This window comes from Pseudohaliea sp. (assembly GCF_040217025.1).
Classification (GTDB): domain Bacteria; phylum Pseudomonadota; class Gammaproteobacteria; order Pseudomonadales; family Halieaceae; genus Pseudohaliea.
Genome location: NZ_JAVJOA010000011.1, coordinates 163,206 through 219,870, shown reverse-complemented (window position 1 = coordinate 219,870; position 56,665 = coordinate 163,206). Strand labels below are relative to the sequence as shown.

45 protein-coding genes (2 of these 45 only partly in view) are annotated in these 56,665 nt (G+C 70.7%); 22 read left to right on the top strand and 23 right to left on the bottom strand.

Features of this window, described 5'->3' with window-relative positions; all coding sequences use genetic code 11:
• Positions 1-864, top strand: partial view of a fructosamine kinase family protein gene (locus tag RKE50_RS16585; protein WP_350038316.1) — the 3' portion only. Its footprint begins 15 nt before the window's first position; 864 of the gene's 879 nt are visible here — the last part of the coding sequence; the start codon falls outside the window, past its left edge; it ends in the stop codon at positions 862-864.
• Here the strand turns inward: RKE50_RS16585 and RKE50_RS16580 are convergent.
• The 4 genes from RKE50_RS16580 to RKE50_RS16565 form a co-directional block, all read right to left on the bottom strand.
• A complete protein-coding gene (locus RKE50_RS16580; protein WP_350038315.1) occupies positions 844-2,505 on the bottom strand; it encodes an amidohydrolase in 1,662 nt (553 codons plus the stop codon). The genes RKE50_RS16585 and RKE50_RS16580 overlap by 21 nt on opposite strands.
• Positions 2,506-2,522: 17 nt before the next feature.
• The gene (locus RKE50_RS16575; RefSeq protein WP_350038313.1) at positions 2,523-4,220 is read right to left on the bottom strand and encodes a hypothetical protein; all 1,698 of its coding nucleotides are present in this window, start codon (positions 4,218-4,220) and stop codon (positions 2,523-2,525) included.
• The gene (locus tag RKE50_RS16570) at positions 4,213-5,151 is read right to left on the bottom strand and encodes a glycosyltransferase family 2 protein (protein ID WP_350038311.1); all 939 of its coding nucleotides are present in this window, start codon (positions 5,149-5,151) and stop codon (positions 4,213-4,215) included. The genes RKE50_RS16575 and RKE50_RS16570 overlap by 8 nt, the downstream gene beginning before the upstream one ends.
• A gap of 79 nt (positions 5,152-5,230) precedes the next feature.
• Entirely contained in the window at positions 5,231-6,991 is a 1,761-nt protein-coding gene (locus tag RKE50_RS16565; RefSeq protein ID WP_350038309.1) for a hypothetical protein, read from the bottom strand.
• Between the two features lie 140 nt (positions 6,992-7,131).
• On the opposite strand from RKE50_RS16565, the gene RKE50_RS16560 reads away from it, so the two are divergent.
• From RKE50_RS16560 to RKE50_RS16545, 4 genes are all read left to right on the top strand, one after another.
• The gene (locus RKE50_RS16560; protein ID WP_350038306.1) at positions 7,132-8,919 is read left to right on the top strand and encodes an HAD-IB family hydrolase; all 1,788 of its coding nucleotides are present in this window, start codon (positions 7,132-7,134) and stop codon (positions 8,917-8,919) included.
• A 51-nt stretch (positions 8,920-8,970) separates the two neighbouring features.
• Positions 8,971-9,975, top strand: coding sequence for an NAD(P)H-dependent glycerol-3-phosphate dehydrogenase (locus tag RKE50_RS16555; protein ID WP_350038304.1), 1,005 nt, complete (start codon positions 8,971-8,973; stop codon positions 9,973-9,975).
• Positions 9,976-10,000: 25 nt separating this feature from the next.
• On the top strand, positions 10,001-11,632 hold the full coding sequence (locus RKE50_RS16550; RefSeq protein WP_350038302.1) for an alkaline phosphatase: 1,632 nt from the start codon (positions 10,001-10,003) through the stop codon (positions 11,630-11,632).
• A gap of 76 nt (positions 11,633-11,708) precedes the next feature.
• Positions 11,709-12,521, top strand: coding sequence for a M48 family metallopeptidase (locus tag RKE50_RS16545; RefSeq protein ID WP_350038300.1), 813 nt, complete (start codon positions 11,709-11,711; stop codon positions 12,519-12,521).
• A gap of 10 nt (positions 12,522-12,531) precedes the next feature.
• On the opposite strand, the gene RKE50_RS16540 is transcribed toward RKE50_RS16545, so the two are convergent.
• Together RKE50_RS16540 and RKE50_RS16535 are read right to left on the bottom strand one after the other, a co-directional pair.
• On the bottom strand, positions 12,532-13,671 hold the full coding sequence (locus RKE50_RS16540) for an alpha/beta hydrolase family protein (protein WP_350038298.1): 1,140 nt from the start codon (positions 13,669-13,671) through the stop codon (positions 12,532-12,534).
• Positions 13,672-13,692: 21 nt separating this feature from the next.
• Positions 13,693-14,871 (bottom strand): acyl-CoA dehydrogenase, encoded by a 1,179-nt coding sequence (locus RKE50_RS16535; RefSeq protein WP_350038296.1) that lies wholly within the window; start codon positions 14,869-14,871, stop codon positions 13,693-13,695.
• A gap of 140 nt (positions 14,872-15,011) precedes the next feature.
• Between RKE50_RS16535 and RKE50_RS16530 the strand changes: the two genes are divergently transcribed.
• The gene (locus RKE50_RS16530; RefSeq protein ID WP_350038294.1) at positions 15,012-15,845 is read left to right on the top strand and encodes a LuxR C-terminal-related transcriptional regulator; all 834 of its coding nucleotides are present in this window, start codon (positions 15,012-15,014) and stop codon (positions 15,843-15,845) included.
• A 305-nt stretch (positions 15,846-16,150) separates the two neighbouring features.
• Entirely contained in the window at positions 16,151-17,524 is a 1,374-nt protein-coding gene (locus RKE50_RS16525) for an aspartate aminotransferase family protein (protein WP_350038292.1), read from the top strand.
• A 15-nt stretch (positions 17,525-17,539) separates the two neighbouring features.
• Here the strand turns inward: RKE50_RS16525 and RKE50_RS16520 are convergent, their stop codons facing one another.
• Positions 17,540-17,908: a nuclear transport factor 2 family protein gene (locus RKE50_RS16520; RefSeq protein ID WP_350038290.1), complete on the bottom strand. Its 369-nt coding sequence runs from the start codon at positions 17,906-17,908 to the stop codon at positions 17,540-17,542.
• On the bottom strand, positions 17,901-19,025 hold the full coding sequence (locus RKE50_RS16515) for an HDOD domain-containing protein (protein WP_350038471.1): 1,125 nt from the start codon (positions 19,023-19,025) through the stop codon (positions 17,901-17,903). The genes RKE50_RS16520 and RKE50_RS16515 overlap by 8 nt, the downstream gene beginning before the upstream one ends.
• 104 nt (positions 19,026-19,129) lie before the next feature.
• On the opposite strand from RKE50_RS16515, the gene RKE50_RS16510 reads away from it, so the two are divergent.
• Positions 19,130-19,648, top strand: coding sequence for a chalcone isomerase family protein (locus tag RKE50_RS16510; RefSeq protein ID WP_350038288.1), 519 nt, complete (start codon positions 19,130-19,132; stop codon positions 19,646-19,648).
• Position 19,649: 1 nt separating this feature from the next.
• On the opposite strand, the gene RKE50_RS16505 is transcribed toward RKE50_RS16510, so the two are convergent.
• Positions 19,650-21,287 carry a glycerol-3-phosphate dehydrogenase/oxidase gene (locus RKE50_RS16505; RefSeq protein ID WP_350038286.1) on the bottom strand — a complete coding sequence of 546 codons (1,638 nt, stop codon included), beginning with the start codon at positions 21,285-21,287 and terminating at the stop codon, positions 19,650-19,652.
• A 91-nt stretch (positions 21,288-21,378) separates the two neighbouring features.
• Between RKE50_RS16505 and RKE50_RS16500 the strand changes: the two genes are divergently transcribed.
• Together RKE50_RS16500 and RKE50_RS16495 are read left to right on the top strand one after the other, a co-directional pair.
• Positions 21,379-22,488, top strand: coding sequence for an MBL fold metallo-hydrolase (locus RKE50_RS16500; protein WP_350038284.1), 1,110 nt, complete (start codon positions 21,379-21,381; stop codon positions 22,486-22,488).
• Positions 22,489-22,491: 3 nt separating this feature from the next.
• The gene (locus tag RKE50_RS16495) at positions 22,492-23,382 is read left to right on the top strand and encodes an alpha/beta hydrolase (protein WP_350038282.1); all 891 of its coding nucleotides are present in this window, start codon (positions 22,492-22,494) and stop codon (positions 23,380-23,382) included.
• Between the two features lie 6 nt (positions 23,383-23,388).
• Here RKE50_RS16495 and RKE50_RS16490 read toward each other — a convergent pair whose 3' ends face one another.
• Positions 23,389-24,588 carry an iron-containing alcohol dehydrogenase gene (locus RKE50_RS16490; RefSeq protein ID WP_350038281.1) on the bottom strand — a complete coding sequence of 400 codons (1,200 nt, stop codon included), beginning with the start codon at positions 24,586-24,588 and terminating at the stop codon, positions 23,389-23,391.
• A 145-nt stretch (positions 24,589-24,733) separates the two neighbouring features.
• Between RKE50_RS16490 and RKE50_RS16485 the strand changes: the two genes are divergently transcribed.
• From RKE50_RS16485 to RKE50_RS16475, 3 genes are read left to right on the top strand one after another with little or no spacing between them, the layout of a single operon-like run.
• The gene (locus RKE50_RS16485) at positions 24,734-25,735 is read left to right on the top strand and encodes an NAD(P)H-quinone oxidoreductase (RefSeq protein ID WP_350038279.1); all 1,002 of its coding nucleotides are present in this window, start codon (positions 24,734-24,736) and stop codon (positions 25,733-25,735) included.
• Positions 25,736-25,780: 45 nt separating this feature from the next.
• Positions 25,781-28,675 (top strand): S8 family peptidase, encoded by a 2,895-nt coding sequence (locus RKE50_RS16480; RefSeq protein WP_350038277.1) that lies wholly within the window; start codon positions 25,781-25,783, stop codon positions 28,673-28,675.
• Between the two features lie 38 nt (positions 28,676-28,713).
• Positions 28,714-30,273, top strand: coding sequence for an MltF family protein (locus RKE50_RS16475; protein WP_350038275.1), 1,560 nt, complete (start codon positions 28,714-28,716; stop codon positions 30,271-30,273).
• Here the strand turns inward: RKE50_RS16475 and RKE50_RS16470 are convergent.
• A complete protein-coding gene (locus RKE50_RS16470) occupies positions 30,233-30,691 on the bottom strand; it encodes a hypothetical protein (protein ID WP_350038273.1) in 459 nt (152 codons plus the stop codon). The genes RKE50_RS16475 and RKE50_RS16470 overlap by 41 nt on opposite strands.
• Before the next feature lie 61 nt (positions 30,692-30,752).
• On the opposite strand from RKE50_RS16470, the gene RKE50_RS16465 reads away from it, so the two are divergent.
• The gene (locus RKE50_RS16465) at positions 30,753-31,853 is read left to right on the top strand and encodes a PQQ-dependent sugar dehydrogenase (RefSeq protein ID WP_350038271.1); all 1,101 of its coding nucleotides are present in this window, start codon (positions 30,753-30,755) and stop codon (positions 31,851-31,853) included.
• A gap of 28 nt (positions 31,854-31,881) precedes the next feature.
• Here RKE50_RS16465 and RKE50_RS16460 read toward each other — a convergent pair whose 3' ends face one another.
• Positions 31,882-32,559 (bottom strand): hypothetical protein, encoded by a 678-nt coding sequence (locus RKE50_RS16460; RefSeq protein ID WP_350038269.1) that lies wholly within the window; start codon positions 32,557-32,559, stop codon positions 31,882-31,884.
• A gap of 178 nt (positions 32,560-32,737) precedes the next feature.
• On the opposite strand from RKE50_RS16460, the gene RKE50_RS16455 reads away from it, so the two are divergent.
• Together RKE50_RS16455 and RKE50_RS16450 are read left to right on the top strand one after the other, a co-directional pair.
• On the top strand, positions 32,738-32,980 hold the full coding sequence (locus RKE50_RS16455; protein ID WP_350038267.1) for a hypothetical protein: 243 nt from the start codon (positions 32,738-32,740) through the stop codon (positions 32,978-32,980).
• A 2-nt stretch (positions 32,981-32,982) separates the two neighbouring features.
• Positions 32,983-33,429 (top strand): hypothetical protein, encoded by a 447-nt coding sequence (locus tag RKE50_RS16450; protein ID WP_350038265.1) that lies wholly within the window; start codon positions 32,983-32,985, stop codon positions 33,427-33,429.
• Here the strand turns inward: RKE50_RS16450 and RKE50_RS16445 are convergent.
• The 3 genes from RKE50_RS16445 to nei all read right to left on the bottom strand — a co-directional run bounded on the left by RKE50_RS16445 (position 33,413) and on the right by nei (position 37,810).
• Complete coding sequence (locus RKE50_RS16445; RefSeq protein WP_350038263.1) at positions 33,413-35,551, bottom strand: TonB-dependent receptor; 2,139 nt, start codon at positions 35,549-35,551, stop codon at positions 33,413-33,415. The two genes, RKE50_RS16450 and RKE50_RS16445, sit on opposite strands and share 17 nt — an antisense overlap.
• Positions 35,552-35,621: 70 nt before the next feature.
• Positions 35,622-36,986 carry a ribonuclease J gene (locus RKE50_RS16440; protein ID WP_350038261.1) on the bottom strand — a complete coding sequence of 455 codons (1,365 nt, stop codon included), beginning with the start codon at positions 36,984-36,986 and terminating at the stop codon, positions 35,622-35,624.
• Complete coding sequence (gene nei / locus RKE50_RS16435; RefSeq protein ID WP_350038259.1) at positions 36,983-37,810, bottom strand: endonuclease VIII; 828 nt, start codon at positions 37,808-37,810, stop codon at positions 36,983-36,985. Before nei ends, RKE50_RS16440 begins: the two co-directional genes overlap by 4 nt.
• A 115-nt stretch (positions 37,811-37,925) precedes the next feature.
• On the opposite strand from nei, the gene RKE50_RS16430 reads away from it, so the two are divergent.
• Positions 37,926-39,353 carry an MFS transporter gene (locus RKE50_RS16430; protein ID WP_350038257.1) on the top strand — a complete coding sequence of 476 codons (1,428 nt, stop codon included), beginning with the start codon at positions 37,926-37,928 and terminating at the stop codon, positions 39,351-39,353.
• Between the two features lie 70 nt (positions 39,354-39,423).
• Complete coding sequence (locus RKE50_RS16425; RefSeq protein WP_350038255.1) at positions 39,424-40,485, top strand: 3-deoxy-7-phosphoheptulonate synthase; 1,062 nt, start codon at positions 39,424-39,426, stop codon at positions 40,483-40,485.
• 32 nt (positions 40,486-40,517) lie between these two features.
• On the opposite strand, the gene RKE50_RS16420 is transcribed toward RKE50_RS16425, so the two are convergent.
• From RKE50_RS16420 to RKE50_RS16400, 5 genes are all read right to left on the bottom strand, one after another.
• Positions 40,518-41,579 carry a DUF481 domain-containing protein gene (locus RKE50_RS16420; RefSeq protein WP_350038253.1) on the bottom strand — a complete coding sequence of 354 codons (1,062 nt, stop codon included), beginning with the start codon at positions 41,577-41,579 and terminating at the stop codon, positions 40,518-40,520.
• Positions 41,580-41,715: 136 nt separating this feature from the next.
• Positions 41,716-44,082 carry a TonB-dependent receptor gene (locus RKE50_RS16415; RefSeq protein ID WP_350038251.1) on the bottom strand — a complete coding sequence of 789 codons (2,367 nt, stop codon included), beginning with the start codon at positions 44,080-44,082 and terminating at the stop codon, positions 41,716-41,718.
• A 228-nt stretch (positions 44,083-44,310) separates the two neighbouring features.
• Entirely contained in the window at positions 44,311-45,339 is a 1,029-nt protein-coding gene (locus RKE50_RS16410; RefSeq protein WP_350038249.1) for a DUF481 domain-containing protein, read from the bottom strand.
• A 97-nt stretch (positions 45,340-45,436) separates the two neighbouring features.
• Complete coding sequence (locus RKE50_RS16405; protein ID WP_350038247.1) at positions 45,437-46,234, bottom strand: MOSC domain-containing protein; 798 nt, start codon at positions 46,232-46,234, stop codon at positions 45,437-45,439.
• Positions 46,234-47,580: a serine hydrolase domain-containing protein gene (locus RKE50_RS16400; RefSeq protein ID WP_350038245.1), complete on the bottom strand. Its 1,347-nt coding sequence runs from the start codon at positions 47,578-47,580 to the stop codon at positions 46,234-46,236. Before RKE50_RS16400 ends, RKE50_RS16405 begins: the two co-directional genes overlap by 1 nt.
• Before the next feature lie 119 nt (positions 47,581-47,699).
• Here RKE50_RS16400 and gor point away from each other — a divergent pair, with 119 nt between their 5' ends.
• From gor to RKE50_RS16380, 4 genes are all read left to right on the top strand, one after another.
• Positions 47,700-49,058, top strand: a complete 1,359-nt coding sequence (gene gor, locus RKE50_RS16395) for a glutathione-disulfide reductase (protein ID WP_350038243.1) — start codon at positions 47,700-47,702, stop codon at positions 49,056-49,058.
• A gap of 198 nt (positions 49,059-49,256) precedes the next feature.
• On the top strand, positions 49,257-50,198 hold the full coding sequence (locus tag RKE50_RS16390) for an ABC transporter ATP-binding protein (protein ID WP_350038242.1): 942 nt from the start codon (positions 49,257-49,259) through the stop codon (positions 50,196-50,198).
• Positions 50,191-53,040, top strand: a complete 2,850-nt coding sequence (locus RKE50_RS16385; RefSeq protein ID WP_350038240.1) for a Gldg family protein — start codon at positions 50,191-50,193, stop codon at positions 53,038-53,040. Before RKE50_RS16390 ends, RKE50_RS16385 begins: the two co-directional genes overlap by 8 nt.
• On the top strand, positions 53,037-53,984 hold the full coding sequence (locus RKE50_RS16380) for a DUF4340 domain-containing protein (protein ID WP_350038238.1): 948 nt from the start codon (positions 53,037-53,039) through the stop codon (positions 53,982-53,984). The genes RKE50_RS16385 and RKE50_RS16380 overlap by 4 nt, the downstream gene beginning before the upstream one ends.
• 24 nt (positions 53,985-54,008) lie before the next feature.
• Here RKE50_RS16380 and mmsB read toward each other — a convergent pair whose 3' ends face one another.
• The 3 genes in view from mmsB to RKE50_RS16365 are tightly spaced (at most 30 nt apart) and all read right to left on the bottom strand, a layout consistent with a single transcriptional unit that may run on beyond the window.
• Positions 54,009-54,893, bottom strand: coding sequence for a 3-hydroxyisobutyrate dehydrogenase (gene mmsB, locus RKE50_RS16375; RefSeq protein WP_350038236.1), 885 nt, complete (start codon positions 54,891-54,893; stop codon positions 54,009-54,011).
• Positions 54,894-54,923: 30 nt separating this feature from the next.
• A complete protein-coding gene (locus RKE50_RS16370; protein WP_350038234.1) occupies positions 54,924-56,039 on the bottom strand; it encodes an enoyl-CoA hydratase/isomerase family protein in 1,116 nt (371 codons plus the stop codon).
• 10 nt (positions 56,040-56,049) lie between these two features.
• Positions 56,050-56,665, bottom strand: partial view of an enoyl-CoA hydratase gene (locus RKE50_RS16365; protein ID WP_350038232.1) — the 3' portion only. It continues 173 nt past the right edge of the window; only the last 616 of its 789 coding nucleotides appear in the window; its start codon lies off the right edge, out of view; the stop codon is at positions 56,050-56,052.

Below are 56,665 nucleotides of genomic sequence, written 5' to 3'. Positions count from 1 at the left end.
CTGGAGGCAGCGATCGCCCGGGCGCTGGGTCGGGGCTTCTCGGTGCGGGACCGGTCGGCGGTCGGTGGCGGCTGCATCAGCGAGGCGTGGCACCTCGACAGCAGCGAGGGGCCCTGCTTCCTGAAGACCGGGCCGGCCGGCGCCGCCGACGGCTTCGACGCCGAGGCCGATGGGCTGGCGGCGCTGGGCCGGGGCGGTGTGCGGGTGCCGGCGGTCCTCGCCAGGGGCGAGACCGGCGGCCGGGCCTGGCTCCTGCTCGAGTACCTCGACCTGCGCGGCCTCGACCGAAACGCCGGGGCCCGCCTCGGCGAAACGCTCGCCGCCTTGCACGGCGAGGCGGCAGGCAGCTTCGGCTGGCACCGGGATAATTACATCGGCAGCACGCCGCAGGCGAACGGGGAGCTCGGGGACTGGGTGGCATTCCTGCGCGAGCGGCGCCTGCGGCCACAGCTGGCCCTGGCCAACCGGCACGGCGCGCCGGCGGGGCTCGCGGCGGCCGGGGAGCAGCTGCTCGAGGCGCTGCCGGCGTTCTTCGCGGGCTACGACCCGCACCCGGCCCTGCTCCACGGCGACCTGTGGGGTGGCAACGCCGCGGCGCTCGGCGAAGGCACGCCGGTACTGTTCGACCCGGCGGTGTACCGCGGCGACCGCGAGGCGGACCTCGCCATGACCGAGCTCTTCGGTGGTTTCCCGCCCGCCTTCTACGATGCCTACGACGCCGCGCTGCCTCGGGACCCGGGCTACGCGACCCGGCGCGAGCTCTACAACCTCTACCACCTGCTCAACCACCACAACCTCTTCGGCGGCGGCTACGGCCGCCAGGCGCTGGCGAGTTGTGAGCGCTTACTCTCCACTGTTCGCTGAGTAAACCTGGCGGCCATCCACCCAGGTGGCCAGCACGGCGTTGCGCCAGAGGTCCCCGGGGGGGACGGCGAACGGGTCGTCGCGGACGAGGATGAAGTCCGCCGCATAACCCGGCAGCAGCCGCCCGAGGCGCGCCTCCTCGTGCATGGCCCAGGCGGCCCCCTCCGTGAACAGCGACAGCGCCGTGGCCCGGTCGAGCCGCTCCGCCGGCCGCCAGCCGCCCGGGGGCTCGCCCTCGCGGTCCTGGCGGGTGACCGCGGCGTGCAGGCCGAAGAAGGGGTTCGGGTCCTCCACGGGGAAGTCGGAGCCGAAGGCAACGCGGGCGCCGCTTTCGAGCAGCGACTGCCAGGCATAGGCGCCGGCGAGCCGCGCCTCGCCCAGCCGGTCAGCGGCCATGTTCTTGTCGCTGGTGGCGTGCGTCGGCTGCACCGAGGCGATCACGTCGAGCGCTGCAAAGCGCTCGAGATCCGGGAGGGTCAGGATCTGCGCATGCTCCACCCGGTGGCGCAGCAGGGCCCGGTCCGGGAGCCGGCCGAACGCATCCAGCACCAGCCGGTTGGCGCGGTCGCCGATGGCGTGAACGTTGACCTGGAAGCCCGCCGCGGCGGCCCGGCGCATCTGTGCCTCCAGCTCGGCCGGCTCCCGAAGGAGCAGCCCCCGGTTCTCCGGCTCGTCGCTGTAGGGATCGAGCAGCGCCGCTCCCCGCGAGCCGAGGGCACCGTCGGCGTAGAGCTTGACGCTGCGCACCGTGAGCATGCCCCGGCTGTCCTGCTCGGGTCCGGCGGCCAGCTGCGCCGACACGGCCGGGTCGCGCAGGGAAAGCATGGCGTAGACCCGCACCGGCAGCTCGCCGCGGGCCAGCAGCCGGCGATAGCCCGCCAGCTCCTGCGCCGTCACCCCGGCATCGTGGACCGCGGTCAACCCGTTCGCAGCGAGGTCGGCGAGCCCGCGGGCGAGGTGGGCCATGGTCGCGGCGAGGTCCTCCGCCGGGCGCGCGGCGGCTACCAGCGCCATCGCGTTGTCGATGAGTATGCCGGTGGGTTCGCCGGCGTCATCGCGGAGGATCTGCCCGCCCGCCGGGTCCTCGGTGTCCGCATCGATGCCGGCAAGCTCAAGGGCCCGGCTGTTCACCCACAGCGCATGGCCGTCCACCCGCGCGAGGGCCACCGGCCGGTCCGGCACCACCGAATCCAGCGCGGCGCGCCGGGGGAAGGCGCGGCCCGGCCAGGTGACCTGGTTCCAGCCGTTGCCCTCGATCCAGCCCGCCCCCGGGTTGTCCGCGGCGAAGGCGGCGACCCGGGCAGCGGCCTCGGCTTCGCTGCCGGCACCGCCGAGGCGGACCGTGGCCAGGGCCTTGCCGTGCCCGGCCACGTGGCCGTGGGCGTCGATGAGCCCCGGGAGCAGCGTGGCGCCGGCGCCATCGATGCGCCGGTCGCCGTGTGCCGCAGCGGCCTCCGCCGCCGTGCCGTGCAGGGCGAGCACGACGCCGTCTGCGAAGGACAGGCCGGCAAAGCGGCGCAGTTCACCGTCATCGAGCGTGTAGCCGCTGACGTTCTCCACGACGGTCACGGGCCCCGGTGCGGCCCCGGCGAAGGGCGCGAGCAGAAGAGAAAGCATCAGGGCGGGCAGGCGACAGGCCATGGCGGGTCTCCGTGGGTTCAGCGCAGGTAGCGCGTGGGGAAATAGCGGCGGCAGTCGGCGACCACCGCCGCGGCGTCGGCGCTGCGGCCCTGGCCGCGCAGCGCGCTGGCGAGCGTCGAGCAGGCCACCTGGTGCCAGGGAACCGCGTCGCGGGCCCGGCGGGCAGCCGCCTCGGCGGCCGCCCAGTCCCGGCGGCGCAGCGCATCCCTGGCCCGGGACAGGTCCAGGGCGTAGCCGGGGGTGAGCGTCACGGTCTCCGGCAGGGGCGCCCCCCGGCGCGCCATGAGGGCGCCGCTGAAGCCGGCGTACACCAGCTGCCAGCGGCCCGTGGCCGCGAGCTCGGCCAGGCGCCGCGGGCCCCCGGCGGTTTCCAGGGGCCAGAGAAAGAAATCGGCGCCCGAGTCCTCCACCACCGCAATCCATCCCGGCCGGGCGCGCGCCACGCGCAGGTAGGCGAGGTAGGTCTCGTCGTCGTAGACGGTGTTGGCCCGCCCGTCGATGAACACGCGCAACGCCCCGTCCGTGCGCCAGTGCAGGTAGCCGCCCCAGTTGTAGTAGGCAAAGGTATCACCGGCGATGTCGTTGCCGGTGATCACGTCGACGAGGTCCTCCGGGTAGGCGTACTCGGCGGTGAGGTAGTGATAGGCGGGCCCCGCCGCGAGCGGCAGCGGTGCCAGGCGCAGCAGGGCCACGGCCAGCGTGGCGCCGGCGAGCAGCGCCGACAGCCGGCGCAGGGGCTGCGCCCGCAGCACGTCGGCGAGGAGCGGCGCGACCAGGAGCGAAAGCGCCAGGCCGAACAGGGGGATGAAGCGCCGGCTGGTCAGCGCCATGGCCACCGTGAGCGCACAGAGCGCGAGGGCGGCCCAGGGCAGGCGCCGCTGGCCGAGCCAGGCATGCGCGCCGTGCGCGACCACCGCCGCTCCGGCCACCCAGAGGGCGGGGACGAAGAGTGGCGCCCGGATGCCCCCGGGCTGGAAGGGCGACAGCCACTCGCCGAGGGAGCGGTAGGGGGAGTCGGTGAAGGCATACTCGATGGGCTGTACGAAGACCACGACTCCGTCGGGGTTGAGGAGGCTGGTGAGAGCGCAGGCAAGCACGGTCAGCGCCCACGCGCGCAGCGCCGGCAGGGTAAGCCCGCGCCAGGGAAAGGCGAGGATCGTCAGCGCCATGAGCCCGAACACGAAGCCGCCGTGCAGGTTGGCCCAGACCAGGAACAGCAGCCACAGGGGCAGGCGCCGCGGCTCGCGCTCCAGCGCGAGGTGGAACAGCAGCACCACGCCGGCGAGCGTATACAGGTGCGGGCGCAGGTCGATGAACGGCGCGGCCAGCGCCAGCGCCGCGGCTGCGGCGAGGACGGCGGCGCCGCGGTCACCGCTCGAGCGTTCGAGGACCCGGGCCAGGCCGAGGTAGGTCGCCACCACCACCAGCCACTTCCAGTACACGAGCGCGGGCACGCCGAAGGCGCCTGCCCAGAGGTAGAAAACGATATCCGCGAGCCACTCGTGGTTGCGCCAGGGCTCGCCGGCCGCGCTGTAGGAAAACGGGTCCGCGAGCCAGACGCTGCCCGCCTCGAGCATCTCGCGCCCCGCGGCGAGGTGCCACCAGAGGTCCGACCCCATCATCTCCGTGTAGCCGAAGGACAGGTAGAGCAGGGCACCGGCTGCCAGCCAGAGCCCCCCCGCCACGAGCGCCGGGATCGACCGCGCTTCAGCCATCCGCGCCGGGCCGGTAGCCCTTCACCAGGTACAGCGGCCGCCGCTTGCTCTCCTCGTAGGTCCGGCCGAGGTATTCACCGATGATACCCAGGCAGATGAGCTGCACGCCGCCCAGGAAGAGAATGACGATGATCAGCGAGGGATAGCCGGGCACCGGGTTGCCGAAGAGCAGCGTGCGCAGGAGCAGGTAGAGCCCGTAGAGGAAGGCCAGCGTCGAGGTGGCGAGCCCGAGCCAGGTCGCCAGCTTCAGCGGCGCCGTGGAGAAGGAGGTGATGCCGTCGAGGGCGTGGTTCCACAGGCGCCAGTAGCTCCACTTGCTCCGCCCGGCCGCCCGGGCCTCGCGGTGATAGCTGACGCTCGCCTGGGGAAAGCCCACCCAGGCGTAGAGCCCCTTCAGGTAGCGGTGCGACTCGGGCATGGCCTTGAGCGCGTCCACGGCGCGGCGCGACAGGAGCCGGTAGTCGCCGGCATCGGCCGGCACCGGGACGGCGCTCAGGCGGCCCATGACCCGGTAGAACCAGCGGGCGCTGCCGACCTTGAGCCAGGACTCGCCGCGGCGCGAGGCACGCACCGTGTAGACGACATCGAAGCCCTCGCGCCAACGCCGGAGCAGTTCCGGGATGAGCTCCGGCGGGTCCTGCAGGTCCGCATCGATGACGATGACCGCCGCGCCGCGGGCATGGTCCAGGCCGGCGGAGACCGCCGCCTCCTTGCCGAAGTTGCGCGACAGGGAGAGCAGCGACACGCGCGGGTCCTCGTCGGACAGGGCCTCGAGCCAGGCGCCGCTGCCGTCCTCGCTGCCGTCGTCCACGAAGAGCAGCTCCGCGCGCTCACCGGTGTCCGCCAGCACCGCGTCGAGGCGACGGTGCAGCTCCGGCAGCACCGGCCGCTCGTTGTAAACGGGAATGACGATGGTGACCGGCGCTGTCATCTCGTGTTCTGCCCGGGGGAAGCGCCGAGTATGCGGCGGCCCGGCGCGGGCTGTCCAACGGGCCCCCGGGGCGGTGCATTCATTGCCCCGGCTCGCGGATGCGGAACACGGCGATGTCGCCGACGAAGAGCTGGAAGGTGCCGTAGAAGGCCTTGTGCAGCACCAGTTCCGGCATGAAGTTGCGCACCGGGAACAGGGCCACGGGCTGCAGCCGCGGGTCCTCGCCGGCCAGGGCGCGGCGGTAGAACCGCGCCCGCGCCGGCGTGGTCTTCACCAGGCGCTCGGGGCGCCCGGTGAGCGGCCCGTTGAGTTCGTTGGCAAACGCGGTGTCGTACCAGTTCTCCGACAGCACGAGGTACTCCGCCCAGCCGAGCCCCGGCGGCGCCCCGGCCGCGTAGGCGGGGCGGAACAGCGCGTGGCGGGCGGTTCCCCCCGGCGGGTTCACGTAAAAGGAGGCGAACACCCGTTGCGGACGGGCCTCGGCGTACCAGCCGCGCAGGGCGATGCGCGGGTCCCGGTGGTAGTCGGCGACCGTATCCAGGCCGAGCAGCGCGGTCCAGCCCAGGCAGCCGGCGATGACCCAGCCGCGCCAGCGCGCGGCGACGCGCCAGAGACCGCAGGCGGCAAGCAGCGCCGCCGCGGGCAGCAGCGGCAGGAAATGCCGGTAGTAGGTCACCGGCGCCAGGAACGCCAGGTACAGCGCGAAGGCCGCCACCGGGTAGAGGACGACCCGCCAGGCCCGGGCCCGCGTCGTGCCGTCACGCAGGCTGGCGACCCCCGCCGGCAGGCACAGGCAGGCCGGCAGGCCGAGGCCCACGGCGAGAACGAGCAGCAGGTCGAGCGGGTTGCGCAGGAGCTTGTGCCAGCCGATGGCGCCGTAGCCGGTGCCGAAGCGCCCCTCCAGCGCCCCGGTGCTCCAGGCGGCGAACAGGTCCCACTGGGTGAGCGCCACCGCCAGCGGCGGCAGCAGTGTCCAGGGCAGGCGCAGCCAGGGATGCAGGCGGCGCCAGGGCGGCAGCAGGTACCAGGGCAGGAGCCACAGGTAGCCCGCCGGCCGCGGCAGCTCGCTGTTAGTGGCGAGCGCAAACACCAGGCCGGCGCCGAGCAGCGTGAGCGCCAGCCGCAGCGCTGTGAAGCCGCGCAGGCAGGCGGCGAGGAGGCGCCCGCCCACCAGGCCCGCGTAGGCCAGCGCGGCGAACAGCCAGTACTTGGTGGCCACGGCGGCGGCGAGGAACAGGGGGCTCGCGAGCAGTGCGGGGCGCCGCCCCCCGGCCCCGGCAGCCAGCACCGCGAGAAACAGGTAGATGAAGAACACCGACGCGGCGTCCACCGTGCCGGAAAAAGACTCCGCGGCATGGAAACCCGAGAGCGCCAGCAGCGCCCCGGCCCCCAGCCCGACCCCCGGGGTCTCCGGGCGCAGCTGCCAGCCGATGAACACGAGTACCGGCACCGTGAGCGCCCCGAGCAGCGCCGACCACGCGCGCGCCACGACCAGGTGCCCGGGGTCGTGGCAGAAGGCCTTTGCCCGCGCCGCATCACCCGCGGTGCCGGGCGCCGGCGCGATCCCGGCCAGGGCGGCGAGGCCGAGGGTCTGCCAGCCGACAAAGGCGGGGTAGTCGAAGCCGCCGAGCGCCGCGCGGCAGGCGCCGCCCTCGTCGAAGTTCACCAGGTTGAAGCTGCCGGGCCCGTCCCAGCCCCACCCCACGGTGATCGCGCCGTGCAGCCGCGGCAGCAGCGCGAGCAGGAACACGCCCGCGAGGAGCAGGCTACTGCGCAGGGCGGGGCGCGCTGGGGCGCTCGCTGGCGGTCGCGGGGTCTGGCCCGCGGCGGCTTCGGACATGGGCAGGCGCTTTCGCGGCGACGGCCGCGCCAGTCTAGCAGAGGCGGCCTCCGCGGCCCCGGCTGCGTGCTAGACTGCGGGGCCGGCCGGCGCCAGCAGCGGCGCGGCGGACTACAACGTCCAGGCACAGGAAAGGAACCATGGCGACGATCGACGAACTGCTCGAGACCATCGAAGCCGCCCCGCGCGGTCCGGAAGTCTGCGCCCTGTTCGATTTCGACGGCACGATCATCTCCGGCTACTCGGCTACCGTGTTCCTCCGCGAACAGATCAGGAGCGGCCAGCTGTCCGCGCGCGAGGTGCTGGAGGTCTTCACCGCCATGGCCCAGTTCGGCCTGGGCAACCTCGGCTTCTCCGCCCTCATGGCCGCCACCGGGCAGCTCCTGCGCGGCATCGACGAAGCGTCCTACCGCGCCGTGGGCGAGGAGCTCTACCGCAAGCAGATCGCGCGCCTCGTCTACCCGGAGGCGCGGCGCCTCATCGCCGCGCACCGCGCCCGGGGTCACACGGTCGCCATCATCTCCTCGGCCACGCCGTACCAGGTGGAGCCGGCAGCGGCGGACCTCGATATCGGGGAGATCGCCTGCACGCGCCTGGTGGTGGAGGACGGCCTGTTCACCGGTGCCGTGGAACGGCCCACCTGCTTCGGCCAGGGCAAGGTCGACGCCGCCGAGGCCCTCGCGGCGCGGGTGGGCGCCGACCTGGACCAGAGCTTTTTCTATTCCGACAGCACCGACGACATCCAGCTTCTCGAGCGCGTCGGCAACCCGGTGGCGCTGAACCCGAGCAGCAAGCTCCGCGCCGTCGCCCACGACCGCGACTGGCCGAGCGCCAACTTCGGCAGCCGCGGCCGGCCCACCATGGCGCAGTTCGTCCGCTCCATTGCGGCGACGGTGAGCCTCGTACCGAGCTTTGCCGCCGGCCTGCCGATCTACGCACTCACCGGCTCCCGGCGCGATGCCCTCAACTTCTCCCTGTCGCTCTTCGCCGATGCGGCCAGCGCCCTCATCAACCTCGACCTCGACGTGAAGGGCGAGGAGCACCTCTGGTCCAGGCGGCCGGCGGTGTTCATCTTCAACCACCAGAGCAAGGCGGACGTGGTCATCGTCGCCCGGCTCCTGCGCCAGGACATCGCCGGGGTCGGCAAGCAGGAAATCAAGCGCATGCCGGTGATCGGCAAGGTGCTCGAACTGGGTGGCGTGGTCATGATCGACCGCAAGAACGCGGCGAGCGCCATCGAGGCGATGGCCCCGCTGGTGGACGCGATGCGCCAGGAGGGCAAGTCGGTGGTGCTCGCGCCCGAGGGCACGCGCACCATCTCGCCCAAGCTCGGCCCTTTCAAGAAGGGCGCCTTCCACCTCGCCATGCAGGCCGGCGTGCCCATCGTCCCCATCGTGATTCACAACGCGGGCGACGTCGCGCCCAAGGGTGATTTCGTGTTCCGCCCGGCGACGGTCGACGTGGAGGTGCTGCCCCCGGTGGACACCGCCGACTGGCAGGCGGAAACGATCGACGAGCACGTCCGCGAGGTACGCAACCTGTTCCTGCGCACCCTCGGCCAGCCGGAAGAACCGGCACCGTCCCGGCCGCGGCGCAAGAAGGCGCCGCGGAAGAGCCCCTTCAGCCAGCCGGCGGCGAAGAGAAAGGCGACCGCCGCGGCGAAGAAGCAGTCACCGGCGAAGCGGGCTGCCGTGAAGAAAGCCGCCGCGAAGAAAGCCACTGCAAAGAAAGCCACTGTAAAGAAGGCCGCTGCGAAGAAAGCCCCGGCGAAGCGAGCGACCGTAAAGAAAGCCACGGCGGGGAAGGCCGCGCCGAAAAAAGCGGCTGAGAAAGTGGCAGCGGCAAAGAAGCCCGCGCCGGGGCGGCGCAAGGCCGGGGCCCCGCGACCCGCCGCCCGGCCCAAGCTGCGCAGCAACGACACACCCTGACAATAACAGCCCCGGCCGCGCGGCCGCGGGCAGCAACCGGGAACAGCAAGCATGAACGAACTGAACATCGGCGTGATCGGCGGCGGCTCCTGGGGCACCACCGTGGCCTCCCTCGTCGCCAGGAACGCCCCCGTGACGCTCTGGGCGCGCAACCCGAACACGGTGAACGAGATCAACGAGCGGCACACCAACGAGACCTACCTGCCCGGCGCGACGCTGCCGCCGAGCCTGCACGCCACCAACGACATCGCGGATGCCGTCTGTCACGCGGATGTCATCGTCATGGGGGTACCCTCGCAGAACTTCCGCAGCGTGCTGGAGACGGTCCGGGAACACATCCGCGCCTGGGTCCCCGTGATCAGCCTGACCAAGGGCCTGGAAAAGGACACCAACCTGCGCATGACGCAGATCATCAACGAGGTCCTGCCGGGGCACCCCGCGGGCGTGCTCACCGGGCCCAACCTGGCCCGGGAGATCATGGCCGGCCAGGCGGCGGCCAGCGTCATCGCCATGGACGACCCGGTCATCGTTCGCGCGCTGCAGAACGTGTTCAAGAGCGGCCTGTTCCGCGTCTACACCAACGAGGACGTGATCGGCTGCGAGCTGGGCGGGGTGCTCAAGAACATCATCGCCATCGCCGTGGGCATGGGTGACGGCCTCGGCGCCGGCGACAACACGCGCGCCGCGCTGATCACGCGCGGCCTCGCGGAGGTGACCCGCCTGGGCGTCGCCATGGGCGGCCGGGCGCCGACCTTCGCCGGCCTCGCCGGCATGGGCGACATGATCGCCACCTGCACCAGCACCCAGAGCCGCAATCGCCACGTCGGCATGGAGCTGGCAAAGGGCCGCACCATGGACGAGATCGTGAACGAGATGTTCATGGTCGCCGAGGGCGCGAAGAGCGCACCGGCGGTCATGGCCCTCGCCGAGAGCCACGGCGTGGAAATGCCCATCGCCACCGATGTCTACCGGGTGCTTACCGGCGAAACCAACGCCCGCGGCGTGTACCGCGGGCTGCTGCGCGTTTCCGCCGGGGCCGAGAGCGAACCCGGCTGACCCCTCGACGGAGCAAGGAGACCCCATGACCGCCCGCGCTATCTTCACCTGTACTGCCGCCGCGATCCTGGCGGCCTGCGCCAGCACCGGCCCGGACGGCACCCCGCCGGCCATTGTCGCCATCCCGTCGCACCAGCAGGAGAATCCCTGGTTCCGGGGCGGCGTCGAAACGGTCGCCACCCGCGGCGCCGCGCAGGGCTGGGCGAAGAACGTGGTGCTGTTCGTCGGCGACGGCATGGGCGTGTCCACGGTCACCGCCGCCCGTATCCTGGCCGGGCAGCAGGCGGGCGCGAGCGGCGAGGAGCACCTGCTCAGCTTCGAGCGTTTCCCCTTCACCGGCCTCGCCAAGACCTACAACGTGGATGCGCAGACGCCCGATTCCGCGGGCACCATGAGCGCCATGATGACCGGCGTGAAGACCGACATGGGGGTCTTCGGCATCGACGAGGACGTGGTCCGGGGCGACTGTGCCAGCACCCGGGGCCACGTCGTGGTCACGGCCCTCGAGCTCGCGGAGCTCGCCGGCAAGGCGACGGGCGTGGTCTCCACGGCGCGGCTGACCCACGCCACGCCCGGGGCCACCTACGCACACACCGCGGACCGTGACTGGGAGGACGACAGCGAGCTGCCCGAAGGAGCCGCGGGCTGCCGGGACATCGCCAGCCAGTTCGTCGCCTTCCGGGAGCTGCTGGCTGCGCGCTACCCGGGGGCATCCGTGGATGGCATCGAGGTCGCGCTCGGCGGCGGCCGCCGGCACTTCTTGCCTGAAGGCTCATCGAACGGCAGCGGCCGGCGCGGCGATGGCGATCTCGTCGCCCGCTGGCTCCGGGAGAATCCCGGCGGCCACTACGTGGCTGACCGGGACAGCCTGCTGGCAGCCCCCCGGGGCGGCCCCCTCCTCGGCCTGTTCACGGACTCGCACATGAGCTACGAGGCGGACCGCCCGGCCTCGGAACCTTCCCTGACCGACATGACCGTGGCGGCCCTCGACCGCCTCGCCGGCGACCCGGAGGGTTTCTTCCTCATGGTCGAGGCCGGCCGCATCGACCACGCGCACCACGCCGGTAATGCCGCGAACGCGCTCACCGATACCATCGAGCTGTCGCGCGCGGTGGCGGCCACCCTGGCGCGGGTCGACCCGGCCGAGACGCTGGTGATCGTCACCGCCGACCACAGCCACACGATGACCATGGGCGGCTACCCGCGGCGCGGCAATCCCATCCTCGGCAAGGTCGTGTTCCCCGGCCAGGACGCGCCGGCGCTGGCGAAGGACGGCCTGCCCTACACGACCCTCGGCTACCGCAATGGCCGCGGCTTCCGCGACTTCGGCGATGAGACCGATGCGGACACGACCTACGCAGAACCCCCGAACCCCGGCCGCGCGGACCTTACCGCGGTCGACACCGAGGCGCCCGGGTTCCACCAGGAGGCGCTGGTACCCACGGACTCGGAGACCCACGGCGGCGAGGATGTGGCCGTCTATGCCATCGGGCCCGGCGCGGCCGCCGTCTCCGGCGTGCAGGAGCAGAGCAACGTCTTCCACGTGATGAACGCCGCGGCGGCGCTCGCGGCCGCTGCAGACGCGGCCCTTCCCGGGGGCGACCAGGCCGGAAAGGCAGCCTCCGGCCACTCGACCTATCGCGGGCGTGCGCGCTGAAGGAAAGCGGGCGCAGGGAACGCCGGCCAGGCTCTGCTAGTCTAAGGTCCGTATCGGGATTTTCCGGAGCTAACTCATGAAAGCACTACTCGGCGCCCTTCTCCTGGGCGCCCTCCTCGCCGGCTGTGCCACCAGCCCCACGGGACGCAGCCAGCTCATGCTGATCTCCCCGGAGGCGGCCATCGTCGAGTCGCGCAAGGCCTACCTGACCACGGTCCAGCAGCTCGACCAGGAAGACAAGCTGGTCGACGACCCGCGCCTGGCGGACCGCGTCGCCACGATCACCGGCAGGCTGGTCACGGAGGCCGTCGCCCGCTATCCGCGCAGCGCGGACTGGGAGTGGAGCGTCGCCATCATCGACGACCCGGAAACGGTGAACGCGTGGTGCATGGCCGGCGGCCGCATGGCGGTGTACACGGGCCTGTTCGAACAGCTCAAGCTGACCGACGACGAGTTCGCGCAGATCATGGGCCACGAGATCTCCCACGCCCTCGCCAACCACACGGCGGAGCGCATGTCCCGGGCCATGGCCATCAACCTCGGCGTCATCGCCGCCGGCGTCTCCTCCGACAGCCCGGCCCTGACCATGACCGGTGCGGCGCTGGCGGCCAAGTTCGCCCTGGAGCTCCCCAACAGCCGCACCGCGGAGGCCGAGGCGGACCGGCTGGGCATCGAGCTCGCGACCCGCGCCGGCTACGCGCCGGACGCGGCCGTGAGCCTGTGGCAGAAGATGGGCAGCCTCAGCGACTCGCGGCCGCCGGAGTTCATGAGTACCCACCCCGCGCCGGAGAATCGCCAGCGTGCGCTGGCAGAGCTCGGCGCCGAGATGCAGGCCCTGAACCCCGGGGGGCGCATGGCGGCCGTGCACCCGGTGGAGATCGTCCGCTAGGCGCTAGACCCTACGGCGCCCGGGGCGTGGTCGCGTAGCTCAGCTCCGCCAGCTCTGCCGGCAGTGTTTCACCGAGGAAGCGGTCGGCTTCGGCCCGGGTCGCCGGCAGCACCGCCAGGCTGCGCTCGAAGAAGGCGCGCGCCACCAGCTTGGTCAGCGCCTGCTGGCGGAGCACGTTCATGGCCGCCGGCAGCGGATCCACGGTGCACAGGTCGACACTGGCGGAGAGGTCGATGCCCTGTGCTTCCGTGCCGAGCAGCGTCCCCCAGGCCGCCTCCTCGCCGTCTTCGATGTTGCGCTTGACCGCCCAGCAACCGAGCGCATCGGGGTTTTTCATCCAGCGCAGCCAGGCCATCCCCCCGGCAAAGCCCGTGTGCGAGCCCTGCGCCAGGGTGACCAGCTCACCCCCCGGCACCTTGCCGGGAATAGGCTGCGCGTTCGCCTCCCAGGGCACCAGGACGTCATCCCGGCCCGCCAGCATGAGAAACGCGGTCGGGTCACCGGCGAAGAAGCGCGCTGTGAAGAAACTGCTGGGGCCGGCGATCGACAGCACCGCGTCGATGCGCGGGTCACCGAGCGTGGGATGAAAGCCCGCCAGGGTCGCGGTGAGCCCGCCGAGGGATACGCCCAGGACCCCGATGCGCTCCTCGTCGATGGTCGCCGCGAGCACGTCCCCGGCGTCGGCACTGCGCGCGACGAGCCGGTCGATGAGGAAACTCACGTCCCCGGGCTGGTTGACCACGTCCGCGACCCGCGGGCCGCCGGGGGCGCCCCAGTGCGTGAGCGGGTGGTTCACCGCGGCGACCACGAAACCGTGGCTGGCGAGGTGCTCGGCGAGGTAGGCGCCGTTGCGATGATCGGACGTAAAGCCGTGGCTGTACACCAGCAGCGGGTAAGGCCCGCCCTCCGTCGGGTACCACAGGTGCCCTTCCAGCTGCCGGGCCGGCGCGCCGGGGAAGTCGCCGTTGGCGTCCGTGGGCCGCGACCGGTCCGCGAGCTCCAGCGGCAGCCGGGCGACCGGGAGGGGCCCGTCGGCGAGGCGCCGGGCGCTCTCGCTCGCCGCCGGCAGCGGTTCGGGATTGTTGAGGGCGAGCAGCCCGGCGACGGCCAGGGCCGGCAGCAACAGGATGGCAAGCAGCAGTTTTTTCACCGGGCTGTCCTCCTCCGGGCCCTAGAAAGCGGGGATCCCGGTCTGTGCCCGTCCGAGGATGAGCGCGTGGATGTCGTGCGTGCCCTCGTAGGTGTTCACGACCTCGAGGTTCAGCAGGTGACGCATCACCGGATATTCGTCGGAGATGCCGTTGGCGCCCAGCATGTCGCGGGCATCGCGGGCGACGGCCAGGGCCTTGCCGCAGGAGTTGCGCTTGAGCAGCGAGATGAGTTCCGGGGCGATACCCTCGCCGTCCAGCAGCTCGCCGGCGCGCAGGCAGCCCTGCAGGCCCAGGGCGATCTCCGCCTGCATGTCCGCGAGCTTGCGCTGAATCAGCTGCGTGCCCGCCAGCGGCCGGCCGAACTGCTCCCGCGCCAGCGTGTAGTCGCGGGCCGCGTGCCAGCAGGCCTCCGCGGCGCCGAGGGCGCCCCAGGCGATTCCGTAGCGGGCGTTGTTGAGGCAGCCGAAGGGCCCCTTGATGCCCTGCACCCCCGGCAACAGCTGCGCTTCGGGTACGAAGACGTCATCCATCACGATCTCGCCGGTCACGGACGCCCGCAGGGCGAGCTTGCCCTCGATCTTCGGCGCGCTGAGCCCGGACATGTCGCGGTCGAGGATAAAGCCGCGGATGACACCGTCGTCGGTCTTCGCCCAGACGACGAACACGTCGGCGAGAGGACTGTTGCTGATCCACAGCTTGGTGCCGGAGAGGCGGTAGCCGCCGTCGACGCTGTGCGCCCGGCTGCGCATGCCCCCCGGGTCGGAGCCGTGGTCCGGTTCCGTCAGGCCGAAGCAGCCGATGAGTTCGCCGGCCGCCAGCCCGGGCAGGTAGCGCTCGCGCTGCGCCTCGGTGCCGTAGGCGTGGATCGGGTACATGACCAGGGAGGACTGCACGCTGAGCATGGAGCGGTAGCCCGAGTCCACGCGCTCGACCTCGCGGGCAATCAGGCCGTAGGAAACGTAGTCGACGCCGGGACAGCCGTAGCCCGAGAGCGTCGCGCCGAGGAGCCCGCGCTCGCCCAGCTCGCGGAAGATCGCCGGGTCCGTCTCTTCGCGGCGGAAGGCGTCGCGGACGCGCGGACGCAGCTTCTCCTGCGCGTAGCGCGCCGCGGCATCGCGCACCATGCGCTGCTCGTCAGTGAGCTGCCGCTCGAGATGGAGGGGATCGCGCCAGTCGAAGGCTTGCCAGGATGAGGCCATGGGCTGTCCGCTGCCGGTAGAAAGCGTGCCCCATTATAGGTGATACACCGCTGGCACGGCGCACCGGAAGTCACCGACGAGCCATGAATCACCGGGCTCGCCGCGCTATGATCCCCCTGTCACCCTGCGAAGTGCTGGCCATGACCCAGACAGACATCCTCGCGGCCTTCAGCGACGGCCTGGCCGGAACCCTGCCCACGGTGGGCGAGAGCGGCTTTTCCGCCGCGCTCGTCGCCCTGCTCCGGCGCCTCGTGCCCATCGACGACGCCACGGTGGTGCTCTACCCGGCCCAGGGGCTGCCGCTCATCGAGTACAGCGAAGTGCCGGAGACCACCGGCGCCTCCACCCTCGACCGCTTCATCCAGGGCATGTTCCTGCTCGACCCCTACTACACGGCCGGCCACGGCGGACGCTTCGCCCTGTTCCGCCTGTCGGAGCTGGCGCCGACGGGGTTCCGGGAAAGCGAGTACTACCGTAGCTGGTACCGCTACTGCGGCTACCGGGACGAGTGCGGCTATCTCGTCGCCCTCGCCGACGGCGGCTTCGTCAACATCGCCCTCGGCCGCACCGATGCCCGCGGCCGGTTCAGCAAGGCGCACCGCGACCGGCTGGCAGCGGTCTACGGCACGGTCGCCGCCCTCGCCCGCTCCCACTGGGCCGGCAACGCGAGCCGCGCCGCCGGTGGCGACCTGCGCGAACGCCTCAATCTCGCTCTCGCCGAGTTCGGCTCGAGCCTGCTGACGGAGCGCGAGTCGCAGGTGATCAACCGCGTGCTCCACGGCCACAGCACCAAGACCATCGCCGACCGCCTCGGTATTTCCGTGGAGACGGTCAAGCTGCACCGCAAGCACGCCTACGCCAAGCTCGAGGTCAACTCCCAGGCCGAGCTCTTCTACCTGTTCCTCGACTCGCTGATCAGCGCCAACGACTACGCCGGTGGGGACACGCTCGTCGACTACCTCCGCAAGCCCTGAGCGACGACCGGGGCGCTATCGGCGCGACTCCGGCCGCAAGGCCGGCTTCCAGCAGCGGAATCGGGCAACCGACGGTAGGCCGTGCGGCGGGAGAGGCTGCCCGGGACCGTGCGAGGCAGGACGCCGAGCCCGAGCCGCCATGGATGGCGAATTGGCGTGTCCCGGGCAGCCTCTCCCGGCGGACGGCCGACATGGGTGGCAGCCAACGCCGACGCAGGACCTACACCAACGTGTTACTGGCTCCGCGGATGCACTGTGCGACACTTGAGCGCTGACTCAAGCAACGCGCCCAGCGAGGAACCGTCATGAACAAGCCCGTCGACACGGCGACGCTGAAGGCCCTGGACCAGGCCCACCACCTGCACCCGTTCACGGACCTGTCGGGCTACGCCCGGGATGGCGGCCGCATCATCAGCCGGGCGGAGCACATCTACATCTACGACTCCGATGGCAACCGCATGCTCGACGGCATGTCGGGGCTGTGGTGCTGCAACCTCGGCTACAGCCAGCCGGCGATCGTCGAGGCGGTGACGCGCCAGCTGCAGGAGCTGCCCTACTACAACAACTTCTTCCGCTGCTCGAACCAGCCCGCGGTGGAGCTGGCGGCGGCGCTGGTCCGGGTGACGCCGGAGCGTTTCAACCACGTGTTTTTCACCAACTCGGGCTCCGAGGCCAATGACACCAATATCCGCCTGGTGCACCGTTACTACGACCTGCTGGGCAAGCCGCAGAAGAAGCAGATCATCAGCCGGCGCAATGCCTACCACGGCAGCACCATCGCCGCGGCGTCGCTCGGCGGCATGAAGGCGATGCACGAGCAGGCCATCGGCCTGTCCTACGTGCACCACATCAACCAGCCGCACTGGTTTGAGCTCGGGGGTGAGCACAGCCCGGAGGACTTCGGCGTTGCGGTGGCGCGCGAGCTCGAGCAGAAGATCGACGAGTTGGGCGAGGACAACGTCGCCGCCTTCATCGCCGAGCCGGTGCAGGGCGCCGGCGGGGTGATCGTGCCCCCGGAGAGCTACTGGCCCGAGATCCAGCGCATCTGTGACGAGCGCGACATCCTGTTCATCGCCGACGAGGTGATCTGCGGTTTCGGGCGCACGGGCACCTGGTTCGGCAGCGAGACCTACGGCATCCGCCCGGACCTCATGACCTTCGCCAAGGCGGTGACCAACGGTTACATGCCCCTCGGCGGCGTGATGGTCAGCGACAAGCTGGCGGATGTGCTCCTGGCCAGCGGCGGCGAGTTCGCCCACGGCCTTACCTACTCCGGGCACCCGGCATCCTGCGCCGCGGGCCTGGCGACGCTCGGCATCATCGGGGAGACCGGCGTCATCGAGCGTGCCGCCACGGAGCTGGCGCCGCGGCTGCAGTCGCAGCTGGCGGCGCTCGCCGACCACCCGATCGTCGGCCAGGTGCGCGGGCTCGGCATGTTCGCCGCCGTGGAGCTGGTGCGCGACAAGACCACCCGGGAGCGGCTGGCGCCGGAGTCGGGCGCGGCGGTTTACTGCCGCGACTGGGCCAACGCGCACGGCCTCATGGTGCGCCAGACCGGCGATGCCATGATCATGGCCCCGCCGCTGGTCAGCCACCCGGAGGAAATCGACGAGCTGGTGGCCCTGCTCACCCGGGCCCTCGACGCCACCGCCGCGCATTACGGGGTCCGCGGCGACTAGCGCACTGACTGTGTTTCAGGCGAACAGCGCGCTGTTGTCGATGAACACGCGGTAGCAGCTGACCCTGCCCTCGGCGGTGACATCCAGCACGTTGGCGAAGGGCACCTCGAGGCGGTAGCCGTCGGCTCGCGTGTACGACACCCGCCCGTGCATGCAACGCCGCCCCCCGGACCACCAGTCCGCCTCGACGTCGTGGGACACCGCGTCGAGCACCGCGAAGAACTGCGCCACGAAGGCGACGATCGCGTCCCTGCCCACGACGGGCTCGAGGTTGCCGAAGAGGAAGGTGGCGTCGTCGGTGAGGAAGGCGCCGAAGGCCGCCGCATCCTGCGCGTCGACGCTGCGCAGCAACGCCGCACCATCGAGTCTCGCCGCGTCAGTCAAACCAGGGCCCCAGCTGCTTGTTGGCCCGCCGGCGGAAGGACGGGTCGCGCAGCAGCGCCGGCAGGCTGGACAGCCCGGCCGTGGTGAAGGCTCCGGGCAGGAACCAGCATTCCGGATCGTCGGTGTCGTAGGGGTCGAAGTCCGCGATATCGCGCAGGCCCCGGAACGCCACGCGATCGCCGAGCCGCGAGGCACAGTAGATGACCAGCCGGTCCGCGAGGTCGACCCCGTGCGTCGCCTCCTTGTCCGCCGGTGCCAGGAGCAGGTCCGTGCCGCCTTCGATCGCCGACACGATGTCCTCCGGCAGGGCCCAGCGCTCCGCCAGCGCTGCACCGAGCACGGGGCTGTCGATAGTCGTCGCCTGCTGCTGCCAGAGCAGCCGGTCGATGAAGGTCGACCCCGGCTCATACCAGTTCACCGCGGCGGGCTCCCGGTCGAGGAAGGCCAGGTCACCCAGGTTCGCGAACAGGGCCCGGGTCGCGACCAGGGACGACCGGGTGCGGCCGGACGCCATCCCGAGCAGCTGCCCGGCGGTGGCAGCCACGGCGGAGGCGCGGACGATGCGCTTGAGGGCCGCCCGCTGTTTATCGCTGTAGTCCGGTGACCAGCCCGAGGCGGCGGCCCCGGCAATGATGCCCTGGACCGTGGTCATGCCGAGGTAGGTCACCGCGTGCTGCACGCTGGCGATGGGGCTGCTGAGCGCGAACGCCGCGGAATTGACGGTCCGCAGCACTTCCGCGGTCAGGCCCGGGTCCTTGCGCACGATCTCTGCCAGCGCCTCGACGTCCGGCGGGTCCCGGGAAAGCGCGAGGAAGGCCGGGTGCGGCTCCGCCATGCCGGCGCAAAGGCGGTCAACCGCCGCCTGCTGCTCGGCATCGAGCGCATCCCGCCGCAGGTGGCGCAGCGTGGCGAGCGCCTCCGGGGGTGAGGACGGCTCCTCTGTCGGGGCGTCCGTGTGCGGGGCAGCTGCGGACGCCCCCAGTGCGCCCGTCGCCGCGGCGGCGGCCCGTGGCTGCGCCCGGCGGCGCGGCGTATCGGCAGTCCGCGGCGATCGGCGCCTCAGCACCAGGAAGGCGAGCAAGGCCGCGCCAGCTACCCAAAGCCACTCCGGCTGCATATCGCTCACCCCCCGGTCACCAACCGAGATGATACACACGGACTCGCCGGGGCATCCAGCTGTCGCTACGCCGCGTAATGGTGACCATAGGAGGTATTGTTGCCGTGCGTATCCTGATCATCCTGCTGTTGAATACTGTCGTGGGCGCCACGGGCGCCCTGGCGCAGGACGGCGCTCAGCGCGGCGCCAGGCTGGAAAAAGTCGGTGAAGCCAAGCTGGAGGTCCTGTTCTGGTCCATCTACCGGTCCCGGCTGTACAGCCCCGACGGCACCTACGAGCCCGGCGTGCGCCCGCTGCGCCTGGAGATCGAGTACCTGCGCGACATCCGCAGCGAGGACCTGGTGAAGCGCACGGGCGAGGAGTGGGAGCAGCTCGGCGTCACCGACCCGGCGCGGGAGGAGTGGCTGGCCACGCTCAGGGCACTCTGGCCCGACGTCAGCAAGAACGACGTGCTCGCCGTGGAGCTGGACGAGGACAGCCGGGCGACCTTTTTTCACAATGAACGACGCCTGGGAAGCATCGAGGGCCCGGATTTCGGGCAGCGCTTCATTGATATCTGGCTGTCGCCCGACAGCAGCCGTCCGAAGCTGCGCCTGGCGCTAACGGGCAAGCGCGACGGCTGAGTTATACGGCTGCTCGGCGGCTGGCGGCGCTGTCGGCGTCGCCGAAGTACTCCGCTAGCCGCGCATCCGCCTCCTTACCGAAAAAGATCTCACAGGCTTCGCGCAGACCCGGCGCGTTGCGAATGACCGACTGGCGCACGACCAGCTCGATTTTTGATCGGCGGCGCAGGAAGTCCTCCAGCGTCACGATCATCTCCCGCCGCGCCGCCAGCTCGATTTCACAGCGGGTGTACTCGGCGTTCTCGATCAGGAGCTTCGCGCTGCTCGCGTCCTCGCGGATGCGCTCGAGCAGCATGAACGCCGCATTGCCGTAGCGGCGCCAGAATCGCTCCGACAGGGGCTCCGGTGAGCTTGAGTCCGTGAGGTCGTCGAGGTCCATGAGCCTGGCCTCGCGCAGGAAGCGCTCGCGGGCGTCGGGCCCCGGCTCGCCGTACCAGGGCGCATCGGGCTCCGGGGCCTCGATGCCGAGGGCGGCGATATGCGCCGCCACCTCGTCGCCGACATTCAGGCAGTCGGTGAGCTTGCCGCCGAAGATACTCAGCTCGCGGCGGGCCTCGTCGACCTCGATCACGTGCTTGCGGGAGAGCTGCACCCAGTCGACATTCCCGGCCTCGCCGGCCACCGCGAGCGGGCGCACCCCGACCCGCTCGGCGATCACGTCGTCGACCGTGAGCGGCCGCTCGAGGTCCAGCAGCGCGTTGACGTTGGCCAGGACGAACTCGCGATCCTCCGGCGTCACGCCGACCTGCGGATCAGACACCTGCGTGTCGGTCGTACCGATGCAGGTGACGGGCCCCATGGGAATCAGGAAGAACAGGCGGCCGTCGCTGGCGAAGAAGGTGAGCACCCGCTTGTTGTCCGTGAGCCGGTCGACGATGAGGTGGATGCCCTTGGACATGGCGTGGTGATGGCGCGTGGTCGTGCCCAGCTGCCGGTTGAGCGGATCCGCCCAGGGGCCGCAGGCATTGATGAGCGCGCGGGCACGCACCGTGAAGCACTCGCCGCTCTGCACGTCGCGGGCGGACACCGTCCAGCGCCCGTCGCTGAAGCTGGCATCGTCGACGCTGACGTAGTTGGCCGCCAGGCAGCCGCAGTCGAGGGCCTGGCGCACGAAACCGAATACGAAGCGCGCGTCGTTGTCGTAGAGGTAGGCGTCCGAGTACTCCAGCCCGCCGGCGGCGTTGCTGGTGTCGACAACGGGCTCCGCCGCCTCGATGGCCCGGGGCGACAGGTAGCGCGGCGGCCGGGTCTTGCAACGGCCCATGAACCAGTACAGGACGCTGCCAAGGAAGACTAAGAAAGGCCAGAAGCGGAAGCCCTTCTGGATGGTGGTGAAGAAGCGGATTTCCTTGACCGTCGACGGGTAGGCGCGCATGAGCTTGTTGCGCGACTTGCAGAGCTTGTTCACGAGCAGGTACTCGTGGCTCTCCAGGTACTTGATGCCGCCCCAGGCGAGGTTGCTCGAGTTGGAGCTCACGCCGCTGGCGAAGTCGTCGCGGTCCAGGAGCCCCGTATCGATGCCGCGGCCCGCCAGCGAGGCGGCCGCCACCGCGCCGTTGATGCCGCCGCCGACAATGAGGACGTCGAGTTCCCGCTCCTTCAGGCGGGCGATGTTGCTGCTGCGCAGCGTTGCAGACATGCCGGTTCCGCGTGCTCTTGCCTTGTCCGGGGTGGACACACGCACCTCCCACCACCACTATAGACGCTTGATTCCCGTGAACAACCGAGTGATGCCCGCCGAACCCAGCCCCTCCCATGGCCCCAGCGCCGGCAGCGACAGCAGCGAGACCTTCCGCGGGCTGACCTATCCCTACGGGCGGCAGGTGGATCCGGCGCCGGGCGAGCCCTGGAAGATCGCCGACGGCGTGTACTGGGCCCGCTTCCGCATGCCCATGAGCCTCGACCACATCAACCTGTGGCTCCTCGAGGACGACGACGGCTGGACCGTGGTCGACACCTGCCTCGACATCCCCGACGCGCGCGAGACCTGGGAGGCGCTGTTCGAGGGCTTCATGGGCGGCAAGCCGGTGCGCCGCGTCATCTGCACCCACATGCACCCGGACCACGTCGGCCTCGCCGGCTGGCTCACGGAGCGCTTCGGCTGCGCCCTGTGGATGTCCCGGGAGGAGTATCTCATGTGCCGCTCGCTGGTGGCCGACACGGGCCGGCCGGCGCCGAAAGTGGCGCTCGACTTCTACCGCGCCGCCGGCTACAGCGACGACAACATCGACGATTACAAGAAGCGCTTCGGCTTCTTCGGCAAGGCGGTCTCCCCCCTGCCGGACAGCTTCCGCCGGCTCGTGGACCGGCAGACCCTGACCATCGGCGGCCGCTACTGGCTGGTGGTCGTGGGCAGCGGTCACTCGCCGGAGCATGTCTGCCTCTACTGCCCGGAACTGCGCCTGTTCATCGCCGGCGACCAGGTGCTGCCCCGCATCTCCCCCAACGTCTCCGTGTTCCCCACGGAGCCCGAGGGCGACCCGCTGCGCGAGTGGCTGCGCTCGCTGGCGCGGATCCGCGAGGTGCTGCCGGACGACCTGCTGGTGCTGCCCGCTCACGAGGCCCCTTTCTACGGCCTGCACGTGCGCCTGACGCAGCTGCTGGAGAGCCACAACCGGGACCTGGACGCCCTCTTCGACCACCTCGAGGAACCGCGCCGCGTGGTCGACTGCTTTCCGCCCCTGTTCAGCCGCGAGATCCGCGGCGGCTCCCTCGGCCTCGCCACCGGCGAGGCCCTGGCGCACCTCAACTGCCTGCTCTACCGGCGCCGCGTCGTCCGCGAGCGCGACGGCCAGGGTGTGCACTGGTACCGGCAGCTGCCCTACACGAGCGAGGAGTGAGCCGTGCTTCGGGCCCTGAAGGTCGCCGCCCTGCGCCGCTACTACCGCTTCGAGACCTGGCGTGCCTGGCGCGGCAGCAACGTGCATGCAGAGCCCGGCGCCCTCGCCCTGCCCACCGACGCGGGCAGCGTGGGGGGGCACCTCTACCGGGGCAGTGAAAAGGCCGGCGAGCGGCCGGTCATCTGCTGGTTCCACGGCGGTGGCTGGGTGGTCGGCGACCTGCAGACGCACCACCCCTTCTGCAGCGCCCTCGCCGCGGCCACCGGCTGCCACGTGGTCTCCATCGACTACCGGCTGGCCCCGGAGCACCCCTACCCCGCCGCCCTCGACGACTGCAGCGCGGCGGTGCGCTGGCTGCGCCGGAACCTCGCGGACCTCGGCCCCAGCAACGGCCGCCTGGTGATCGGCGGCGACAGCGCCGGCGGCAACCTCGCCGCGGGCTGCGCCCTGGACCGGGCCACCGCCGGCGAGGATGACGGGCTCGCCCCGGTGGCCGGTGCCCTGCTGGTCTACCCGGTCACCGACTACTGCGACGCGGGCCACGGCTCCTACGCATCGCGGGCCGACTCACAGCGGCTCACGGCCGACCTCATGCGCTGGTTCTGGGATACCTACCTGGCAGGTGCGGACCCGGCCTCGGCCCTGGCCGCCATGCCGCTGCGGGCAGAAAACCTCGGCGACCTGCCCCCCACGCTGGTGATCACCTGCGACCGGGACCCGCTGCGGGACGAGGGCGTTGCCCTGGCCGAGCGTGCGGCCGCCGCCGGCGTGCGGGTCACGCACCACCACTACGACGGGGCCGAGCACGGCTTCCTTTGTGGTATGGGCATGACGCCGGAGGCGGAGCAGGCCCTGCAGCAGATCTCCTCCTGGCGCCACTCCCTGGACGGCTGAGCCGCCTCAGGCCGCGATCTTGCCGAGGATGGCGCGGGTGCTGGCCGGGTCCAGCAGCCGCGGCGCGAAGTAGCCGGATGCCTCGGTGACGGCGAGGTCCACGAGGTAGTCGAAATCCGCCGCCTTGACCTCGGCCGTCGTCTCCGGGATGTGCACGGCCGCCCTCAGCTCGCGCACCGCCGCGATAAAGGCGTCCGCCTGCTGCGCCCGCGGCTGGCCGGCGTCGGCCGCGCCGACGAGCACGGCGAGCTCCGCCAGCTTTTCCTCGGCCTCGTCGCGGCAGAACTCGAGCACGTGCGGGAGCACCAGGGCGTTGGCCAGGCCGTGCGGGATGCCGTACTTGCCGCCGATCTGGTGGGCGATGGCATGCACGTTGCCGACGTTCACCTGGTTGATGGCGATGCCGGCGTAGTAGGCCGCCATGGCCATGCCGTCGCGGGCCTCCCGGTTGGTGCCATCGTCATAGGCCGTGCGCAGGTGATCGAAGATCATCCTGATGGCCCGGCGCGAGTACTCCGTGCGCGTGCCTCGGTCCCAGGTCGAGATGTAGGCCTCGATGGCATGGGTCAGCGCGTCCATGCCCGTGGCGGCGGTGATCGCCGGCGGCATGCCCAGCATGAGGTCCGAGTCCAGGCCCACGGCGGCCGGGTGCAGACCCTTGCCGGAAAGCACACCCTTCTGCTTCGTCTCGGTGTCGGAAATCACCGCGCCCATGGTCGCCTCGGAACCGGTACCGGCGGTCGTGGGGATCACGTAGATGGGCATCACGTCGTGCTTCACCTTGCCAAAGCCCACCCAGTCGCGCGGGTCCTCGTCGCTGCAGCCGCCGGCGGCGATGACCTTGGCGGCATCGATGGAAGAACCGCCGCCGACGGCCAGGACGGCATCGGCGCGGTGGGCCTTGAGGGCGGCGATACCCTCGTCGACCTGGGTGAAGGTCGGGTTCGGCTGCACGCCGTCGTACCAGGCGAGTTCCGCGCCGCCGGCGACCAGTGCCTCGACCGCCTTGTCGGCGATACCCAGGTCCCGGAGCGGCTTGTCCGTGACCACCAGCAGGCGGCGCTGCCCGCCGCGGAGGATGTGCTCGCCGAGCTGCCGGCTGCTGCCCGGGCCGGCGAAGGCCAGGTAGGAGACAGAGGGGGCGAAGGCCACGAGGACCTTGACCAGGGCGAAGTAGAGGCTGTGCTTGATTTTCCGTAGCAGCATGAACGGCAATCTCCGGTAGGTGCCTGCGTGGGGCCGCGGGCCCGGTGTTTACAGTGCCCACAACGCATGCAAGGGTAGCAAGACCGGCGGGGGCGTTAAACTGCGCTCCCGTGACCCCTAACGGCCCAAGCAACGAGGAAGCCCCATGAGCGACGCCCTGCCCGCCGAACGCCACTACATCGCCATCGCCGACGACGAGGCGCACAGCCTGAGCCTCGAGCAGGACGCCTGCCCGGCCCCGGGGCCCGGCGAGGTGCTGATCCGGGTCGCCTTCGCCGGCATCAACCGCGCGGACCTGCTGCAGCGCCGCGGCCTCTACCCGCCGCCGGCCGACGCCTCGCCGATCCTCGGCCTCGAGGTCGCCGGCACGGTCCTCGCGTGCGGCGACGGCGTCAGCGGCTGGGCGCCCGGCGACCCCGTCTGCGCGTTGACCCACGGCGGCGGCTACGCCGACGTCGCCGTGGCGCCGGCCGGCCAGTGCCTCCCCGTGCCCCGCGGGTACAGCCTCGCCGAGGCCGCGGCCCTGCCGGAGGCGCTGTTGACGCTCTGGCACAACCTGTACCAGCGCTGCGGCCTCGCTGCCGGCGAGAAAGTCCTCATCCACGGCGGTGCCAGCGGCGTCGGCACCCTCGCCGTCTCGGTGGCGGCGGCCCTGGGTGCCACGGTCTACAGCACCGCCGGCAGCGCCGAAAAGTGCCGGCGCATCGAGGCCCTGGGGGCCACCCGCGCCTTCAACTACCGCGAGGAGGACTTCGAGGCGGCGCTGGAGGCCGCCGGCGAGAAAGCCGCCATGGACGTAATCCTCGACATGGTCGGCGGCGACTACGTGCAGAAGAACCTGAACGTCGCCGCGCCCGGGGGCCGCATCGTTTCCATCGCGTTCATCCGCGGTCCGAAGGCGGAGCTGAATCTTGCGCCCCTGCTGCTCAAGCGGCTGACGCTCACCGGCTCGACGCTGCGCGCGCAGTCCTTCGCGCAGAAGGCGCGCATGGTGGAGGAACTGCGCGAGGCCGTGTACCCGGTGCTCGAGAGCGGCGCGGTGCGCCCGGTCATCGACAGCGAGTTCCCGCTCGCCGACGCCGCCCTGGGGCACGAGCGGATGCAGTCCGGCGAGCACATGGGCAAGATTCTCCTCGCTGTTGCATGACGCTATAGTGACGGCCACGCGGGCGGGCAGGGGCGAGCGGCGAGCATGACGACCAGGGCATCGGGCCGGACCGGTCTCTTGCTGCTGTCTGCAGCGGCCCTCCTTGCCGCCTGCGGCGGGGGTGGTGGCGGGGGCGGAGCGCCTGCTCCCGCGCCCGCCCCGGCGCCGGTCAACCGTGCCCCAAGTGCTGATGCCGGCCCCGACCAGGCCGTTGTCGGCGGCGACCTCGTCGACCTCGACGGCAGCGGCAGCAGTGACCCGGACGGCAGCATCAGCAGCTGGTCCTGGACCGTCAGCGAGGGCCCCGAGCTCGAGCTTTCCGGCGCCGACGGCCCGCGCGCCAGTTTCACCGCCCCGTCCTCCTCCAACCCTTACGAGGTGGTGCTTTCCCTCACGGTCACCGACGACGACGGGGCCAGCGGCACCGACAGCATCACGATAAGCGTGGAACCCCTGGAGGAGGCGCCCCGGGTGAACCTCGCCGGCCGCGTGGTGCCGTCGGTTAACCAGGTCCTCGACTCGGACACCAACGACCCGGCCAACCTCTACCGGGCCAACGACGACCCGGCCGACGCACAGCCGGTCGGCAACCCGGTCACCATCGGCGGCTACGTCAATCTCCCGGGTACCGGCGCCGAGGGGCGCTCGCGGATCAGCGGGGACAGTGAAGACTTCTTCGCGGTCTCGCTGCTCGAGGGCCAGTCGATCACGCTGCTGGTCGCGGACTACCTGGACGCGGACGCCGATCTCTACCTCTACGACGACAGCGGCGAGATCGTCGATTTCTCCATCGAGTTCGGCGAGCTGGAGCAGGTCTCGGTTCCCGCGGACGGCAGCTACACGGTGAATGTCTCGGCCTTCGCCGGTGCGACCAATTACACGCTCGCCATCGGCAGCACCGCCTCGGTGGCGGCGGCCCCGCGGCCGGCCCTTGTACCCGGCGAGGTCATCGTCCGCTACCGCGGCGACGACCGGCGCGCCGAAGCCGAGGCGCGGCGCAAGGCTGCCCGGGCCGCAGAGGACCTCGCCATCAACCTCGGCCTGGACCGGGTGGCGGGCGACAGCGGCCGCGAGCGGCTCCTGTCCCTGCAGCCGGCGGGCACCGGCTCCCCCCGGGCGCGGGCCCGCCAGGGACGCGCCGCGGCCAAGGCCGACGCCATCACGGACCCGGCCCGCCGGCAAAACTGGGAGACGCTCCTCGCGGTAAAGACGCTGCGCCGGGATCCGGCGGTGGCGAGCGCGGCCCCGAACTATCGCCGCGAGCCGCTGGCACTGCCCAATGACGAGTTTCTCGACCTGCAGTGGCATTTCACCCAGCTGCGGCTGCCCACCGCCTGGGACAGCACGACCGGCGATCCCGGCATCGTAGTCGCGGTAGTGGACACCGGCATCCTCTCCGGCCACCCGGACCTCGCCGGCCAGCTCGTCGACGGCTATGACTTCATCCGCGACCCGGACGTCGCCGCGGACGGCGACGGCATCGACCCGGACCCGGAAGAGACCGCGAACCCCACGGAGCCGGAGCCGGTTGCCTTCCACGGCACGCACGTGGCCGGCACCATCGCGGCGCGCGGCAACAATGGGATCGGCGTCGCCGGCGTCGCCTACAGCAGCCGCCTCATGCCCCTGCGCGCCCTCGGCGCGACCACGGGCACCAGCTACGATGTCGCCCAGGCCGTGCGCTATGCGGCCGGCCTGCCCAACGATTCCGGGCAGCTGCCGGCGCGGCCGGCGGACATCATCAACCTGAGTCTCGGCGGTGAGGGCTTCAGCCAGGTGGCCCAGGATCTGTACCGGGAGGTGCGCGACGCCGGCATCCTGCTGGTGGCATCCGCCGGCAACGAGGGCAGCGATACGCCGAGCTACCCGGCAGCCTACGATGGCGTCATCGCCGTCGCCGCGGTGGACGCCCAGCGCGAGGCGGCCGGCTACAGCAACTTCGGGCCCCACATCGATATCGCCGCGCCCGGGGGCGATACCAGTGCGGACCTCACCGGCGACGGCTTTCCCGACGGCGTCCTGAGCACCGGGCGCGGCGGCGAGGACTTCGCCTACACCTTCCTGCAGGGGACTTCCATGGCGGCCCCGCACGTCAGCGGCATGCTCGCGCTCATGAAGAGCATCAACCCGGACCTGTCGCCGGCGGACATCGACCGGCTGCTGCAGGACGGCGACCTCACCTCCGAGCTCGGCGCCAGCGGCCGCGACGACCGCTTCGGCTACGGCCTCGCGAATGCCTCGCGGGCGGTGAATGCCGCCCTGCGCAGCACCGGCGTGGCCGTGGAGGAGCCGCGGGAAGTCAGCGCCAGCGCGCGCACCCTGAATTTCGGCAGCCTCCTCGACAGCCTGCAGGTGGACATTGCCGGCAGCGGGGGCGCCGTGGTCACCGGGGTCGGCAGCGATGCGCCCTGGCTAGACGCCAGCCCGGAAGCAACGGACGCCGACGGTCTCGGCCGCTACCGGGTCACCGTGGACCGCGCCGGCCTCGACGCGGGCGTCTACTCGGCCCGGCTGCGGGTGGAGTCCAACGCGAACCCGCTGCTCATCGATGTCATCGCCTCCGTGGCCGGCGCCACCCAGGCGGACCTCGGCACCGTCTATATCCTGCTCTACGAACCCGCCATCGATACCGTGGTCGCGCAGACCTCGACCCGCCTCGCCGACGGCGACTACGACTTCGCGATCCCCGATATCGCGGCCGGTATCTACCAGCTCTTCGCCGGCACGGACTTCGACAACGACCTGCTCATCTGCGATCCCGGCGAGGCCTGCGGCGCATTCCTCACCGTCGACCAGCCCGTGTCCATCGAGGCCGACGGCGACCGCGACGACCTCGTCTTTCCCATCGAGTACCAGGTCACCATCCCCTCCGTGAACGCCACCGTGAACACCCGGGCCGACGGCCCGGGCGACGGCGGCCTGCCGCGGAAGCAGCCCTGAAATCATCCCTGGAAGCAGCACTGAAGAGGAAACACACCATGTCGATCCAGCCGCTGCGGCGAACCCTGCTCCTGCCCCTGTGCTTCCTCGCGCTCGCCGCCTGCGGCGCGGACGCGCCCGCAGACGACGCACCAGCGCAGCCTGCCCCATCGGCAGAAGCCGCGGCCGCAGAGACAGCAGCGGCGGCGGACGAGGCAACGGAGCAGGCCACCGAAGCCGGGGTCACCCTCGACGACGGCGCCCTCGCCTTTACGCGGCCGTGGACCGGCGACCTGGACGGCATGGAGGAGCGCCGGCTCATCCGCGTACTCACGGTCTACGGGCCGGGCCGCTTCTATCTCGACGAGGGGCGCGGGGCGGGCCTCGTGGCGGAGCTGGTGAAGCGCTTCGAGGACCACGTCAACGACGAGCTCGAACGCGGCCACCTGCGCGTGAACACCGTGATCATTCCGGTCGCCCGGAACCAGCTCGTGCCGGCCCTGCTCGCCGGCCGCGGCGACATCATCGCTGCCGGGCTGACCATCACCCCCGAGCGCGCCGAGGAAGTGGACTTCAGCATCCCCACCAGCAAGCCGCTCAACGAGATCCTCGTCACCGGCCCGGGCGCACCGCCGATCGAGCGCGTGGAGGACCTCTCCGGGGAGACCGTCTACCTGCGCCTCACCAGCAGCTACGCGGAGAGCGTGCGCCAGCTGAATGAGCGTCTCGAGGACGACGGCATGGCGCCGGTCACGATCGAGCCGATGCCCGAGAGCCTGGAGGACGACGACCTCATCGAGATGGTCAACGCCGGCCTGCTGCCCTGGGCCATCGTCGACGAGTACAAGGTCCAGGCCTGGGAGGGGGTCTTCACCGACCTTACGCCGCGGCCCGATATCACCTTCCGGGAGGCCGGCCGCCTGGCCTGGGCCATGCGCAAGGACAGCCCGAAGCTTAAGCAGAGCGTGGACGCCTTCCTGCGCGAGAACCGCGAGGGAACGCTCATCGGCAACGTGCTGCGCAACCGCTACATCCGCGATTTCGACTGGGCCGCCAATGCGCTCGGCGAGGACGACTACGCCCGCTTCGAGGCCCTGGAAGACATCTTCCGGCGCTACGGCGAGCGCTACGGCATCGAGTACCTCATGGCCGCGGCGCAGGGCTACCAGGAGTCACGGCTGGACCAGAGCGTCCGCTCGCACGCCGGCGCCGTCGGCATCATGCAGCTGCTGCCCTCCACGGCCGCAGACCCGAACGTCGGCATCCCGGACATCGACAACAAGGAGAGCAACATCCACGCCGGCATCAAGTACATGGACTTCCTCCGCAGCCGCTACTTCGACGACCCGGCGATCAGCGACCTCGACCAGCTGCTGCTGTCGCTCGCCGCCTACAACGCCGGGCCGGCCCGGGTGCGCAGCCTGCGCCAGACCGCCGAGGCAGAGGGCTATGACCCGAACGTGTGGTTCGACAACGTCGAGGTGATTGCCGCCCGCGAGATCGGCCGGGAGACCGTGCAGTACGTCACCAACATCTACCGCTATTACCTGACCTACCAGATGGTCGCGAGCAATGTACTCAAGCGCCGTGCGGCACGGGAGGGCGCCGGCCTGCAGTAAGCACATGGAAGAGCGCGCCGCCGACCGCACCGGCGGCGCCCTGCGCCAGCAGACCGGCGAGGCTGCGCGTGGCGGCAATCCCGGTGACTCCGAAGACCGCCTTCATGATGAGGTGCAGCGCCAGCACGGCCACGAAACCGGCGGCCAGGTACCCGGCGAAACGCGCGGCCGGCACCAGACGGAAGAGGCCCGCAGCTACCGGCAGCGCAAGCACGAGGGCCAGGGCAAGGAGCGGCAGGTAGCTGCCGGCGAGGCCGACAAGGTCCTGGCCGGTCGTCTCGAGGCGCACGGGCCAGGGCACCTCCGGGCCCAGGGCCACCACTTCCTGCAGCACGAACTGCGTCGCGGCGACGCTGCCGATGAGGTAGGTCGCGCACAGCGCAACGAGGTAAGCGGCGAGGACACGCAGCATGGGCATGACACTCCGGCGAAAGCTGTCTGGCTATAATGACCGCCTGGCCCTGCCATGGAAAGCCGCCATGTCCCGCACCCTGCCGCTATGCCTGGCGGCCTTTCTCCTCGCCACCGCCGCCGCCCGCGGCGAGCCCTACCGGCTCGAGACAGTGGCCGGCGACCTGCACCATCCCTGGTCCGTGGCGCAGCTTCCGGACCGCAGTTTCCTGGTCACGGAGCGCCGCGGCCGGCTGCTGCACATCGGTCGCGAGGGCGGGCAGCAGCCGCTCACCGGCGTACCCGACACCTACGTTGCCGGACAGGGCGGTTTCTTCGACGTGGTCCTGCACCCGCGCTTTGCCGACAACCGGCTCGTGTACCTGAGCTATGCCGCGGGCGGCCCCGGGGCCAACGCGACCGCGGTGTTCCGCGGCCGGCTAACGGCCGTGGGGCTTGCCGACGGCGCGGAGATCCTGCGGGTCCAGCCGCTCAAGGCGACGCCGCAGCACTACGGTGGCCGGCTGGCCTTCCTGCCGGACGGCACGCTCCTGCTGACCACCGGCGAGGGGTTCGACTACCGCGAGGCCGCCCAGGACCCGGGCAGTGAACTCGGCAAGGTCCTGCGCACCCGCGACGACGGCACGGTACCCGCTGACAACCCCCTGGCAGAAACCGGCGCGCCACGGGTCTGGACCCTGGGCCACCGCAACCCGCAGGGTCTCGTCGTGGACGAGGCCAGCGGCAGGGTCTGGCTGCACGAGCACGGGCCGCGCGGCGGCGACGAGGTGAACCGGCTGGTTCCCGGCGCGAACTACGGCTGGCCCGCGGTGACCCACGGCATCGATTATAGCGGCGCCCGCATCTCGCCGTACGAGCGCTGGCCCGGGATGGTCGACCCGGAAAAAGTCTGGGTGCCGAGTATCGCGCCCTCGGGGCTGGCGCTGTACCGGGGAGACCGCTTTCCCGGCTGGCGCGGCGACCTGTTCGTGGGTGCGCTCGTGGACCGGGAGGTGCGCCGCCTCGACCTGGAGAACGGCGTCATCGTCGGGGAGCAGCGCCTGTTCGGCGAGCTCGAAGAGCGGATTCGCGACGTGCGCAGCGCGCCGGACGGCTTCCTTTACCTGCTGACTGACAGCGAGGCCGGACGGCTCGTGCGGGTAAGGCCGGCGGAGGACGCCGGCCGCTGACGCCAGCCGCGACGTCAGAGTTCCAGGGTCAGCTGGCCGCTGCTTTCCGGGGCGCTGCCGCGCGCTTTTTTGCTGCCGGTGCCCTCTTCTTTGCAGGGGCCTTCTTCGCAGGAGCTTTCTTCTTCGCCGGTGCCTTGCGAGCGGCCTTCCTGGGTGCAGCTTTCTTCGGTGCAGCTTTCTTCTTGGCTGCAGCCTTCTTCCTAGCCGGCGCCTTTTTCTTGGCCGGTGCTTTCTTCCTGGCGGGAGCCTTCTTCGCCGCCGCCTTCCTGGCGGGCGCTCTCTTCTTCGCCGCGTTGCGCGAGGCGCGGGCGCGGGCGGCCTTCTCTACCATCTCCGCCGCTCGCTCTGCCGCTTCGGCCTTGCGCCCCTCGAGCACGAGGTCAGCGCGGATCGGCACCAGCCTCTCGGCGTAGTCGTAAGCGGCGCGCGCCATGCTGGCAATCGTCTCCGTCAGGTCCTGCACCTGCTTGACCAGTTCGTCGACGCGCTTCTCGTTGGCGCTCGTCGCCTTGGAACGCAGCGCCGCACGGGCCTTGCTCAGGCGCGCGCTCGCCTGGTTGTGCTTCTTGCGCGCCGCGTCGAGGTCACGCTTGACCCTGGCGTGGGCTTTTTCCGTTTCGGCGAGAAGGCGCGAACGCAGTTTCTCGACGCGCTTGTTGGCTTCTTCCGCCATCCTCGTAGCCTGGGCGAGTTCTTTTTCCAGCATCGGCTGTTTGCTCCCTGTTATCAGAATCAGTACCGCGCTCCCAGTTTAGGAGTAAAGACGGTGCTTGTAACGGGCATTTTTTGATTCACCGCAAGGATGCAGGCGTCCGTCGACCGGCCCGTGCGCGGGCGGGCGCCGCGGGCTACACTCTGCCCCTCGGCATCAGGAGGGGTCAGCCATGAGCGAAGACGCACCGGGACGGCGCATACGCGCACCGAAAGCCGTACGCAGGAAACTGCGTGAGGCGGCGATCGCGAAGGTGCGCCAGGACATGATCCACGCGGGCCGCTCGGAAGCGGATTACAGTGCAGAGGACCTCGAGTACCTCGTGGCCGAGAAGGAGAAAGAAATCTGGTCGGGTCTCGGCTGGAAGGGCTTCGGCATCGCGGCGCTGCTGCTCGGCATCAACATCGGCATCTGACCGTGTCGCTCTTTCGCATCGTCAAGTACTCGTCGCTGCTGTTCTTCTTCCGCCGCTACCGCGGCCGCATCTTCCGTATCGTCGCCGTGCTGCTGTTCGCCCTGGTGACCAACGTGCTCTACCAGGACGTCGCCCACTACCTGCAGCTTCGCCACCCGGGTGCCCTGGTCTGGGCCCTGGCCGGCAAGATCGTGATCGTGTACGGGGCGCTGGCTTTCGTGCTCTGGCAGTTCCGGCCGGTGCGTGACGAGGCGGCGCCGACCGACGCCGGCGCGGCGAAGGCGGCCGGGAAAACGCGGGGCGAGGAGAAGACGCCGGCGGCGCCCGCAGACCGGCTCTCCGCCCTTGCGGATATCGAGCACCACGATCGCCTGCGCACGCGCTACGAAGCGGTGCTCGAGGCGCGCCGGAAGACGCCCGGCGGTTCCGGGCCTAGAAATCCAGGGTAAAGCGCGCACCCCAGGTGCGCGGTGCCTCCAGCGAAGCGGTCGCCCCGTCCGGGTTCGGCGGCAGGTTGCTGCCGCCGGCGGTCGCGGCGATCACCGCCTCGTTCTCGATGTTGCGCATCCACAGGCCCACGCTCCAGCCCTCGCGGGCGGGGTACCAGGTCAGCTGCGCGTTGCTCTTGCGTGCGGCCCGCTGCCGCCCCCCGGGGGTGTGCGAGAAGTCCGCCCAGAAGCTGCTTTCATAGCGCGTGCTGAGCGCCGCCCGCAGCCGGCCACCGGCGACAGCGAAGTCGTGGTGGTAGCGGGCGACGAGGGACCACTCCGGTGCGTACTGGGCGCGGAAGCCGTCGTAGCTCGCGGTGCCGTCGGGCAGGTCGAAGTCCGTGTACTCGGCATCGACCCACGCCCCGGACAGGCTCAGCGCGCTGCGCGCGGAAGGCGCGAGCGCCAGCTCGAACTGCACACCCTGTACCTCGGTCTGTTCCACGTTGAAGGTCTGCGTGGCGTTCAGCACCGTGTTGTAGGCCGAGCCGAACAGGCCGTCGTAGTCGTAGTAGAAGGCCTCGATGCTGCCCGTGGCACTGCCGCCGGCGCTGCTGCCCTTCACGCCCAGCGCATAGCTTACGAGCTCGGCCTCGTCGACGGTGTTCGGCTGCGAGGCAGTGCCGGCGTAGGGATTGAAAGTGCCGGGCATGTAGCCGGTCTGCACCGTGCCGTAGGCGACGAGACCGTTACCGATGTCGCGGCTCAGCGCCACCTTGACGTCCAGGTGGTCGTACTCGCCGTCGCCGTCGGCCTCGAAGGGCGCAAGGCCCGTGCCGTCGAAGAAGCGCCCGGCGCCGTCGCGGCGGTCGCTGCTGAGGCGCCCGCCGAGGGTCAGGCGCCAGGCCTCACCGAGGGCAAGCTCGGCCTCGCCGAAGGCTGCGATGCCCTCGATGCGGTTGTCGTCGACGATGCTCACGGGCACCGGCAGCCCGGCGGGGCCCGGCAGGGCCACGGTGTCGAAACCGCCGAACAGGAAGTAGCCCTCGCTGTCCATGCGGTAGGCGTAGAGGCCCGCGAGCCAGTCGCCCCAGTCCGCGCTGCCGAGGAGACGCAGCTCGTGAATCTGCTGCCGGTAGCTGTCGGTCTTGTTCGCCGGGAAAGCGCCGAGCCAGTAGTTGCTGGACACGCTGAAGTCCGTGAACGCCGGCAGGTAGCTGAGCGTGAGCGTGGGCGACAGGCGGTAGCTGAACTCGCCGCCGGCGAGCACGTTCTCGTAGTCCCGGTACTCCTCCGCCTGCGGCTGGCCGAAGGGCAGGAAGGCATTCCAGGGTTCGGGAAAGCGATCTTTCCACGGATCTGAGCGCAGGTAGCCGGCGGGCGACAGCTCCCCGCTCTCCGGGTCGACGCCCTTCACCACGAGGTTCGGCGGGCTGCCGTCCATGTCGGCGACGTTGATCCAGCCATAGGCGCTGAAGCGGTCCCCCGGCGTCCAGCGGACGGACAGGCGGCCGGCGAGGTTGTCCAGCGCGTCGGCGCCGCTGGCGAGGTAGCCGTCCCGTTCCTGGTAGTCGGTGGCCAGGCGCAGGGTCAGGTCGCGGCCGAGGCCGACGTCCCCGGCGGCACTCAGGCGCCGGCTCTCGAAGTTGCCGGCCTCGACCAGCAGGTAGCCCGGGTTGCCGTCCGCGGGCCGGGCGAAGCTCGCGTTGACCACGCCGCCGAGCGTGCTGCGGCCGTAGAGGGTGCCCTGCGGGCCGGGCAGCACCTCGAGCTGGTCGAGGTCGAAGAGCGCCGTGCTGTTCGCCTCCCGCGGGACATAGACGCCGTTCAGGTGCAGGGAACTCGGCGGGTCCAGCTGCGGAAAATCCAGCGTGGAGCCGATGCCGCGGATGTAGACCTGGGTGGAGGTGTTTTCCTGCTGCAGGCGCATGGCGGGCAGCAGCGCCTGGGCCGCGCGGATATCACCGACGCCCTCCTCGCGCAGGAGCCCCGCGTCGAACACGGTGACGGTGCCGGGCACGTCGAGGCGGGTGGCTTCCCGCTTGCTGACGGTGATGACGACTTCTTCCAGCGGCAGGTTTTCGGCCTGGGGGGCGACGGTGCTGAGTGCCGCTACGGCACAGGCGAGAAGACGGCGGTGCATCCGTAATCCTCCCGGTCAGTGAGCGAGCGCGCATTAGACCGGAGAGCTTCCCGTGCTGCCTTGCGCCAGGTCAAGGACTGACCGGCTGCAGGGTGCCGTCGGCCGCCGGGGTCCAGCGCCCGGTCGGTACCGCCCGGCGGCGTACCCCGGGTTCCGGCGCGAGATGGAAGAGGTCGCCGTTGGCGCCGGTCAGCGCCAGGGGCACCCCGGCGCTGCGGGCGGTGGCGGCGTTCGCTGCCAGGTGCGGCGGCTCGCCGTGGACCGGGACCGCCAGCCGCGGCCGCAGCCAGCGGTAGAGGTCCGCGAGCTCGTCGCTGCAGGGGTGGCCGGAGGCGTGCAGCGGCGGCCCGCGGTCGTCGTCGGCGTGCAGGACCGTGATGCCGCGCTCGCCGAAGCGTTGCCGCAGCCGCGCCACCGCCGCTTCGTTCCCGGGAATGGTGCGGGCGCTGAACAGCACGCAGTCGCCCGGGTCCAGCGACAGGTCCGGGTGATCGTCCCGGGCCAGCCGGTCCAGCGCGGCACCGGCCTCGCCCTGGCTGCCGGTGGCGATCGCGAGCACCTCCCGGGGCGGGAGATAGCCGAGATGGGACGACGGCGCCAGCCGGTCGCCGGCAGCCAGGTAACCACAGGCCCGCGCGCAATCGGCCATGGTGCGCAGGGAGCGGCCGAGGAGACCGGCGTAGCGGCCGGCGGCGCGGCCCGCAGCGAGCAGCGTGCGCAGCCGGGCGACATTGCTGGCAAAGCAGGCCACGACCACGCGGCCCGGCTGGGCCGCCAGGGCGGCCCCCAGGCCCTGTGCCAGCTCGCCCTCGCTCGGGGAGCGGCCCGGCCGCAGCGCGTTGGTGGAATCGCAGACCACCGCATCGAGGCGGCCGTCGCCAAGCGCGGCGAAGGGGGCGGCGTCGAAGGCCGGCCCCACCACCGGCGCCGGGTCGATCTTCCAGTCCGCCGTGTGCAGCACGCTCCCCGCCGGGCAGGTGATATGCAGGGCACAGGTTTCCGGCGTGGAGTGGGTCATCGGCAGCCACTGCACCGCGAAGGGCCCGAGCTGGCGGCGGTCTCCCGGCGCCACCACGTTCAGCGGCGCCGGCACCTCGGCCTCGCGGCCCTCACACTTGCGGCGCAGCACCGCTGCCGTGAAGGGCGTGGTGTACAGCGGCGCCCGCAGCAGGGGCCACAGCCAGGGCAGCGCGCCGAGGTGATCCTCGTGGGCGTGGGTGGCGACGATAGCGGCGAGGCGACCGCGATTGGCCACGGCGAAGGCCGGGTCGGGCATTTCCACGCGCGTCTGCCGCGCGCCCGGGGAGCGCTCGAAGGTCACGCCGCAGTCGACCATCAGCCAGCTGCCGTCGTGGCCGTAGAGGTTCAGGTTCATGCCGATCTCGCCGGTACCGCCGAGGGGCAGGAACCAGAGATCGCGGGGGCCCGGGATCACGCGGCGGCAGGCTGGCAAGCGGGGCAGTGATAGAGGCGCCGGCCGCCGCGCTCGCTGCGCTGCACCTCGCCGCCGCAGCGGTAGCAGGGGTGTCCGTCGCGGCCGAAGACAAAGAAGCGGCGCCGCTCGCGCTGCAGGCCCTCGCGCTCGAGGCGGTCCGCGAGGCGCGGCGGCAGCACGATGCCCCCGGTTTCGTAGCTGCGCCGGCTCACCGCCAGCGTCGCCCGGGCCAGGCGCCCGCGCTCCCCGCGGCCGAGGTCGCCGGCCCGGCGCGCGGAATCCAGCCCCGCGCTGAAGAGAATCTCCGCGCGCAGGTAATTGCCGACCCCGGCGAGGAAAGCCTGGTCGAGGTAGAGGTCCGCCAGCTGGCGGCGCGCGAAGCGCGCCTCCCGCAGCCGCGCGGCGATCAGCTGCCAGCTGAGCTCCGGCGAGAGGATATCGGGGCCGATGCGGGCGAGGAACGGGTGTTCCGCGAGCTCCTCCGTGCGCCAGACGCTAATGTCCGAGGCGCTGTAGAGCAGCGCGCTGTGGCTCGCCGTGTGCAGGGCCACGCGCAGGGAGCGGTTGGTCTTCGGCAGTCTGCCGCGCCGCTGCACCCGCCATACCCCGTAGAGCTGGTTGTGGGAGTAGAGGCTCCAGCCGTGCTCGAAGTGGGTGAGCAGCGCCTTGCCGCGGGTCTCCACGGCGGTGACCCGGTGGCCGCGCAGCGTCGGTGCGTGGTGCCGGAGGCGCGGCAGACCGAAGCGCACGGCTTCCACGATCTCGCCGGCGAGCACCGCCTCGATGCGGTCGGCGGCGCGGCGTATCTCGGGTCCTTCGGGCATGGGCTGACTCCGGCAACAGGCACAGGGGTTACGCAGCCGCGGCACGCCCGGATGCGCGCTTTACAGGGCGCGGGCGAGGGGCGAGACTGCGGCGGTACTCTCCGTCGGCCAGTTCATGCTAACGATAAGAACGCGCGCCGCCTACGGCGCCGGCGGCGCCGTGTACGCCGTGAAGGAAGCGGCCTACACGATGTTCGTCCTGCTTTTCTATACGCAGGTGCTCGGGCTGAACGGCAGCCTGACCGGCGCGGTGATCGCGATCAGCCTGGTCTGGGACGCCCTGTCGGATCCGCTCACGGGGGTTCTCTCGGACCGGCTCCGCTCCCGCCATGGCCGGCGCCACCCGTTCATGGTGGCGAGCATCCTGCCCATCGGCCTCGGCTTCCTGGGCCTGTTCGCGCCGCCGGCCAGTCTCGCCGGCAGCCAGTGGCCGCTGGCCGGCTGGCTGCTGTTCTGGTCCCTCTGGGTGCGCACTTTCGTCACGCTGTTCGCCATCCCGCACCTCGCCCTGTCGGCGGAGATCACCAGCGACTACCACGAGCGCAGCCAGGTCCTCGGCGCACGGCTGGCCACGCTGTTCCTGTTCAGCGTGCTCGTGCCCGCCCTGGCCCTGGCCTTCATCTTCCCGGAGCGCGGCGGCGAGGACGGGCGCTTCGACCCGGCCAACTACCCGCTCTACGGCATCCTCTGCTGCGGCGTCTGCTGGCTCATGGCCGCGGTGACCACCATCGGCACCCGGCGTTACGCGCGCTCCTCCCGGGGCGCGGACAGGCTGCCGCAGCGTACGCCGCGGCTCGCGGAGCTGTGGCGGGATCTCGCCAGGACCCTGGGCAACGGCACCTTCCGCCTGGTGCTCGGGCAGGAGATCGCGATCATGGCCGCCTACGGCACGGTGGCGACGTTGAACATGCTGGTGTGGACCTACTACTGGGAGTTCAGCGCGGGCGAGGTGTCGCTGATCCTCGCCGTGCCCAGCCTGCTGGCGGTTGCCCTGGTGCTGCTCACCCTTCGCCCCCTGGGACGTCGCTTCGAGAAGCACCAACTCATGCAGCTGTCCATCATCGGCCTGATCCTGAACTGCCTGTGGCTCTACCCGCTGCGCATGACCGGCCTGCTGCCCCCGAACGGGACCACGGTCGTCTTCGTGCTCAACTTCCTGTTCATGCTGTTCTTCATGTACTGCTTCCTGCTGCGGGCGATCCAGACCCAGTCCATCGTCGCCGACGTCACCGACGAGCACGAGCACGAGCACGGGCTCCGCCAGGAGGCCGGGTTCTTCTCCGCCGCCAACCTGGTCAACAAGTTCGCCACGGTCTTCGGCCCTCTCTACGGCGGCATCGTGCTCGACCTGGTCGGTCTGCAGGCCGGCATGCGTCCCGGCAGCGTGCCGGCCCCGGTGCTCGACGGTCTCGCCTGGGCGTTCGGTCTCGGTACGCTGCCGGGCTTCCTCATTGCCCTGCTGCTGGTGCTGCGGATCAATCTCGGGCAAGCCCGGGTCGAGGAAATCCAGGCCGCCCTGCGCGCCCGCGGCGCTCCCCCTTGAGCGCCGCACCCTTGCCCCGCCTGCGGCCGTTGGCGACAATCCACCACCTTTTCCACGGAACCGCCGCGCCATGCCGACGCACACGGACAACATCCGCATTGCCCGCGCCCAGCCGCTGATCACGCCCTGGGTCCTGGGCGAGGAGCTGCCCCTGGACGACGCCGGGGCCGAAACCGTGGCGTCCGCCCGCCGCTCGATCGAGGCGATCATGACCGGGGAGGATCCGCGCCTCCTGGTCATCGCCGGGCCCTGTTCCGTGCACGACCCGGCGGCGCTCATCGAGTTCGCGGAGCGCTTCAGCGCCCATTGCGCCGCGCTTGATGACGCCCTCTTTCCCGTGCTCCGCGTGTACTTCGAGAAGCCGCGCACCGTGGTCGGCTGGAAAGGGCTGATCAACGACCCGGGGCTCGACGGCAGCTTCCATATCAACCGCGGCCTGCGCCTCGCGCGGCGCGCACTCCTCGACGTGAACGGCCTCGGCCTGGCGGCCGCGACCGAGTTCCTCGACACGACCTTCGGGCAGTACTACACGGACCTGGTGAGCTTCGGCGCCATCGGTGCGCGCACCGTGGAAAGCCAGATCCACCGGGAGCTCGCCTCGGGCCTGTCCATGCCCGTGGGCTTCAAGAACGGCACCACCGGGGATATCGGCGTGGCCATCGACGCCATCCGCAGCGCCGCGCACCCGCACTGGTTCCCGTCGCTGACCAAGGAGGGCACCCCGGCCATCCTCGAGTCCACGGGCAACCCGCACAGCTACCTCATCCTGCGCGGCGGTCGGGACAGCGGCCCCAACTACCGCTCCGGGGCACTGCGCGCCGCGGCCACGGCGCTGGCGGACGCAGAGCTCGCGCCTTCCCTGATCGTCGACTGCAGCCACGGCAACAGCAACAAGGACCCGGCGCAGCAGGCGCTGGTGGTCGCCGACCTCGCGGACCAGCTCGAGGCCGGCGAGCAGGCGCTGCGCGGGGTCATGCTCGAGAGTCACCTCGTGGGCGGCAACCAGCCGCCGGGGCCGCTGGACGCCCTGCGCTACGGCCAGAGCGTGACCGACGCCTGCCTGTCGCTGGACGAGACGCTGCCGCTCCTGGACGAGCTCGCCGCCGCGATCCGTCGCAACCGCCTCGGCTGAGGGCCGCCGCCCGCGCTCCCGGTGGCCGGCCGTTACCAGCGGTAGCCGAGGCGGAAGCGGTAGGTCTGGTCGAGCTTCTCGACGTTCTCCACGGCACCGAGGTCGTACTTCCAGATCACTTCGGCAGAGCCCTCGATATTGAGAATGAGCGGAAAGGACAGGCCCGCGGTGCTGTTGAGGAGCACGTCGCTCTCGTCGGTGAGCCCCCAGAGACCGGTCTGGTTGAAGTAGAGCCGGGTATTCTCCCCCAGGTAATCGCTGCTGGCGGTGACCGTCCAGGTCGCGGCCGGGTAGTCGTTGTCCTCGGCAACGAAGAACTCCTCCCAGACATAGGCCACGCCGCCTTCGGCCTCCAGCGTCAACAGGGAGTCGCTGAACAGCTTGCGGCCGAGATAGGGACCGACGTAGGTCCGAAGCTCCGTGTCCGCGAACTCGTCCTGTTCGAAGGACAGGTTCGCCCCCGTGTACCAGGGGCTGCCGTTGAGGAACCGGTCGTACTTGCCGCGGGCGATCCAGTTCTGCGCGTTCTTGCGGCCGTTCACCTCGTCGTACTCGCCGATGAGGCTGAGCGAGACGCGATCGTGCAAGCCGGTCCAGATGCTCTCGGCCTTGTAGTCGAGCTCGCTGTTTTCCGTGTTGCCCTGGGCCAGGGAGAAGCCGGCGCTGGCGAGGCCGGTCCAGTGGTAGCCCTCGCCGAGTTCCCAGGGCTCCGGGTTCACCCGCACCAGGTCGGCAAAGCTGTAGCTCGTCTCCTCCTCGCCGCCGCCCAGGACCAGCTGCTCGCCCCGGACCTCGATCGGCGAGGACTCGAGCACGCGTCCGTCGGCGAACTGGAGGCGCATCGGCGTCTCCGTCCGCAGGCTCTCGATCATGGCCTGGGGGATCTTCACGGCGTCCGCGAAGGCGGTGTTCATGATGACCTTGCCGCCGTCGGCATCAACGACGGTGCCGAAGAGCACCGACCCGTCCTTCAGCTCGACGCGGTCCGGCACCGCGGCAGCGGCCGAGCTGGCGCAGGCCGGGTCGGTGAAGACCAGCGTGGCGCAGGCCAGGGTCATCAGCAGGCTGAGGACGGGGGCGTGCGGCTTGAACATGCGCTTTCCTTCCGGGGCTTGTGCTGGGCTTGTGCTGGGCTTGGGGGGTGGGCATTGCTGTCGACCCCTTCGCGACCCCGCTTCACCGGTGGCCGCGGGCGACGCTGCCGCCCGGTGCCCTATGCTAAAGCCTCGATCAGAAGTTGTAACGCACCTCGACCCCGTAAGTGAGCGGTTCCTGGATATTCGTGGTGTAGGCACCCAGGGTATCGGCCACGAAACCGCCCGGGTTCGAGGCGTATTCCTTGTCCAGGAGGTTGCGGCCCCAGAGCGCGAGCTCGAGCTGGTCGCCGGCGTTGGTCCAGGCGATGCGCGCGTTCAGCAGCTCGCGGTCCTGGAAGTACCAGGGACCCTCGGTGAAGATCACCGCCTCCGAGTCGTCGTCGGCATCGTTGTAAATGTAATCGACGTGTACCAGCAGTGAACCCACGGGCACGGCGGGCGTCCAGTCGAGGCGCAGGGTGTAGTCGGTCTGCGTATCCAGCGTTTCCTTGACCCCGCCGGCGGGCTCGCCCTGGGCGTCGAAGAAAGCATCCTGCACGCGCTCCGTATCGCGCCAGGTGGTCAACCCCGTGAGCCGCAGCGTGTCCAGCACCTGCCACTGGGCCATGAGCTCCCAGCCCCGGGTCTCCTCGTCGGAGCTGACCACGCTGACCTGCGCCGTCGGGTCGTCCGGCCCCTCCTTGACGCTCTCGGCGCCCTGGCGGTTCTCCAGGTCCTGCAGGAAGGCGGCCGCCTCGATGCGCAGGCGGTTGTCGAAGAAGTCCCCCTTCAGGCCGAGCTCGATGCTGGTCATGTCCTCCGGGTCGAAGGGCCCGGCGACGATGGAAGAGAAGGTCTGGCCGTCGAAGCCACCGGACTTGTAGCCCGTCGCATAGGACAGGTAGGTCATCGCCCGTTCCATGAAAGTCCACTCGACCACGGCGCGGCCCGTGGTCCGGCTCCAGTCCTCGCTGTCCTCGAAGCGCATGAAGTAGTCTTCCGGCGCGGCGCCGGTAGCGGCGGGGTCGTAGGCGACCCGCGCCGGCGCGAAGGGCCAGCCGGCGATGCTGTTGTCGAAGGTCTGCCAGGCGTACTCCTTGTCGTCGTAGCTGTAGCGCAGGCCACCGATCAGGCGCACCGCGTCCGACAGCTGGTAGGTGACGTCGGTGAAGACCCCCCAGTTGACGAAGTCGCCCTCGTTATCCATGGTCTCGGTAAAGTAGGTTCCCGCGTAGGACGGCGGCAGCACGGCGATGTTGCCGGCGAGCGCGGAGACGCCGAGCCAGAAGTCATCCCCCGAGTCGGCAAAAAGGTCCCAGGCGTGCACGTCCGGCGTGGCGGGAATGCCGAAGGCCGGCAGCAGCTCGAGGCTCAGGAACTGCATGTAGGAGTCGGCGAGGAGGCCGATATCCGTGCGCTGGTACACCTCCTCGACGCTGTAGTTGGCGCCGGCAACGACGTCGAAGCGGTCGTTGGTGAAGTTGAACCGCAGCTCCCCGTAGACGATGTCCGAGTCCTCGATGTTGTTCGTGTCGAGGTAGCGCCGCGGGTCCGCGGTGCCGTCCTCGTCCTGCTTGTTGAAGGTTTCCCAGCTGCGGTAGCTGAGGATGCCGAACAGCGACAGCTGCTCGCTGAAGGCGTGGTCGACCTGCAGCGAGACGCCGACCATGTCGCGGTCCTCGTCGCGGTCGGGGACATCGTTTTCCACATCGCTGGCGAAGGGGTCGGTGTTGAGCGCGTACTTGCTGACGCCGATGGAGTAGCTGGTGTTCTCCTCCCGCTTCTCGATGTCCCCGGCGAGCTTCAGGTGGGTCTGCTCCGACAGGTCGACGGCGATGGCGAGGCGGCCGAAGCTGTAGTTGCGCTCGCGCAGGTCGTCGCCGATGCCCCGGTTGTCGAAGATCGCGTCCTGGGCGTGGTCGAGCACGTTCGCGCGGATGGCCACGCGGTCGCCGACGGGGATATTCACCATGCCCTCGACATTGAGCAGACCGTAGTTGCCGACGCGCGCTCGGGCGAAGGCATCGAACGCGTCCATGGCCGGGGCGTAGGGGATCATGTTCACCACACCGGCGGTCGCATTGCGCCCGTAGAGGGTACCCTGGGGGCCCTTGAGCACCTCGATCCGCTCGATATCCACGAAGGGGATACTGGTGACGGCCCGCGGCAGGTAGGCGTTGTCGTAGAAGGTGGCGACAGACGGGTCCTGGCCGCTGGAGATATTCGGGCTCGACACGCCGCGGATCTCCACCCCCAGCTGCGTGGACTGGTTGGAGGTGACCGAGCCGAAGCGCACCCCGGGCATGAAGTCGTCGATGTCGGCGATATCGAGGGCGCTCGTGGCCAGGATATCGGCCTCGGAGAAGGTGTTCACCGCGATGGGTACGGTCATCCGGCTCTCCTCGCGCTTCTGCGCGGTGACGAGCACTTCCTCGAGGGTGAGCCGGTAGGCGCCGTCGTCCGCCGGGGGCTGCGCGAGCGCGCCCGCGCTGGCCAGCCCGAGAACGAGCCCGGTGGCCATACCGGGAAGGCGCCGTGACGGGCGCGAAGATGAAGACGTCAAGGCGGGAACGGACCGGCATCCACGACGGATGGCAGCCGACGCTGGCAGTACGGTATCCATGGTATCGCCCCCCCGGGCACTGCTTATTATGTTGTTGTCAGGCTGCTTGTTATCACGCGGTCATCCCCCGCGACCGCTCGCACCGGTTGTAGCGCTAACCGCCCCCAGCGTCAACTCGCCGGCGGCTTACCAGCGGTAACCGATGCGGAAGCGATAAGTCTGGTCCAGTTCCTCGACGCCTTCCACCGCGCCGGTGTCGTACTTCCAGATCACCTCGGCGGCGCCCTCGATGTTCAGCAGGAGCGGGAAGGAAAGGCCGGCAGTGGTGTTGATGAGCACGTCGGCCGTGTTGGACAGGTCCCACAGGCCCGTCTGGTTGAAGTAGAGCCGCGTACCCTCGCCGAGGTAGTTGCTCGAGGCGTTCAGGGACCAGGTGGCGGCGGGATAGTCGTTGTCTTCCGCCACGAAGAAGTTCTCCCAGACGTAGGAGACACCACCTTCCGCCTCGAGCGTGAATACCGGTTCCGTGAAGATCTTGCGGCCGAGGTAGGGGCCGAGGTAGGTCCTGAGCTCCGTGTCGGCGAACTCGTCGTGCTCGAAGGACAGGTTGCCGCCCCAGTACCAGGGGCTGTCTTCGAGGAAGCGGTCGTACTTGCCACGGGCGATCCAGTTCTCGGCGTTCTTCTCGCCGTTGGCCTCGTCGTACTCGCCGATGAGGTTGAAGGAGTAGCGATCGAGGAGCCCGGTCCAGGTGCTCTCGACCTTGTAGTCGAGCTCCCGCGTATCGGTGTTGCCCTGCTCCATGGACAGGCCGGCGCTGGCGAGGCCGGTCCAGTGATAGCCGTCGCCGAGCTCCCAGGGCTCCGGGTTCACGCGCACGAGGTCGGAGAGCGCATAGGTCTCCTCCTCGCCCAGCGCATCCAGCACCAGCTGCTCGTTCTCCACGCGGATCGGCGAGGACTCGAGCACCGTGCCGTCCGCCAGCTGCAGGCTCATGGGGGTCTCGGTGCGCAGGTCCTCGATCTGGTCCTGGGCAATCTTGATGGTGCCGGCAAAGTCCGTCTCCACCACCACCTTGCCGCCCTCGGCGTCGGTGACCGTGCCGAGGATCGTGGAGCCGTTCTTCAGGGTGATCCGGTCCGGCGCGGCCGCGGCATTGCCGGCGAGCAGCAGGGAACACACGGTCCCGAGCAGGGCAGAACGAAGCGCAGTCATGGAGAACTCCTCTCGAGCGACGCCCGCGGCGCCGTCGCAACCTGAAGGTGGAAGGTGAAAAACCCGCGATTCTAGCCCCTCGGGGGAGCGCTGGCCATTACGCGAGGACGGTCACCGGATCGCCCACGGCCAGGGTACCGGGCCCGTCATGGAGCCCGTTCTGGCCGAAGAGCACCGCCCCGTCGCGGCGCCGGTAGCCGGCCAGCACCCGGTTGATGTGCGGGTCCCTCGCGGCGGTGGCCTGGTCGATGGATGGAATCGCGCAGCGTGAACAGGGTTTGACCAGGTCGACGGTCACCGCGCCGATGCGCAGGCGCCGCCAGCCGTCCTCGGCGTGGGGCGCGGCGCCGTCGATCACCAGGTTGGGCCGGAAGCGGTCCATGGGCACCGGCGTGGGCAGGCGCGCGTTGAGGCCGTCCAGGGATGCCTGCGTCAGCAGCAGCAGCGGAAATCCGTCGGCAAAGTTCACCCGGCGGCCGGCCGGCGCGTAGGCGGGATCCACCGGCCGCCGGCAGTCATCGGGCATGTACACCAGCCGGCAGGCCGTGCCGAGGCGCTCGCCGAGCCAGTCCGCGGCCGCCTCGCCGGCGTCGAGCGCCATCACGCGGTCGCCCCAGACCGTGACCGCGCGTGCCGGCGCGCCCGCTGCGGGGCCGGGTACCGCCAGCTGTGCGCCGCCGAAGGCCAGGACCAGGCCGTCGTCACGCTCCTCGGCCTGCAGCAGGGCCAGCGCCGGCAGCCGGCGCTGGCTGAGGAAATCCCCCGCCGGGTCCACCAGCAGCCAGCGCCGGTCGCCGGCGACGCCGAAGTGGTCGACGGTAGCCTGCGCGCAGCTAAGCCCCGCGGCGGACTTCAGCGGGTAGCGGTAAATGGCCGCCAGGCGCAGCGCGGCCATCAGGGCGCGCCCCCCAGGGCCTCGCGCACGCCGGCAAGGAGCGCGGCCATGCCGGGCTGGACCCGGGGCTCGTCGGTGAGCCCGAGGCGCACGATGACCAGTTCCTCCTCCGGCACGACCAGCACGTACTGTCCGGCGTTGCCGCCGGCGTAGAACAGCGATTCGGGCTGCCCGGGGAAGGCCGCGCCGCCGGTGTTTAGCCAGAAGCTGCGTCCGTAGCGGCCGAGCGGGTCCGAGGGCCGGGGCGCGACCGCCTCGCGCAGCCACTCGCGGGACAGGAGCGCCGAGCGGCCGTGCCAGGCGTCGAGCCAGAGCTGCCCCACGCGCAGCCAGTCGCGGGCCGTCATGTAACTGTAGCTGGAGCCGACCTGGGTGCCGCTCGCATCGGCTTCGGGCACGAGAGAGCGGATGCCCAGCGGCTCGCTGAAGTGCTCGCGCACCCAGTCCGCGTAGTCGGCATCGAGGCTCTGCTGCCAGAGGTAGGCGGCGAGGTTGCTGTCGCCGCTGGAGTAGCTGAAGTGCGCGCCGGGCGGGCGCGCCTGCCCGGTGGCGGGCGCCTCGCGCCACATGGCGTCGCGGCGGTAGAGCATGGTGGTCGCGTCGCTGCCGGGGGCGTAGCGCTCCTCGAAGGCCAAGCCCGACTCCATCTGCAGCAGGTGGCCGAGGGTCAGCCCCGGGGCGAGATCGCGGGTCGTCGCGGGCGGGGCGCCCAGGGCGAGCAGGCGCTGGCGAACCGGGTCGGCAAGGGACAGCCCTTTCCCGTCGGCGCTGCGCAGAGCCACCCAGGTGGCGAGCAGGCTCTTGTTCATGGACCAGCCCTGGAGGCGGGTCCCCGCATCCACCGGGGCGAGGTAGCGCTCGGCCAGCAGGCGCCCGCCCCGGGCGACGGCCACCGCGAGCGTATTCCGCCCCCCGCCCGCCGGTTCCGCAAAGGCCGCGTCCACGGCCTGCGCCAGGGCCGCCGGCGCCTCCCCCTCGGGCCAGGGGTAGGCCGGCGCCGGTTGTGCCGGCGGCACAGCGCGCCCGTCGCGGTGCAGGCTGCAGCCGGTGGCGGGCCCCTGCACGCCGGCGCGGGCACTGACGCCGAGAAGACTCGCCCGCGCCTCGCCGCTCCCGGCATCCACGGACAGGTCGAGCAGCCCCCGGGCGGGACCGAGCAGGGCCATGCGCGGCAGGATGTCGCGCTCGATGACAAAGCGCGCCGGCAGGCCGGCGACGAAGACGCCCGAGCACAGCTGCTTGGCGCTGTAGCCGGTGGCCACCTCCGCCGCATCCATGCCCTGCCAGCCGGCCCAGCCCAGCGCCCCCGCGAGGCAGAGCCCCGCCGCGACCTTGATCTTTCCCATCAGCACCCCCATCTCAAAAACCCCCGATCATAGCCCTTTGAAGCCCCCGCGCCACCGCTGCCGGCACCGGCTTGCCACTGCCGATAGCTGTTACCATGGCGCCACCACAGGAGACCCCCATGAGTGACCTCGATTTCGACCTCTTCGTGATCGGCGCCGGCAGTGGCGGCGTTCGCGCCGCCCGCATGGCCGCCGGCTTCGGCGCCCGCGTGGCCATCGCCGAGGACCGCTATCTCGGCGGCACCTGCGTGAACGTCGGCTGCGTGCCGAAGAAGCTCTACGTCTATGCCTCCGAGTACGGCAAGGGCTTCGACGACGCGCGCGAGTTCGGCTGGCAGAGCACCCTGGAGGGCTTCGACTGGCACACGCTCAGGGACAACAAGAAGAACGAGATCGCCCGCCTGAACGCGGTCTACCGCAACATGCTCCGCGGCGCCGAGGCAACCCTCATCGACGGCCGCGCGCGCATCGTCAACGCCAACACCGTGGCCGTGGGCGACGACCACTACACGGCCGCCCGCATCCTCATCGCCACCGGCGGCTGGCCGTCGGTACCGGACATCCCCGGCCGCGAGCACGCCCTCACCTCCAACGAGATCTTCGATCTCGACGAGTTCCCGGAGCGCCTCGTGGTCGTCGGCGGCGGCTACATCGCCGTGGAGTTCGCCGGCATCTTCAACGGCCTGGGCTCGAAGGTCACCCAGCTCTACCGCGGGCCGATGTTCCTGCGCGGCTTCGACGCCGACATCCGCGCCCACGCAGCTCAGGAGATCCGCAAGACCGGCGTGGACCTGCGCTTCGAAACCAACGTCGAGGCGATCGAGGCCACCGCGGGCGGCTACCGGCTGCTGCTCAACGACGGCAGTTTCCTCGAGGCCGATGCCGTGCTCTACGCCACGGGCCGCAAGCCTCACCTCGAGGGCCTCGGCCTCGAGAACGTGAACGTGGAGCTCACGCACCACGGCACCATTGCCGTGGACGCGCACTTCCGCACCACGGAGCACAACATCTTCGCCCTCGGTGACGTGATCGGCGGCATGGAGCTGACCCCGGTGGCCCTGGCAGAGGGCATGGCCTTCGCCCGCCACGAGTTCGGGGACCCGAAGGTCCCCGTGGACTACGACTTCATCCCCACCGCCGTTTTCTGCCAGCCCAACATCGGCACCGTGGGCTTCACCGAGGAGCAGGCCGAGCTCGAGTTCGGCGAGATCACCCTCTACAAGGCCGACTTCCGTCCCATGAAGCACACGATCACCGGCCGCGACGAGCGCACCTTCATGAAGCTGATCGTCGACGACGCCACCGATCGCGTGGTCGGTGTGCACATGATGGGCCCGGATGCCGGCGAGATCATCCAGGGCATCGCCATCGCGCTGAAGGCCGGCGCCACCAAGGCAACCTTCGACAGCACCATCGGCATCCACCCGACCGCCGCCGAGGAGTTCGTCACCATGCGCGAGCCCTGGAGCGAGGACTGACCGCCCGGCTCCCCCGCGGGAACTCGGCCGCGGCGGCCCGGTCGAAGGAGCGGTCGCCGCCCGGTGCCGACGCAGGAGCGGGCAGCGGGTCTTGCCCCCGTTAGGGGGCTTGCTAGAATCCGGCGCCGCGCGGGACCCGCCCCCGGGCGCCCGCCCCGAAAAGGCCAACAGAAAGCCAACAGAAGAAACGGGAACGCCATGATCGACGTGCAGCGCCTGTCGCGTCGCTACGGTAAGACAACCGCCGTGGACGACGTCTCCTTCAGCATCAGTGACCAGGCGATCATCGGCCTGCTCGGCCACAACGGGGCCGGGAAAACGACCATGATGAAGATGCTGAGCGGCTACCTCGAGCCCTCGGCCGGGACTATTCACATCGGCGGCCACGCGCTCGCCGACGACGCCGCCGCGGTCCAGCGGGAGCTCGGCTACCTGCCGGAGAACCTGCCGGTCTACCCGGACATGCTGGTAGCGGACTACCTCGACTACGCGGCCACCCTGAAGGGCATTGGCCGCGGCGAGCGCCCGCGGGCGCTGCGCAGGGCCATCGACGCGACCAGCCTGGGCGACCGCCTCCTCGATCCGATCGGCAGGCTCTCCCGCGGCTACCGGCAGCGGGTGGGCGTCGCCCAGGCGATCCTCGGCGCGCCGTCGCTGCTGATCCTCGACGAGCCGACCAACGGCCTCGACCCGACGCAGACGGCGCAGATGCGCGCGCTGGTCCGGGAGCTGGCCGCGGACGCCACGGTGATTCTCTCCACCCACATCATGCAGGAGGTCGAGGCGCTCTGTGAGCGCGTGCTGGTGCTCGCCGGGGGCCGCCTCGTGCTCGACGAGCACCTGGCGCAGCTGCGCGAGGACAACACGCTCGTCCTCCGCGCCAGCGCCGAGGCCGGCGACCTCGCCGGCGCCATCGCCCGCCTGCCCCAGGTCGTCGCGGTGACCCCGGCAGGCGGTGCAGGCGAGCAGCACTTCACCGTTTCCCTGCACCCGGGCACGGAGCCCGACACGGCGTCCGGCAATATCGCCCGCTGCGTCCTCGACAGCGGGGCGCGCCTCTACCAGCTCGCCCCCCGGCTTCGCGATCTCGACAGCGTCTTCCGCGAACTGGCCGCGCAGGGAGGGGCACACCATGACTGAGAACATTGTCCTACGGGTCGCGCAGAAAGAGCTGCGCCTGTTCTTCGCCTCGCCGGTGGCGTGGTTCTTCCTCGGCAGCTTCAGCGCCGTAACCCTGTTCGTCTTCTTCTGGGTTGAGGCCTTCTTCGCCCGCAATATCGCCGACGTGCGGCCGCTCTTCGAGTGGCTGCCGCTGCTGCTGATTTTCCTCGCCGCCGCCCTGACCATGCGCATGTGGAGCGAGGAGCGGCGCGGCGGCACCCTGGAGCACGTGCTCACTCAGCCGGTGCCGCTCTGGCAGTTCGTCGCCGGCAAGTTCCTCGCCTGCCTGACCCTGCTGCTGCTCGCCCTGGCGACGACGCTGCCGCTGCCGCTGACCGTGGCCTGGCTCGGCAACCTCGACTGGGGCCCGGTGCTCGCCGGCTACCTGGCCACCGCGCTCCTCGGTGCCGCGTACCTGAGCATCGGCCTGTTCGTGTCGGCGCGTACGGACAACGCCATGGTCAGCCTCATGGGCAGCGTGCTGCTCGCCGGGCTCCTGTACATGCTCGGCAGCCCGCTGCTCACCGGCTTCTTTGGCGACGACGTGGGCGGCGTGCTGCGCCTGCTCGGCTCCGGTTCGCGCTTCGACAGCATCACCCGCGGGGTCATCGATGTGCGCGACCTGTACTACTACCTCGCGGTCTGCGGTGTGTTCCTGGTGCTCAACGTGTACACGCTCGAGAGCGAGCGCTGGGCCGCCGGCGGGCACCCGAGGCACCGCCGCTGGCGTATCGCCACGGGCCTCCTGGTGGCCAACCTGCTCCTCGGCGCGGTCTGGCTGCAGCGGCTGCCGATGCTGCGCGCCGACGTCACCGAGGGGCAGCTCTACTCGATTTCCGCGCCCACCCACGACGTGCTCGCCCAGCTGCAGGAGCCGCTGCTCATCCGCGGCTACTTCAGCGAGCGCACCCACCCGCTGCTGGCCCCGCTGGTACCGCAGCTCAAGGACCTGCTGCGCGAATACGCCATCGCCGGCGGCGACCGGGTGCGCGTGGAGTTCGTCGATCCGGCGCGGGAACCGGCGAAGGAGCAGGAGGCCAACGAGGAGTTCGGCATCAACGCCAAGCCCTTCCAGGTGGCGGACCGCTACCAGTCCGCGCTGGTCAATGCCTACTTCGACGTCCTCGTGCAGTACGGCGGCGAACACGAGACGCTTTCCTTCGGCGACCTCATCGAGGTGAAAACCGGCACCGGCGGCCAGCCGGAGGTGGTCCTGCGCAACCCGGAGTTCGACGTCACCCGCGCCGTGCGCGACGTGCTCTACGCGTACCAGGCCGGCGGCAACCTCTTCGAGCAGGTGGAGGCGCCGATCACCTTCACCGCCTACGTTTCCCGCGACGAGCTGCTGCCGCAGCTGCTCCGGGACTACCGGGATGCGATCCGCGCGGCGCTGGATGAACAGGTGGCCCGGAGCGGGGGCAAGTTCCGCGTGCAGTTCATCGAGCCCGAGGCCGGTGACGGTGCCGTTGCCGCGCGGATCATGAACGAATGGGGCTTCGAACCCATGCTCGCCTCCCTCGACGATCCGCGGGAGTTCTTCTTCTACCTGACCCTCGAGGATGACCACCAGGTCGTGCAGCTGCCCACGGGCGCCTTCGACCCGGGCAGCTTCCCCGACAGCCTCGAAGCGGGCATCAAGCGCTTCGCCAGCGGCTTTACCAAGACCGTGGCGCTGGTGATGCCGGACAGCGGCCCGCAGTTCCCCGGCATGCCGCCCTCGGGGCACAGCTTCGACACGCTCGAGCAGGGGGTGACCCGCGAGTACAGCATCCTGCGCGAGGACCTTTCCGACGGCAGCGTGGCTCCGTCCGCGGACCTGCTGGTGCTGATGGCGCCGGAAGACCTCGACGAGCGCGCCGTCTTCGCCGTGGACCAGTACCTCATGCGCGGCGGCACGGTCATCGTCGCCAGCTCGAATTTCTCCGTGGAGCTCAGCGGCGACCGCCTGCGCATGCGCGAGGTAGACAGCGGGCTGCGCGACTGGCTGGAGACGCAGGGTATCGCCATCGCCGACACGCTGGTGCTCGACCGGCAGCACGGGGCCTTCCCCGTGCCCGTGGTGCGGCGTATCGGCGGCTACGAGTTCCGCGACATGCAGTTCGTCGACTACCCCTACTTCCTCGACCTGCGCGAGCCGGGCCTGAACGGCGAGCACCCGGTGACCGCCGGGCTGCCGAACCTGACCCTGGCCTGGGCCTCCCCGGTGGAGGCCGTCGCTGCCGAGGGAAGAACCGTCACGCCCCTGCTCGTGAGCTCCCCGGAGAGCTGGCGCTCCGATGCCCGCGACGTGATGCCCGACGGGGACCCGGCGGGCGGCGACGCGCTCGCCCCCGGCGGCGCGCCCCTGGCGCCGGAGACCGTGGGCGTGCTCGTGCAGGGGCGCTTCGAGAGCGCCTTCGAAGAGGTGCCGCCGGCCCCGGAACCGGCTGCCGCCGGCGAAGAGACGGCGGGCGCGGACGGCGACTTCGGGGGGCTCCTGCGCCGCTCGCCGGCGTCCGCGCGCCTGCTGGTGATCGGCTCCAACGACTTTGCCAGCGACCAGGTGCTCTCGGGGCTGGTGGCCGCCAGCGGCACCCAGTACCTGAGCCCCGTGGAGCTGCTCCTCGGCGCCGTGGACTGGGCGCTGGCCGACGGCAGCCTGCTCGAGATCCGCTCCCGCGCTCACTTCAACCGCACCCTGCCGCCGCTGGAGGAAGGCGCGCAGGCGCGCATCGAGTACCTGAACTACGGCCTCGCGCTGGCGCTGCTCGGCCTGATCGCCCTCGTGCACCAGCTGCGCCAGCGGCAGCGTCGCAACCGCTACCGGAGGATCCTTGCATGAACCGTTTCCTGCTACCGGTACTCGGCGCCCTGCTGGCCCTGCAGCTGCTGGTGACGGCAGCGGTTTACCGGCCCGGCGCCGACGACGCCGCCGAGGCCGCGCTGCCCCTGCTCGAGAGCGGCGCCGCGGCCCGCGCCGACGGCCTGCGCGTGAGCGACGGCGATGGCGCCAGCGCCCGCATCGCCCGCAGCGGCGACGGCTGGACCCTCGCCGGGAGCGGCCTGCCCGTGGCCCCGGGGCGGGTAGCCACCCTGCTCACCGCCCTGGAGGTGGACCCCGGCTGGCCGGTCGCGCAGAGCCGCTCGGCCCGGGAGCGTTTCGCGGTGGCCGAGGATGCCTTCGAGCGCCGGGTGGAGCTGCTCGCGGGCGACGAGGTCCTGGCCACGATCTTCCTTGGCACCGCCCCCGGATTCCGCCAGGTTCACGCGCGCGCCGCGGGCGGTGACGCGATCTACAGCATCGGCTTCAATGCCTACGACGCGCCGACGGACGACAGCGGCTGGCTGGACCGCGGCCTCGCCGCCATTCCGGGCCCGACCGCGGTGCGCTGGGACGGGCACCGCCTGGAGCGCGGTGACGACGGCTGGCGCCTCGACGGCGAGGCGGTGGAAGACGGCAGCGCCGACGACCTGGTCCGCGCCCTGGAGGGACTGCAGGTCACTGGCGTGGCCGAGGCTCCCGCGGAGGAAGCGGCCGCCCGGACCCTGGTCGTGGACAGCGGGGACGACGCGATCGAGCTCACCCTCGCCGCCGGGGACGAGACACGCTTCCTGAAGTCGAGCGCCTGGTCGCCCTGGTTCACGGTGAGTCGCTACGACTATGACCGGATCGCGGACAGCCTGGAAGCGCTGGTGGGCAGTGACGAAACCGGCGAAGAAGACAGCGACGAAGGCAACGGCGCTGAGATGAGCGAAGGGCCGCAGGCAGCGTCGCCGTCGCCCTAGCGGCCCCGGGCAGGGCGCCCGGGGTCAGTCCTTCAGCCGTTCGAGGATCGAGGAGAAATCCCGCGGTCCGTTGCCGCCGGCCTGGTGGGCCTCGTAGAGCTGCCGCGCCAGCTGGCCCATCTGGTTGTCGACCCCGGCCTGGCCGGCGATGTCCATGGCCAGGCCCAGGTCCTTGACCATCAGGTCGACCATGAAGCCCGGCTTGTAGTCGTTGCTGGCGGGCACGCCGTCCATCACGCCCGGGTAGGGGTTGTACACCTCGAGGGACCAGTTGCGGCCGGAGCTGGCGAGCATGATCTCGGACAGCACTTTCGGGTCGAGCCCGTTGCGCGCGCCCATTTCCAGGGCCTCGCAGGTGCCGATCATGTGAATGGCCAGGAGCATGTTGTTGCAGCCCTTGGCCACCTGCCCGGCACCGGCGGGGCCGGCGTGGAAGATGTTCCTGCCCATGGCCGAGAGCACCACGCGCGCCTTCTCGAAGGTCATGGCATCACCGCCGCACATGAAGGCCAGGGTGCCCGCCTTCGCCGCTGCGACCCCGCCGGAGACCGGCGAGTCCATGAAACCGATACCCGCCGCCGCGGCGGCCTCGCCGACTTCCCGCGCCGTGGGCGCATCGATGGTGCTGCAGTCCAGTACCGTCACGCTGCCGTCGAGGCGTGCGAGCAGGCCGTCCTCTCCCAGGTACAGGGTCTTCACGTGCCTGCCCGCCGGCAGCATGGAGACGACGTACTCTGCACCCTCGATCGCCGCCGGCGCCGAGTCGGCGACGGCAGCGCCCTGCTCCGCCAGCGCCACGCAGGCTTCCGGGACCAGGTCGAAGACGGTGACGGTGTGGCCGGCGCTCAAGAGGTTTCCCGCCATGGGGCCTCCCATGTTGCCGAGGCCAATGAATGCGACGTGTGCCATGAGTGCTCTCCGGTTGTTGGCCTTGGTCTGTCAGCGCAGGTCGGCGAGGGGGTTCTGCGGCCAGGGCGGCAGGAAGAAGCCGTCGAGGACATCCCCGGGCACCGCCCGCGAGTTCTCGTACTGCCACGCCGGCTGCCGGTCCTTGTCGATGAGCAGCGCGCGCACGCCCTCGGCGAACTCCGGGTGGCGGACGATGCGCGTGGCCAGCACCACCTCGGCCTCGAACACCTCGCGCAGGGAACTGTGCCGCGTCCGCTCCAGCTGCCGGTCGATCCAGCGCGCCGCGAGCGGCGAGCCGTGAGCCAGGGCGTCGCGGGCCTTTGCCAGCCACTTGTCGTCCGTGTCCAGGGCGAGGATGTTGTCGATCACCTGGTGAATGTCATCACCGTCCGTGAGCCGGCGGATCGTGGGCAGGTGCGGCTGCACCTGCGCCGGCGGCAGGGCCTCGGCGCCCTCCTCGAACTCGCGCAGCAGGTGGCGGACGAGGCCGTGGTTGGCGGCCGGGTCGTCGCTCCAGGGCTGGGCCAGCAGGCGCTCGACCACCGCATCGCACTTGTCGCTGTTGATGAAGCGGTCGGCGAGACCGAGGAACAGCGCGTCGGTGGCATTGATGTTGGCCGCGGTGAGCGCCAGGAAACGGCCGGCGCCGCCCGGCATGTGGTTCAGGAACCAGCTGCCGCCGACGTCCGGGAACAGGGCGATGGTGACTTCCGGCATGGCGATGCGGGTCGACGCCGTGACCACTCGGTGCCGGCAGCCGGCCATGATGCCGAGGCCACCGCCCATGACGATGCCGTGTCCCCAGCAGATGATCGGCTTCGGATAGGTGTGCAGCGTGTAGTTCATGCGGTACTCGCGAGCGAAAAACGCTTCCGCGTAGTCGCAGGGCCCGCCGGGGTTCTTCACCGCGGAGGCGTGCAGCGCCTGCACGTCACCGCCGGCGCAGAAGGCTTTCTCCCCGGCCCCGGCGATGAACACCGCACGGATCGAGGGATCGTCGCGCCAGCGGTCCAGGGCGGCCTGCAGCAGGTCGACCATCTCGAGGGTCAGGGAGTTCAGGGTCTTCGGTACGTTCAGCGTGAGCATGCCCACGGCGCCGTTGGCCGCGGGCTGCTCCGAGACGATAACCGGTGCGTCGTCGCTCATGACAGCTCTCCTAGCGGTTCTTCCACACGGGTTCGCGCTTCTCGAGGAAGGCGTTGACCCCCTCGCGCTGATCTTCGGTGGAGAAGAGCTCGACGAAGCGCTCGCGCTCGCCGACGAGGCCGTCCGCCAGCGCCTTGTCGCGCGCGGCGTGGATCAGCTGCTTGCAGTGCGCGACGGAGGTCGGACTCTGTTGCGCGGCCTGCTCGGCGAGGGCGAGGGCGCGGTCCAGCGCCTCTCCGGCCGGGACCACTTCCTCGGCGAGGCCGATACGCCCGGCGGTCGCGGCGTCGATGCGCTCGTTGCACAGGATCATGCGCTTGGCCCAGCCTTCGCCCACCAGCCAGGCCAGGCGCTGCGTGCCGCCGGCGCAGGGCAGCAGGCCCACGCGCGCTTCCGGGAGGGCCAGCTTCGCGTTCTCGGCAACCACCCGAAGGTCACAGGCGAGGGCGACTTCGAGCCCGCCGCCCATGGCAAAGCCGTTGACGGCGGCGATGGACACGCCGCGGAAATCGGCCAGCGCCTCGAAGGCCTCGCCGAACAGGCGCCCCATCTCCTCGGCCACGGCCGTGTCACCGTCGGCGAAGAGCTTGAGGTCGGCGCCGGCGGAAAAGAACTTGTCGCCGGCG

What these genes read in the sequence shown, in the direction of transcription:
- RKE50_RS16580 (WP_350038315.1), bottom strand. Translation starts at nt 2,505, where the DNA reads ATGGCCTGTCGCCTGCCCGCCCTGATGCTTTCTCTTCTGCTCGCGCCC.
- RKE50_RS16575 (WP_350038313.1), bottom strand. Translation starts at nt 4,220, where the DNA reads ATGGCTGAAGCGCGGTCGATCCCGGCGCTCGTGGCGGGGGGGCTCTGG.
- RKE50_RS16570 (WP_350038311.1), bottom strand. Translation starts at nt 5,151, where the DNA reads ATGACAGCGCCGGTCACCATCGTCATTCCCGTTTACAACGAGCGGCCG.
- RKE50_RS16565 (WP_350038309.1), bottom strand. Translation starts at nt 6,991, where the DNA reads ATGTCCGAAGCCGCCGCGGGCCAGACCCCGCGACCGCCAGCGAGCGCC.
- RKE50_RS16560 (WP_350038306.1), top strand. Translation starts at nt 7,132, where the DNA reads ATGGCGACGATCGACGAACTGCTCGAGACCATCGAAGCCGCCCCGCGC.
- RKE50_RS16555 (WP_350038304.1), top strand. Translation starts at nt 8,971, where the DNA reads ATGAACGAACTGAACATCGGCGTGATCGGCGGCGGCTCCTGGGGCACC.
- RKE50_RS16550 (WP_350038302.1), top strand. Translation starts at nt 10,001, where the DNA reads ATGACCGCCCGCGCTATCTTCACCTGTACTGCCGCCGCGATCCTGGCG.
- RKE50_RS16545 (WP_350038300.1), top strand. Translation starts at nt 11,709, where the DNA reads ATGAAAGCACTACTCGGCGCCCTTCTCCTGGGCGCCCTCCTCGCCGGC.
- RKE50_RS16535 (WP_350038296.1), bottom strand. Translation starts at nt 14,871, where the DNA reads ATGGCCTCATCCTGGCAAGCCTTCGACTGGCGCGATCCCCTCCATCTC.
- RKE50_RS16530 (WP_350038294.1), top strand. Translation starts at nt 15,012, where the DNA reads ATGACCCAGACAGACATCCTCGCGGCCTTCAGCGACGGCCTGGCCGGA.
- RKE50_RS16525 (WP_350038292.1), top strand. Translation starts at nt 16,151, where the DNA reads ATGAACAAGCCCGTCGACACGGCGACGCTGAAGGCCCTGGACCAGGCC.
- RKE50_RS16515 (WP_350038471.1), bottom strand. Translation starts at nt 19,025, where the DNA reads ATGCAGCCGGAGTGGCTTTGGGTAGCTGGCGCGGCCTTGCTCGCCTTC.
- RKE50_RS16505 (WP_350038286.1), bottom strand. Translation starts at nt 21,287, where the DNA reads ATGTCTGCAACGCTGCGCAGCAGCAACATCGCCCGCCTGAAGGAGCGG.
- RKE50_RS16500 (WP_350038284.1), top strand. Translation starts at nt 21,379, where the DNA reads ATGCCCGCCGAACCCAGCCCCTCCCATGGCCCCAGCGCCGGCAGCGAC.
- RKE50_RS16490 (WP_350038281.1), bottom strand. Translation starts at nt 24,588, where the DNA reads ATGCTGCTACGGAAAATCAAGCACAGCCTCTACTTCGCCCTGGTCAAG.
- RKE50_RS16485 (WP_350038279.1), top strand. Translation starts at nt 24,734, where the DNA reads ATGAGCGACGCCCTGCCCGCCGAACGCCACTACATCGCCATCGCCGAC.
- RKE50_RS16480 (WP_350038277.1), top strand. Translation starts at nt 25,781, where the DNA reads ATGACGACCAGGGCATCGGGCCGGACCGGTCTCTTGCTGCTGTCTGCA.
- RKE50_RS16475 (WP_350038275.1), top strand. Translation starts at nt 28,714, where the DNA reads ATGTCGATCCAGCCGCTGCGGCGAACCCTGCTCCTGCCCCTGTGCTTC.
- RKE50_RS16470 (WP_350038273.1), bottom strand. Translation starts at nt 30,691, where the DNA reads ATGCCCATGCTGCGTGTCCTCGCCGCTTACCTCGTTGCGCTGTGCGCG.
- RKE50_RS16465 (WP_350038271.1), top strand. Translation starts at nt 30,753, where the DNA reads ATGTCCCGCACCCTGCCGCTATGCCTGGCGGCCTTTCTCCTCGCCACC.
- RKE50_RS16460 (WP_350038269.1), bottom strand. Translation starts at nt 32,559, where the DNA reads ATGCTGGAAAAAGAACTCGCCCAGGCTACGAGGATGGCGGAAGAAGCC.
- RKE50_RS16455 (WP_350038267.1), top strand. Translation starts at nt 32,738, where the DNA reads ATGAGCGAAGACGCACCGGGACGGCGCATACGCGCACCGAAAGCCGTA.
- RKE50_RS16445 (WP_350038263.1), bottom strand. Translation starts at nt 35,551, where the DNA reads ATGCACCGCCGTCTTCTCGCCTGTGCCGTAGCGGCACTCAGCACCGTC.
- nei (WP_350038259.1), bottom strand. Translation starts at nt 37,810, where the DNA reads ATGCCCGAAGGACCCGAGATACGCCGCGCCGCCGACCGCATCGAGGCG.
- RKE50_RS16430 (WP_350038257.1), top strand. Translation starts at nt 37,926, where the DNA reads ATGCTAACGATAAGAACGCGCGCCGCCTACGGCGCCGGCGGCGCCGTG.
- RKE50_RS16425 (WP_350038255.1), top strand. Translation starts at nt 39,424, where the DNA reads ATGCCGACGCACACGGACAACATCCGCATTGCCCGCGCCCAGCCGCTG.
- RKE50_RS16420 (WP_350038253.1), bottom strand. Translation starts at nt 41,579, where the DNA reads ATGTTCAAGCCGCACGCCCCCGTCCTCAGCCTGCTGATGACCCTGGCC.
- RKE50_RS16415 (WP_350038251.1), bottom strand. Translation starts at nt 44,082, where the DNA reads ATGGCCACCGGGCTCGTTCTCGGGCTGGCCAGCGCGGGCGCGCTCGCG.
- RKE50_RS16410 (WP_350038249.1), bottom strand. Translation starts at nt 45,339, where the DNA reads ATGACTGCGCTTCGTTCTGCCCTGCTCGGGACCGTGTGTTCCCTGCTG.
- RKE50_RS16405 (WP_350038247.1), bottom strand. Translation starts at nt 46,234, where the DNA reads ATGGCCGCGCTGCGCCTGGCGGCCATTTACCGCTACCCGCTGAAGTCC.
- RKE50_RS16400 (WP_350038245.1), bottom strand. Translation starts at nt 47,580, where the DNA reads ATGGGAAAGATCAAGGTCGCGGCGGGGCTCTGCCTCGCGGGGGCGCTG.
- gor (WP_350038243.1), top strand. Translation starts at nt 47,700, where the DNA reads ATGAGTGACCTCGATTTCGACCTCTTCGTGATCGGCGCCGGCAGTGGC.
- RKE50_RS16390 (WP_350038242.1), top strand. Translation starts at nt 49,257, where the DNA reads ATGATCGACGTGCAGCGCCTGTCGCGTCGCTACGGTAAGACAACCGCC.
- RKE50_RS16385 (WP_350038240.1), top strand. Translation starts at nt 50,191, where the DNA reads ATGACTGAGAACATTGTCCTACGGGTCGCGCAGAAAGAGCTGCGCCTG.
- RKE50_RS16380 (WP_350038238.1), top strand. Translation starts at nt 53,037, where the DNA reads ATGAACCGTTTCCTGCTACCGGTACTCGGCGCCCTGCTGGCCCTGCAG.
- mmsB (WP_350038236.1), bottom strand. Translation starts at nt 54,893, where the DNA reads ATGGCACACGTCGCATTCATTGGCCTCGGCAACATGGGAGGCCCCATG.
- RKE50_RS16370 (WP_350038234.1), bottom strand. Translation starts at nt 56,039, where the DNA reads ATGAGCGACGACGCACCGGTTATCGTCTCGGAGCAGCCCGCGGCCAAC.